Below are 41,537 nucleotides of genomic sequence, written 5' to 3'. Positions count from 1 at the left end.
GCTCGCGGCACATCCGGCTCGCGCTGCACACGGCCCACGGCGCATGCGGCCCACGGTGCACCCTGCCGCCGCGCTCCCCGCCCGCGGTGCACCCCGCCGCGCATCCGACCCACGGTGCGTCCGACCTCCACGCGCCCCGCCCTCGGTGCACCCCGCGGCCGCGCATCGCCGACGACGCACCCCCGGGTGTCCCGCCCGCACGAGCAACCTGGCGCACGGCGTTCCGCCGCCATGTATCCCGTCCGCGGGGGCCTGTCTGTCCCCATCGCCGCGCCGGCCGCCGACCTGCTCGCCTCACCCACGCAGGCCACCAACCAGCTCGCCTCCCCACGCAGACCCGATGCCGCTCAGCTTAAGTTGATCTTGGTGGGCGCGCTGGCGGCCCGGAACCGTCTGGCCCGCGAGGGCATCCCGGCCCGGGCAGTGGCGCGGGTGACCGGTTGTCGGCGAGTACCCGGCCGTGCGCTCGCGGCCGGGTGCAACCGACCCCGGCCGGGGGTGAACATGGTGCCTGCCCGGGGGAACGTCGGGCACGATGATCACCGGCCGATCGCCCCTCGATCACTTTGTGGGCGGCGGGGGTGCACGTGCCCGCTCGGATGCACCTGTCGCTGCCGGGCGGGGCGGGGCGGTGAGAGTCCGCAATGCCAGATCGCGTGCCGCTACCGCCCACCTGGGGGCGGTAGCCCCACGCACAACCCGACCGCGGACCGCCACCGCCCCGAACTCGACCCACCGCGGACGGCTGCCGCCCCTTCAACGCCAAGCGCGGACCCCCGCCGCCCCACCGGTACCGAACGCGGACTGCCACCGCCCCTTCAACGCCGAACGCGGACCCCCGCCGCCCCACCGGTACCGCGCGCGGACTGCCACCGCCCCGCCAACCCCGACCGCGAGCTCCCACCGCCCCGCCAACCTCGACCGGGTGCTCCCACCGGCCCGTGAGGTCTGATCTCGGGCTGCTGACGCCCTCGGGGGCTGGTCCAGCGCGCGGAGTGACCTGCGCCGTCGCAGGAGACAGGGTGCGGTGCGGTGCGGATGATCACTGATTCAGGGATTTCGCTGTTTGAATCTAGTAAGTTGGTAGGAGTTGTAGGTAAGCTGCGCGGCATGAGCGCCGTTCCCCTGCGACTTGACGGTGTCGGCAAGGTGTTCAGCGCCGGTGGCCGGCAGCGGGCCGTGCTGGCTGATGTGGATCTGAGCGTTGCCGCCGGTGAGGTGGTGGCGCTGCTCGGGCCGTCCGGATGCGGGAAGTCGACGTTGCTGCGGCTGGTCGGCGGGCTGGAGACGGCGAGTTCCGGCAGCGTGCGGGTGGACGGCCGTGAGGTGCGGGGCATCGAGGCGCGGTGTGCGGTGGTGTTCCAGGAGCCGAGGCTGCTGCCGTGGCGGAGCATCGAGCGGAACGTCGCGTTCGGACTGCCCCGTGGCACGAGCCGGGAACGGGCCCGCACCGAGGTGGAGCACTGGTTGTCCGTGGTCGGGCTGGCGGAGTTCGGGCGGCATCGGCCCCGGCAGGTGTCCGGCGGGATGGCGCAGCGGGCGGCACTGGCCCGGGCGCTGGCGCGGCAGCCCGGGGTGCTGCTGCTGGACGAGCCGTTCGCGGCGTTGGACGCGCTCACCCGGCTGCGGATGCAGGACCTGCTCGCCGAGGTGCAGCAAGCCGCGGGCACCACGGTGCTGCTGGTGACCCACGACGTGGACGAAGCTCTGCACCTGGCCGACCGAGTGGTCCTGCTCGGCACCAGCGAGCGCACCCGCGAAGAAGCCGGCGAGCGCAACCGCGAGGAGGCCCGCGAGGACGCCGGCGAGCGCACCCGCGAGGACGCCGGAAAAAACGCCGGCGACGACGCCGGGAAGCGCACCGGGAACATCACACCGCCCGGCGCGGCCACCATCCGGTCGATCGTCGAGGTGCCCGGCATCCGCCCGCGCGACCGCGGCGACGCGGAACTGGCCGCCCTGCGCGTGCAACTGCTGGCCGAGCTGGGCGTGCACACCCCAGCCCCGGCCGCCGCCCACCCCTGACCCCGGCTGGCCCACAGAGGTGCCTCAACCACCCCGACACACCCCTGACAACCAGCCGGAAGCAGGACCTCGGCTGGCCGGCAGGGGTGCCACAACAAGACCGAGACACCCCTGACAACCAGCCGGCGACAGCGCGCCGGCGCACCCCCTGAGGGCCAGCCGGGAGCGGGACCGCGGCTGGCCGGCAGGGGTGTGACAGCAGCACTGAGGCACACCTGAGGACCAGCCGGCTGTGGGGCCGGCGCGAGAGGAACGGAACCTGATGAGGATCATGCGTGCGCTGGTCGCGGCGGCGGCTGCGGCGACGTTGCTGGCCGGCTGTGTCGAGGGTGAGGACACCGGGGGCAAGGCGGACGAGGCCGGCGCCACCACGCTGCGGCTGGACTACGCCTACTACAACCCGCTCAGCCTGGTGCTGCGCGACCAGAAGTGGCTGGAGACCGACCTCGCGGCGCAGCACGTCACGGTGAGCTGGCAGCTCTCCGCGGGCAGCAACAAGGCGAACGAGGCGCTGCGCGCGGACGCCGTCGACATCGGTTCGACGGCCGGGGCGGCAGCGCTGGTGGCCCGGGCGAACGGGGCGCCGATCAAGACGATCGCGGTGTTCAGCCAGCCGGAGTGGGCCGCGATCGTGGTGCCGAAGGGTTCCGCGATCACCGGCGTGGCCGGGCTCAAGGGCAAGAAGATCGCGGCCACCAAGGGCACCGACCCGTACTTCTTCCTGCTGCAGACGCTGGACCAGGCCGGGCTCGAGCCGGGCGACGTGACGGTGGTGAACCTGCAGCACGCCGACGGCAAGGCCGCGCTGGAGCGGGGTGACGTGGACGCCTGGGCCGGGCTGGACCCGCTGATGGCCACGTCGGAGCAGGAGTCCGGCTCGAAGCTGATCTACCGGAACGTGGCGTTCAACTCGTACGGCGTGCTCAACGCGCAGGAGGCGTTCCTCGGTGAGCATCCGGAGCTGGCGCAGGCGGTCGTCGACGCGTACGAGAAGGCGCGTCAGTGGATCGAGGACAACCCGGCGGACGCGGTGAAGCTGTACGCGCGGGAGGCGAAGATCTCCGAGGCGATCGCGACGACGGTGCTCACCGAGCGTACAAAAATTGATGTTGACCCTGTTCCTGGCGCGGCGCAGCGGGCGGTCTTCGAGAAGATCCTTCCGGTGCTGGTGGCGGACGCCAACGTGAAGACCGAGGAGAGTGCGCGGGCGGCGCTGGACACGTTGTTCGAGCCGAAGTACGCACAGTGACCAGGCGCCTGGCCGCCGGGCTGCTCCTGCCGCTGCTGTTGCTGGCCGCGTGGCAGTGGACGGCGTCCCGGGCGGTCTTCTCGGCGGCCCAGCTGCCACCGCCCGGCGAGGTGCTGGACGCGCTCGGCGAGCTGATCCGGCGCGGCGAGCTCTGGCACCACCTGGCGATCAGCACGCAGCGGGTGCTGATCAGTTTCGCCGCCGGTTCCGTGCTCGGCCTCGCGCTGGGCGGCCTGGTCGGGCTGTCCCGGACGGCGAGCGCGCTGCTGTCACCGACCGTGCAGGCGATCCGCGCGGTGCCGTCGCTGGCCTGGGTGCCGCTGCTGCTGCTCTGGCTCGGCATCGGCGAGACGCCGAAGATCGTGCTGGTGGCGATCGGGGCGTTCTTCCCGGTCTACACGACGGTGTCGGCGGCGCTCGCGCACATCGATCCGCACCTGGTCGAGGTGGGCCGGGCGTACGGACGGTCCGGGGTCCGCCTGCTCGCCGAGATCCTGTTCCCGGCGGCCACCCCGGCGATCCTTTCCGGACTGCGGCTGGGTCTGGCGCAGGGCTGGCTGTTCCTGGTGGCGGCCGAGCTGATCGCGTCGTCGATGGGGCTGGGCTTCCTGCTGATCGACAGCCAGAACACCGGCCGCACCGACGTGATGCTGCTGGCGATCATCCTGCTGGCCCTGCTCGGCAAGCTCACCGACACCGGCCTGGGCCTGGCCGAGCGACGGCTGCGCACGTAACGGAAGCACGTAACGGAAGCACGTAGAGGAAGGACCTGAGGAAGAGGTCCCGGGTCCTGCCTCCCCCATACCGAGGCAGCACCCGGGACCTTCCATAAGGACCGCCCCGGCAAAGGCGGCCCAGCTTCATCCGGCGAGCCGGAAGCGTTCCGCGTGCACCTGCCGCCCCGGCACCCGCAGCCGCCGCAGGCTGTCCAGCACGGCCGTGGTCAGCGCGTCCGGACCGCAGACGTAGACGTCCCGGGCGGTGATGTCCGGGACCAGCGCGAGCAACTGCTCCGGCTCGAACGGCTGGTACCCGGCCGCGGACCGGCCGGCCAGCACGTGCAGCCGGGCCCGCCGGACGTCCGCGAGGTTGCGGAGTTCGCCGAGCAGCACCGCGTCCTGCGCGCTGCGCACCCGGTAGAGCACGACCACGTGCCCGGTCAGCTCCGGGTCCTCGAGCAGCGCCCGGATCGGGGTGACGCCGATCCCGCCGCCGATCAGCACGGTCGCGCCGCGGGTCCGGTGGGCCGCCGTGAACGCGCCGTACGGGCCCTCGGCGTACACCTTCGCCCCGATCGGCAGGTCGCGCAGGCCGGCGCTGGTCGCGCCGACACCCTTGGCGGTGAGCCGCAGGGTGCGCCCGTTCGGCGCGGCGGACAGCGAGAACGGGTTGGCCCGCCACCACTTCTGGTGGCCGGGGAAGCGCCAGAGGAAGAACTGCCCGGCCCGGGCCGGCAGCCGGTCGAGGTCCCGGCCGATGATGTGCACGGACACCGTGTCGTCGGACTCCGAGACGACCGCGCCCACCCGCAGCTGATGCCGGGCGTTGCGGAGCAGCGGGACGATCAGCCGGCCGGTGAGCAGGGCGCCGAGCGCGAACGCCCACAGCCCCCACCAGTAGACCTGGGTGAGCAGGTTGACCCGGAACGCGGTGCCCTCGTAGACCTGGTGCAGCACGCCGAGCGCCACGACCACGTAGAGCAGCAGGTGGATGGCGTGCCAGGTCTCGTAGGAGAGCCGGCGCCGGGCGACCCGGACCGACAGCACCACGATCACCAGGATCAGGCCGGCCCCGATCATGCCGAGCAGCACCGGCGGCTGCTTCGCCAGGCTCACCGTGGTGGCCAGGAACGACGTGCCGTCCAGCCGGGCGAAGCCGAGCAGCACGAACGCCGGGTGGGCCAGCGCCAGCCAGAAGATCGCCATACCGGTCCAGCGGTGCCACAGGGTGAGGCGGTCCATGCCGTAGGCCCGGTCGACGATCGGGAGCCGGGCCACCAGCAGCAGTTGCAGGGCCATGGCCAGGGCGAGGTAGAGGCCGAGGAGCCGGCCGATCGTACCCGGAAGATTTTTGGCGGGTCCGGCGGCGGCGAACATCACCTGGACCGCGGCGAGGTTGAGCACGAGGAACGCGACGGTGCCGACGCGAGCGACGCGGAGCGAACGGCGGACGGTGAGAACTCGAGGCTGGGTCACGGCGGTCATCCCGGTCTCCCCACTGCTGGGCTGGGAGCTGCTGTTACCGGGGTGTACCGCAACTCTCCCGGGTCGGTTCACCGCCCCCGGGCCTGCCACGTTCGAGTTCCCGTGCACACTCGTGCACAAGCCCACCGAAAGGACACCTCATGCCGTCCCGATTCGCCGAACTCGGCTGGGCCGACACCCGCATCGGCGAAATCAGCCTCCGGCGGCGCCTCGAACCCACGACCAAGACCGATGTGTACGAGGTGAAGCTCGGCGACGAGTACCTGATGTCGAGCCTGTTCACCGTCGCCGAGGAGGAGCTGTCCCGGCTCGGCCTGGCCGCTCTGCCGGACGGCGCCCGGCTGGACGTCGTCGTCGGCGGGCTGGGCCTCGGCTACACCGCCCGCACCGCGCTCGACGACGAGCGGGTCGCGTCCCTGACCGTGGTCGAGGCGCTGGCCCCGGTGATCGACTGGCACCGCCGCGAGCTGCTCCCGGAGGCCGGCGCGCTGGTCACCGACCCCCGCACCACGCTCCTCGAGGGTGACTTCTTCGCGCTGGTCCGCGACGGCTCGGGCTTCGACCCGGCCGTGCCCGGGCGCCGCTTCGACGCGATCCTGCTCGACGTCGACCACTCGCCGGTCAACGTGCTGGACCCCACGCACGCCGACCTCTACACCGCCGGTGGGCTGCGCCGGCTCGCCGCTCTGCTGCGGCCGGGCGGCGTGTTCGGGCTCTGGTCCGACGACGCGCCCGAGGAGGGGTTCCTGGCCGTGCTGCGGGAGGTCTTCACCAGCGTCGAGGCCCACGTGGTGACCTTCGACAACCCGCTGACCAGGGGAACCTCGGCCAACACGGTCTACGTCGCGACCGGGTCGTAACGCCCGGCTGCACCGCCGGGCGCGGTGGCATGGAGAATCGGCCCCCGCCGATCACCTAGCCCGCGGGAACAGTCATGCCCTTTGATGGTTTCATCTCCTACAGCCACGCCGCCGACGGGCGGCTCGCTCCGGCTGTCCAGCGTGGTCTGCACCGGCTGGCGAGACCCTGGCACCGGCGGCGCGCGCTCTGGATCTTCCGGGACCAGACCGGGCTGGCGGTGACGCCCAAGCTGTGGAGCTCCATTCAGGAGGCTCTCGACGGCTCGAACCACTTCGTGCTGCTCGCCTCGCCGGAGGCGGCCCGCTCGCCGTGGGTGAACCGGGAGATCGAGCACTGGCTGGCGACCAAGTCGGCGGACCAGATCCTGCCGGTGGTGACCGACGGCGACTGGTTCTGGGACGCCGGCGCCGGGGACTTCACCGCCGGCTCGACCGCGGTGCCGGCCGCGCTGCGCGGGGTGTTCACCGAGGAGCCGCTCTTCCTCGACCTGCGGTGGGCCCGCGACGACCTGCACCTGAGCCTGCAGCACGTCCGGTTCCGGGACGCGATCGCGCAGCTGGCCGCGCCGATGCACGGGGTCAGCAAGGACGAGCTGGAGGGTGAGGACGTCCGGCAGCACCGGCGGGTGCGGCGGCTGGGCGTCGTGGCGGTGTCGATGCTGGTGCTGCTGACCCTGGTCACGTCGCTGACCGGGATGGTCGCGGTGCGCAACGCCGACCGGGCCAACGCCGCGGTGGTGGAGGCCGACCGGCAGGAGCAGGTGGCGACGCAGCAGCGCACCACCGCCGAACGCGCCACCGAGGAGTCGCAGCGGCAGCAGGAGAACGCCCGGGTCCAGGAGGCGCGGGCGCAGACCGCCAAGGAGGAGACCGGCCGGCAGACGCTGCTCGCCGGGGAACAGCAGGCCCTCGCCGAGGAGGCCGCCGCGGAGGCGGAGCGGGAGCAGGACGCCGCCGAGCGGTACCGGGCCACCGCGGCGAGGCAGAAGGCGAACGCCGAACGGCAGCAGAAGCTGGCCCGGGGCGCGGGCGAGGAGGCGCAGCGGCAACGGGCCGAGGCCGACCGGGAGAAGGCGAGCGCGCAGCGGCAGCAGGAGCTCGCGGACCAGGCGTCGGCGCGGGCGACGGAGCAGAAGAAGCTCGCCGCGAAGTACCACGCGCAGGCCCGCAAGGCCGAGGAGGAACGCAAGCGGCAGGAGAAGCTGGCCCGGGAGGCGGCCGACGAGGCCCGCCGCCAGCGCGAGGCCGCGGCGAAACAGCAGCGTGCCGAGATCAGCCGGCGCCTGATGGTACGGGCCCGCGCGATGATCGTCGACGACCCGAAGAAGGCCCTGATGCTGGGGGTCGCCGCGCAGCGGCTGAACCCGGAGCCGCAGACTCTCGAGCAGCTCAGCCACCTGGTCATGTCGACGCACTACGCCGGCGCGCTCACCGGCGTGACCACCGTCGTGCCGGTCACCGGGCAGGTCGTCGCGACCGCGGACACCGGCGGGACCGTGTCGCTGTGGGACGGCACCGACCCGGCCGAGCCGGTACGGCTCGCCACCGTGCCGGCCGGTGCGACGGCGGACACCACACTGGCCACCGCCCCGGACGGGCACACGCTCGCGGTCGTCAACGGCGGGGCCGAGGTGGCCCTGTGGAACGTGACCGATCCGGCCCACCCGGCCCGGCGGGCCCCGATCACCGACGCCGCCGGGATCACCACCGTCACGTTCAGCCCGGACGGGCACACCGCCGCGGCGAGCACCCGGGACAAGAACACCGTCCTGTGGGACCTCACCGGCACCGCGCCGGCCCCGCTGGCGACGCTGCCCGCCGCGTACCCCCTGCAATTCGGTCCGGACGGACGGACCGCCGTGACCAGCGGGGCGGTCGTGCGGGTCTGGGATCTGACCGACCCGGCCCACCCGGTGCCGGGCGCCGAGCTCGCCGTGGCCTTCGGTAACCCGATCACCGACGCCGCCATCGCGTTCAGCCCGAAGGTGCCCGTGGTGGCGGTCGAGCAGGACGGCGACTACGTCGGGCTGTGGGACCTGAGCGAACCGGCCACGCCGCACCCGGGCCTCTCCAAGCTCGCCGCGACCGGTGACGCCCACCTGAGCGCGATGGCGTTCGGCCCGGACGGGCTCACCCTGGCCCTCGCCGACTCGGACGGCCGGACCGCGCTGTGGACCATCGGGGACGACGACGCGTTCCCCTGGTTCTCCACCCAGCTGGCCACGCTGAACACCGCGGACGGCGCGGTCGGGTCGCTGGCCTTCAGCGCGGACGGCCGCACCCTGACCACGGTCGGCACCGCACGCCGGACGGCCACGCTGTGGAGCACGAAGGGCCGGTTCGCCAAGGAGCCGGTCGCCACGCTCCCCTGGCCGCTCCCCGGCCGCGTCGTGGGCCTGGAGTTCGGGCCGGACAACCGATCGCTGCTCGCGGCGGGCCGGCAGGGTCCGGCGGTGCCGTGGGACCTGACCGATCCGGCCGCCCCGGTCCAGGGGGCCACCGTGCCCCTGCTCGGCAGCACCGTCGACGGGATCACGCTGAGCCCGGACGGCCGCACCCTCGCGGTGACCGGGGTGAACAAGACCGTCACCCTGCTCGACATGACCCGGCCGGACGCGCCGGCACTGCTGTCCACGCTCGACGACGGCGGGGACCTGGTGTACACGGTGACGTTCAGTCCGGACAGTCGTACCCTCGCGGTCGGCCGCCGCGACGGCAAGACGACCTTGTGGGATGTCACGGACCGGGAGAAGCCGGTCTCGCGCACCGTGCTCGCGCTCCGCAAGACGTTGACCACCATCGCGTTCGCGCCGGACGGGCGCACCATGGCCGCCGGTGAGGGCTACAACGTGTCGCTGTGGGACGTGACGAACCTGGCCGCCCCGGCGCGGCTCACCTCGATCCCGCTGAAGGACTGGATCAGCTTCACCGCGAACACGCTGGTGTTCAGCCCGGACGGGCGCACCCTGGCGGCCGGCGCCGACGACGCGACGGTCCTGCTGTGGGACGTCGCCGACCCGGCACAGCCCCGCCAGGTCGCCGCGCTGACCGGGCACACCAACGCGGTGCTGTGGGTGGCCTTCACCCCGGACGGCCGCTCCCTCGCCAGCGCCAGCATCGACGACACCATCATGCTGTGGGACATCGCCGAGATGTCCGACCCGGTCCCGTACGCCACGATCAAGACCCCGGACCTGCAGAGCTACAACGTGGCGCTCAGCCGGGACGGGCGCACCATCGCGGCCGGCGGCACGTTCGGCGCGCCGAGCAAGAACGTCACGCTCTGGGACGTCCGGGTGCCCGCGGACCTGGCAGCCGACCCGGCCGGGAACGCGTGCCTGGTCAGCGGGCGGGGGCTGACCGCGGACGAGTGGAAGAGCTACGTCCCGGAGCTACCGCACCAGTCCACCTGCTGACGGAGCGGCCGGCACCCACAGGTCGGCGAAGACCCGCCGGGCCAGGTCGAGGTGGGGCCGGGCCCGGTCGGGGTCACCGGTGTCCCGCCACGCCGCGGCGAGGCCGTCGTGGGCGCGGGCCGTCTCGTACCGGTCGCCGATCTCCTCGGCCAGGTCCAGCGCCGCACCGTGCTGACGGCGGGCGTCGTCCGCGTCCCCGGCGGCGAGCAGCACCTGGCCGAGGTCGTTGAGCGCCTCCGCCTCGCTGGCCCGGTCGCCGATCCGCCGGTGCAGCACCAGCGCGCGGCGCAGGTGCCCGGCCGCCTCGGTGAGCCGGTCCTGGCGGGCGTGCACCGCGGCGAGGTCGGTCAGCACGTACGCCTCCGCGGTCCGGTTGCCGGTGCGCCGGACGGCGTCGAGGCTCTCCTCGAGGTGGGCGGCGGCCTTGCCGAGGTTTCCTTCCTGGTCCGGCAGCCGGGCCAGCAGCGACAGGACGTACGCCTCGCTGAACCGGTCACCGAGGGTGGCGTAGCGGGTCAGGGCGGCGTCGTACCGCCCCGCCGCCGACGCCGGGTCGCCGAGCCGCGCGTCGATCAGGCCCAGCCGGACCAGCGCGTCGGCCTGACCGGCGTCGTCACCGAGGTGTTCGTACAGCGTCCGCGCCCGCTGGTAGTGCTCGGCGGCCCGCCGGTAGTCGCCCAGCAACCAGGAGACGCTGCCCAGGTCCCGCATCACCAGGGCCTCGGCCGCGTGCTCGCCGAGGTCCGCGTAGAGGACGAGCGCCCGCTGGTACGTCATGGCGGCCTCGTGCGGGCGGCCCTGACGGCGGTGCAGCCGGCCCAGGTGCGACAGCGCGCGGGCCTGCGCCGCCCGGTCGCCGACCGCGCGGGCGGCGGACACCGCGGACGCCATCACGGTGGCCGCCTCGGCGACCGGCCCGCCCGCGTCGAGGTGCGGGAACAGCGCCTCGGCCAGCGCGATGGTGTGCCGGTGGAAGCCGTGCGCCGCGCCGTGGACGCAGATCACCGCGAGGTTCGCCCGTTCCGCCTCGAGCCAGTCCCGGGCCGCGCCGGCGTCACCGTCGCTCGCCGCGGCCAGGTAGTGGTCGAACAGGCGATGCAACGCGGCCCGCCGGTCCGGTTCGGCGTCGTGGTCGGCGGCCAGCCCGGCGGCGTAGGCGCGCAGCAGCCCGTGCATGGCGTACCGGCCGCCCCGCCCGGCCTGGACCAGGCTGGCCCGGGCCAGCACGCCGAGCAGCCGCCGCGCCTCGCCGGGCTCGACACCGGTCAGCGCGGCCACCGCGTCGACGTGTGCGGACTCCCCCGGGTGCAGCCCGAGCAGCCGGAACACCCGGGCGGCGGCGTCCGGCAGGCTCCGGTACGACCACGAGAACACCGCGCGGACCTCGGCCCGCTGGTCACCGCCCGCGTCGAGCAGGTCGAGGCGCACCTGGTGGTCGTCCAGCTCGGCGACGAGCTCGGCCAGCGGCACGTCGGCACGGTCGGTGGCCAGCCCGGCGGCGATCCGCAGCGCCAGGGGCAGCCGGGCGCACGCGGTGGCCAGGGCCCGGGCGGCGGCCGGCTCGGCGGTCACCCTCGTACCGATCAGGGTGTGCAGCAACCCGAGCGCGTCCGGCAGCGGCAGCAGGTCGAGCATCACCCGCTCGGCGCCGTGCACCGCGACCAGACCGGGCAGCGAGTCCCGGCTGGTGATCAGAACCAGACACGACCCGGTGCCGGGCAGCAGCGGCCGCACCTGTTCCACCGAGGCCGCGTCGTCGAGCAGCACCAGCATCCGCCGGCCGGTCAGCTCGGAGCGGAACCGGCCGGCACGCTCGTCGACACCCGGCGGGATCTCCGGCCCGCGCACCCCGAGCGCGGTCAGGAACCCGGCCAGGGCGTCCGCGACGGCCACCGGCTGCTCCGCGTCGTAGCCGCGCAGGTTCACGTAGAGCTGCCCGTCCGGGAACCCGTCCCGGACGCGGTGCGCCCACCGCACGGCCAGCGCGGACTTGCCGACGCCGGCCGTGCCGGAGAGCAACGCCACGGTCAGCGGTGGCTCACCACCGCCCGGCGACACCAGCAACCTGTCCAAGGCGGAGAGTTCCTGGGTACGACCGGTGAAGGCCCGGACATCGGCCGGCAACTGCGCCGGAACGGTCACCGCGGCGGCGGCCGGTGCGCCGACCGGCAGCTCCAGAGCGGCGTCGGCGGCGAGGATCTGCTCGTGCAGCCGGCGCAGCCCGGCGCCCGGATCGCTGCCCAGCTCGTCGGCGAGGGACCGCCGGATCCGCCGGTACTGCTCGTCCGCGTCGGCCTGCCGCCCGCACCGGTACAGCGCCAGCATCGCCTGCCCGGCCAGGCGTTCGTCGAGGGGATGGTCCGCCACGGCGGCGCTCAGCCCGGGCAGCAGTTCACCGTGCCGGCCCAGCCGGAGCAGCACGTCGTAACCGTCCAGTTCGGCGGCGAACCGTTCGTCGAGCAGCGCGCGGCGCGTCGCGTTCAGCCACGGCGTGTCCAGCCCGGCGAACGGCTCGCCCCGCCACAGGTCCAGCGCCTGCCCGATCAGGTCGGCGGCGGCCCGGTCGGACTCCGCGGCCCGGCCCAGCGCCGTCAACCGGCGGAACCGGTGCAGGTCCACGGTCTGCGGATCCACGGTGAGCAGGTAACCGCCGGGCTCGCGCCGGATCTCCATGCCCGGCGCCCCGGCGATCGCGCCGCGCAGCCGGGACAGGTAGCTGTAGAGCGCGCCGGCCGCCCGCTGCGGGGCCTGCCCGCCCCACACCCGGTCGATCAACTGGTCCAGGGTGACCGGACGCCCGGCCTCCACCAGCAGCACACCCAGCACGCACCGTTGCCGGGCATGCCCCAGGTCGGCGGACACCCCGCCGATCCGGGCCTCCACCACACCGAGCACACCGAACTCCACCGCCAACTGACCTCCACACGCTCGTCTCCTACCAGCGGATTCAAGAAATCCACCAGGAAAGTACGAGTCTCCCATGCTTCGTACAAGGTCAACCGGCAAGCATCGACGTCGTTGCAGGGCAGCGGGTCGCTCTCGCCCGGTTACGGAAACGTACGGGGGAATCGGGACGCCATCGCGCCACGAGAGAGGCGACGAGCGACCCTGCCCTGCAACAGCGCTCGGGCGGAGACTCTGTGGAGACCGCAGCCGGATTCGAACCGGCGTGCACCGCTTTGCAGACGGTTCCCTGGCCACTCGGGCATGCGATCGTGTCGTGCGTGCGGGCGGCAGGATTCGAACCTGCTCAGCGAAGCACCCGGTTTACAGCCGGGCCCGACTCTCCATCGTCGGCGCGCCCGCGTGGCGTGCCTGGTTCTCCCGTCGGATCACAAAAACAAAAACCGCCATTCCCGTACAAGGGAACGGCGGCGCGTATCACGCGAGAGCGGGCTCAGCCGCGCCACCGGTCCGGGGCGAGATAGCGGTACGCACACAGCATGATCGTGATCTCCCTGATCAGTCGTCCGAGCGATCCCGCCCGAAGCTGTGTCCCACCCTAGAAGCCCCGCCCCGGGCCCGGCAACGCGTTTATCCGCCGATGTGGAACCGCTCGTCGACGGCGAGCCCGGCCAGCGCCTGTGTGTCGAACGGCAGCTGGGCGAGCGCGTCCTTGGGCGTGCCGTCCCGGTTGCTGGCCAGCGCCCGGGTCTGCCCCACGAAGACCACCACGTCGTCGTCCCAGCGGTACGCGGCCCACTGGCCGAGCCGGCTGTCACCGCCGGCGGCGGGTGTGGCGACACCCACCTTCGCCGCGCCGACCTGCTGCACCTGGCAGTCGCCGCCCATCCCCCAGAACGCCGTCGCCAGCTTGCACGGGTCGTCCGGCAGGGTGTTGTCCGACTCGTGCACCTCGACCAGGATCTGCCCGAGGCCACCGCCCTTGGCGAGCGCCGCGGTCGCCAGGTAGCTCCACTCCGGGTTCTCGATCGCCGCCTGGTGCCACTGCAGGTCGGACCCGTCGTCGAGCTGGCCGCGCGGGGTCGCGTACCCGCCCGGGACGACCTTCAGCAGGTCGGCGAGCAGCTGCTTGCCGCTCTGGTAGCGGGGCCCGGTGTCGGCGGTGGCGTCCCCGCTGGCCTCGGCCGGCCAGGACGGCTCGGTCTCCTCCTCCTGCGGTGTCGCGGACGGTCCCGGTGTCGCGGACGGTCCTCGTGAGGCGATCACGCTCGGGGTGGCGGCCGGTGCCGCGACCGGAATCCCGCCCTCCGGGCCCGCATCACCGGAGAGGTAGTGGGCCGGCACGATCGTCACCGCGGCCAGGGCCGCGAACGCACCGGCACAGGCGAGCAGCGTACGACGGCGCCCCGCGGCCCGCCGCCCCGCCGCGATCACGGTGGCCGACTGCATCGGTGGCGGCTCGGAACTCTGCGTCACCACGCTCCGCAGCGCCTCGCGGAACTCGGTCTCCTCCATGGTCTTCCCCCTCATTCGGCGGTGACGGGCGCGCCGATGAGCGCGCGCAACGTGGCCAGCCCGCGGGCGGACTGGCTCTTGACCGTGCCGCTGGTGCAGCCGAGCGCCGCGGCGGTCTCCTCGATGCTGAGGTCCTGCCAGTAGCGCAGCACCAGCACGGCACGCTGCCGGGCCGGCACGTCGGCCAGCGCCCGCAGCAGCATCAGCCGGTCCTCGGCGGGCACGTCCGGCGCCGCCCGCTCGATCGGCTCGTGGTGCGGTCGTTCCCGGCGCCACCATCCCCACCGGCCCTCGTCGATGAAGGCGCGGATCATCACTTGGCGGGCGTACGGGTCCAGCGACTCCTGCTTGCTGATCCGGTCCCAGCGCAGATAGAGCTTGGTGAAGGTGGTCTGCACCAAGTCCTCCGCCCGGTGCCAGTTGCCACAGAGCAGGTACGCCGTGGCGCGCATGCTGCCTGACCGGGCCGCGAAATACTCCGCGAACGCCTCGTCACGGTCACTCATGCAATCCCCCATCGGTCATCGGTCGCGGTAAGCACGAGGCCGACGGGCGCCAGGGTTGCACGAGAATCCTTTCTAGACCGTACGTTCTGGAATGTGTAGGGTGTTGCCCGTGGGACGGACCAAGGAATTCGACGTCGCGGACGCGCTGGAGCGGGCGATGCGGCTGTTCTGGAGCAAGGGTTATGCGGCCACGTCGATCGCCGACCTGGTCACCGCGACCGGGGTGGCGCGGGCCGGGCTCTACGCCACGTTCGGCGACAAGCACGAGCTCTACCTCAAGGCCCTCGACGCGTACGCCACGGCCCGCGACCCGGCGCTCGTGGCCCGGCTGTCCGGCGCCGGCCCGGCACTGCCCGCGGTGTACGCGCTGATCACCGACTACGCCGACGCCGACCAGGCCAGGGCGGGTTGCTTCGTGGTGAACGCGGCGATCGAGCGGCTGCCCGCCGACGCCGGGGCCGCGCTCACCGTGGAGGCCAGCTGGTCGGCCCTGGAGGCGGCGCTGACCGCCGCGTTCAGCCGGGCCCGGGTGGCCGGCGAGCTGGTCGCCGACGCCGACCCTGCCGCGCTGGCCCGTCTCGTGCTGGTGCTGCTGCAGGGCATGCGCGTCGTCGGCCGCGGCCGGCCGGGCAGCGGGCGCGCCACCACGGCCGCCGCACAGGCGATCACGATGATCGGCACTCTCACTCCCATTATTTGACCGTACGTTCTAGAAAACGGGGACCTCATGACGGAACGTTTCGCGGGAAAGATCGCCCTGGTCACCGGCGGCGGCTCCGGGATCGGCCGGAACACCGCGCGGGCACTCGCCGCCGAGGGCGCGACCGTGATCGTCGCCGGGCGCAACCGGGCCGCGCTGGAGGAGGCCGGCGGGATCCCGATGGTCGCCGACGTCAGCGTCGAACAGGACGTCGCGGCGCTGCTGGACGCGATCGGCGAGAAGTTCGGGCGGCTCGACGTGGCGGTCAACAACGCCGGGGTGTTCGGCGGCGGGATGCCGCTCGCCGAGATGCCCAGCCCGGAGTGGGACCGCCTGGTCGCGACGAACCTGACCGGCGTCTACCTGGCGATGAAGCACGAGATCGGGCTGATGCGCCCGACCGGCGGCACGATCGTGAACGTCGCCTCGAACATCGGCGCGCACGGCCGGCGCCCGGGCCTGGGCGCCTACGCGGCCACCAAGGCCGCGGTCAGCGCCCTGACCCGCAACACCGCCCTGGAGTACATCCGCGACGGCATCCGGATCAACGCGGTCAGCCCCGGCCCGGCCGACACGACGATGTCACTGTTCCCCGGCGAGACCGCCGACGACCGGGCCGCCCGGCTGGCCGTCGGCCTGCCGATCGGCCGGGTCGGCTCCCTCGACGAGATCACCTCCGCCGTCCTGTGGCTGGCCTCCCCGGAGTCCGCCTTCACCGTCGGCCACGACCTGGTCATCGACGGCGGCGCCACCGCCTGACCGGCCCCGCACGGTGGCGGCTGGTGCTCAGGGGTGCCTCCCGGGCTTGAAGGCACCCCTGAGCACCAGCCGGCCTCGCTACTTCGGGGCGTTCAGGTCGTCGAGGGCCTTCTCGGCGCCGCGGTGCAGCGGCACCGGCGCCGTCCGGCGGGCCGTCGAGAGGCTGATCTCCTTGGCCGCGGCGTTCGCCTGTTCGAGCTGGGGTTTGCGGTCGAAGAGGGTCCTGGTGAGGACGCAGGCGACGTCCGGGTCGAGGTCCGCGCGGACCAGCAGGTAGTTCGGGACGACGATGGTCTTGACGTCGGCCGGCTGCCGGTAGGTCGCGGCCGGGACGGTGCCCTCCTGATAAACCTCGTTGATCTTCTGGAGGGCCGGGAGCAGCGGGGTGACGTCGAGGAACGCGACCTGATCCTTCGCGGTCGTCAGCAGGTCGGTGATGCCGGGGGTGGGCAGCCCGCCGGACCAGAACAGCGCGTCGATCGACCCGTCCTTCATGCCGTCGACGGTCTTGGTGAGGTCGAGTTTCTGGGCGCTGACGTCCGTCGCCGGATCCAGGCCGGCCGCGGTCAGCATCCGGTTCGCGATCACCTCGGTGCCGGACTTCGGCGAGCCGGTGGAGACCCGCTTCCCCTTCATCCCGGCCACGTCCTCGATGCCCGCGGCCTTGCGGACGATCACCTGGGTGTAGTTGGTGTGAATCCGCGCCAGGGCGGCGACCGGCTGCTTCGCGGTGAAGCTGTTCGTGCCGTTGACCGCGTCCGCGGCCGTGTCGGCGAGCGAGAACGCCACGTCGTAGCTGCCCGCGACGAGCTGCTGGATGTTCTGCACCGACGCGCCGGTCTCGGCCGCGGTCGCCTGCACCCGGCTGCCGGACGCGTTCACCTGCTCGGCGAACGCGTTGCCGAGCGCGAAGTAGACCCCTGTCGCGTTGCCTGTCGCGATGCCGACCCGGGTGTCCTGGCCGACCTGGCAGGTGACGTCGCCACCGGTGTCGGTCGCGGCGGTGTCCTGCCGGCCACCACACGCGGCGGTGGCCAGGACGAGAGTGAGTGCGGTCGTCGCGGTCACGATTCTTCGCATGCTTCGCCTTCCTGATCAACGTTCTCTTCCGGACGTCGTCGGGCCCGGCCCACGGCGGCGAGCAGCGCCGACCCGGCCAGTGCGGCCAGCCCGATCCCGATCGTGAGCGGCGCCAGGTACAGCAGGAACAGCCCGGCGATCCCGGCCAGGATCCGGCTCGGCAGCCCGGCCCGGCCCACCCCCGGCACCCAGCCACCGGTCGCCACGGCCAGCCCGAGCACCGCGAGTGCCGCCGCCGCGCTGGTCCACAGCACGCCGAGCGCCGGGCCGCGGGCCAGCAGGTACTCGCCCCGGTCGGTGAGCACGAAGGCGATCGGCGCGAGGAAGGCCGGCAGCGCGTACTTCAGGGCCTGCCACATGGTCGGCATGGTCCGCCCGCCGGTGATCGCGCTCGCGCCGACGGCGGCGAGCGCGGTCGGCGGGGTGACCTCGGAGAGCACCGAGTAGTAGAAGACGAACATGGCCGCGGCCGGCGCGCTCACCCCGAGCCCGAGCAGCGCCGGCCCGATGATCACCCAGCCGATGATGAAGCTCGCGGTGACCGGCACCGCCAGGCCCAGGATCGCGAGCGCCACCGCGGCCAGCAGCACGGTCAGTGCGAGCACCGCGGCCGGATTCCCGGTGATCGCCTGCGCGCCGTTGACCAGCAGCGACGCCAGCTGCGCGCCGAGCCCGGTCTTGGTGGTGATCGCGGTGATCACGCCGGCCGCGGCACAGACCGCGACGACCGGGAGCACCCCGCGCACCCCGGCGGCGAGCGCCTGGAACAGCCGGGCCGGGGTCAGCCACGCGTGGCGGTCCAGGTAGGACTGCGCCACCGCGAGCAGGGTCGCGTAGACCACGGCCCGGGTGGCGCTCTCGCCGAGCGCGAGCAGCACGACGATCAGGATCAGCGACGAGAAGTGGTAGCCGAACCGGGTCAGCAGCCGCCCCGCGCTGGTGGCCGGCAGGTCCACGGCCCGGACCCCGAACCGCCGCACGTCGATCTCCACGGCCAGGATGATGCCCAGGTAGTAGAGCAGCGTCGGGATCATCGCCCAGCCGAGCACGGTCAGGTACGACACGTCGAGGTACTCCGCGACGATGAACGCGGCCGCGCCCAGCGTCGGCGGCGACAGGATGGCGCCCACCCCGGCCGCGGCCAGCATCCCGCCGGCCTGCTCGGGCGGGTACCCGGCCCGGCGCAGCATCGGCCAGGTGACCGCGCCGACGCTGACCGCGGTCGCGGTGCCCGATCCGGAGACCGTGCCGAGCAGGAACCCGGCGGCGACCGCGGTCCGCCCGGCCGCGCTGCGCGACCTGCGGAAGGCGGCCACCGACAGGTCGACGAAGAACCGGCTGGCGCCGGAGAGGTCCAGCACCGCGCCGTAGATGGTGAACAGCACGATGTACGTCGCGGCCACGTCGAGCGGGGTGCCGTAGAACCCGCTCCCGGAGTTGTAGAGCGCGTCGACGATCTGCCCGAAGTCGAGCCCGGCATGCGCGATCGGCCAGTGCTGCGGGAGCAGTCCGCCGTAATAGCCGTACAGAAGAAAAACCGCGCAGACGACCGGCAACGCCCACCCGGTGGTCCGCCGCGCGGCCTCGACCACCAGCACCAGCAGAACCGCGCCGAACACGACGTCGACCGGTGCGAGCAACCCTTGCCGGTCGAGGAAGCCGTCGTACCCACCGCCGAACGGATTCACCGGATAGAGACAGACCAGCAGGGCGACGCCCGCGAGGATCCGGTCCGTCCAGGTGGGCGTGTCGTCGCGGTCGACCCTTGATTTGTACGCGAGGAAGACCAGCGGAAGCGTCCCCGCCAGGAACAGGATCAGATAGAACTGGCTGCCCTGAGCGAGCGGCCGGAACACTTGCCAGAGCGCGAAGACCCCGACCCCGGCAGCGACCACCGAGACGACCGATCCGGCCCACCCGGCCAGCTTCCGAGCCGGCCGCTCCTCGTCGTCATAGTGCAACGCCCCCGGCTCATCGACCGCAAGAGATCGACCATCGCCCATGGATGGACATTACTACGCCCGCACCTACCTGGGCTTACTGATTATCAGCGCCCACATGTGCGGCTCGGGCAGGGACGGGTTGGCTGCGGCCGCGCCGGCCAGGTCCGGGTCGTCGAGCAGGGCCAGGAGCCGGGCGGCCGGCAGGCGCGGGCAGGCGGCGGCTGCCCGGCGGACGTGCTCGTCCGGGTCGGCGGTGAGGTGGTCGATCAGCTCGGGCGCGGCGTGCGGATCGCGGACGGCGAGACGCCGGACGGCCGGATCCGGGTCGCCGGCGAACCGGGCCAGGCCCTCGGTGGGGAAGTTCGGCAGGTGCGGCAGGCGGCTGCGGCCCGGGCGTTCCAGGAAGGACCGCAGCAGCAATTCCCCCGGTGTGTCCGGCGGGTAGTGGCCGCAACCGGGGTCGGCGGGCGCGAGGTCGAGGCCGGCCCGCTGCTCCTCGGTCAGACCGGGGTGGGCCGCGAGCGCGGCACGCACCTCGTCGGCCGGGTCCGCCGCGAGCCGGGCCAGCTGTCCGGCGGTCAGGTGCGGGTGGCGCGCGGCGCCCGCCCGGACCTCCGGCTCCGGGTGACCGACCAGGACATCCAGCACCTCGGGCGGCACACTGGGGTTCTTCGCGATCTGGTCCAGGGAGTATTTGTCGTCCTCGGCCAGCAGCTCGTCGATCAGCGCCCGGGAGAGCCGGGTGGCCGACAGGATGTGCCGGACGTCGTAGCCGTTGCCGCGCACGTCGGCCCGTTCCGTCTCGCGGGCCGCGCGTGCCGTCCAGTCCCGCACCGCCTCGGCGGCCGCGCCCCGCACCGCGACGTCCTCGTCCTTGAGCAGCGCCTGCACGACCTCGTGCTCCGGGTCGCCGTAGGTCGGGCGGAACATGCCGAGCAGGGCCCGCCGGACAGCCGGGTCCGGATGCCGCCGGGCCGCGCCGATCACCCGCCGGTCCCGGCCGATCTCCTCGAGCACCTCGTCGGCCAGGTCCTCCTCGGTCATCAGGCCGCGCCGGAACTGCCCGAGCAGCCGGTCCAGGCCGATCCACAGCAGCCGGTCCGGCGCCGGGAACTCCCGGTCGGCGAGCAGCCGCCGCACGACCTCGTCGTCCGGGTCGCCGGCCAGGCGCAGCCGGGCGGCCGGCTCCACCAGGGGGTTGGCGGCCAGCGCGGCACGCACCCGCACGCTCGGGTGCTCCACCATCGCCGCGACCACCGGTGCGGGCAGCGTCCGTCGCCGGAACGCCGCGGGCACCGCCTCCGGCCACGACCGGAGCAGCTCCAGCAGCACACCGTCCGGCGCCGCCGGGTTGGCGGCGAGCCCGCAGAGCGCGGGCTCCTCGATCCGAGCGTCCAACCAGTCGTCGGCATGCAGGCGAAGCACCCGCCCACCGGACCCGATCCATTCACAGCGGCAACTCACGAGGAGCCACCCTAGCCATCAAATCCGCAGCTCACATGGCCTCTTCACCCGAGTGACGAGACCCCGACGTCCGCTTTAGACTGAACTTGCCGCACTCCTGCGATCCACCCACCGCGCAGCCATCCTCCACGCGCCGCCCGCCTCGGCTGCCGCACGCGGCGGCGCGCCGCCCACCGCGGTGGGCGGCGCTGCCTGGAGGGTCAGCCGACCTCGCGGAGGCGGGCGGCGATCTTTTCCGGGGTGGTGTCGCTGATCCAGGCGGCCATCGCGGACTCGACGCCGGCCAGGTATTTCAGTTTGCCCGGGGCGCGCAGGACGCTGAACACCTGCAGGTGCAGGCGGAACAGGTCGCGGCCCGCGCGGACCGGCGCCTGGTGGACGCCGGCGATGTAGGGCAGCGGTTCCGGGCCGGGGAAGTACCGGTCCAGGCGGCCGAGCACGTCGAGGTAGATCCGGGCCAGGTCGTCGCGTTCCGGGCCGGTCAGCTCGGTGAGGTCGGCGACGTCGCGGTGCGGGGCCAGGTGCACCTCGACCGGCCAGCGGGCCGCGGCCGGGACGTAGGCGGTCCAGTGATCGGTGCCGGTCACCACGCGGCGGCCGGAGCGGCGTTCCGCGTCCAGGATGTCGCGGAACAGGTTGCCGCCGGTCCGCTCCCGGTGCCGTTCGGCCATCTCCAGCATCCGGGCCGCTTTCGGCGGTACGAACGGGAACGCGTAGATCTGGCCGTGCGGGTGCGGCAGGGTCACCCCGATCTCCTTGCCGCGGTTCTCGAACACGAAGACGTGCTCGACACCGGGCTGTCTGCCCAGCTCCGCGGTGCGGTCGGCCCAGGCTTCGATCACCGTGCGGGCGCGGTGCGGCGTGAGGCTGCCGAACGACCCCTGCGGGGCCGACGAGAAACACACCACTTCGGTACGACCGTCGGCCGCCTGCACCGGCCACAGCGGGTCCCCGTCGAGCAGCGAGTCCTCGCCGCCGTTGCGGGGGGACAGCGCCGGGAACCGGTTCTCGAAGACGACCACGTCGTAGTCGGCCTCGGCGATCTCGGTCGGGAACCCGCCCGGCACGGTCGGGGCCAGGGGATCCTGGTCGGCCGGCGGCATGAACGTCCGGTCGTTGCGGTGCGACGCCATCGCGATCCACTCGCCGGTCAGCGGGTCGTACCGCACCTCGGCCCCGCCGCGCAGCACCTCCGACGCGGGCGGCAGCGGCCGGGTGTCCTCGGCCTGCCGCACCGCCGCGCCGGAGACGTACGGCTCGGTGTCGTCGAAGTAGATGATCTCGCGGCCGTCGGCCATCCGGCGCGACGTCTTGCGGACCCGGTGCTCGTGGGGCGGCTCGACGGTGGTGCTGCGGCCGATCACCCGGATCGCGTCGATGGCGAGCAGCTGGGAGCCGGCCGCGACGAGCCGGTCCCGGGCCTCCTCCGGCACCGACACCGAGGAGACCGTGGCCAGCGGCAGCAGGTGCAGGGTGAGCTGCGCGCCGGCGCGGTACCCGGCGTCGACCAGGTTGACCTGCCAGCGGGAACCGTCCCAGAACCGGTCGGTCACGGTGACCCCGTCGACGCGCAGCTCACCGACGTCACCGGCCCAGTCGATCTCGAGCAGCGCGTCGTGGTCCGGGTCGGCGGCCCACTCCGGCAGCTCCAGCCGGTACGCCGCGGCGTGCTCGTCGAACGCCACCCGGCCCGGTGCGGACGAGCGGCCGTCGTGCTTGCCGTACTCGGCCGGCACCGCGGCGGCGGGCCGGATCTCGACGGCGGTCACGTCCACGGTCACCGGGGTGTGTGCCGGCGCGATCGGCAGGTCGACGAAGGTGCGCGCGGACGGGTCGTACGTTCGTACCGAAGGAATCGCAGCGGCCTTGACCGTGATCTGCCCGGACGCGTCCCACTGCAGTTCGTCGTCGCTGAGCAGGACCCGGCGGCCGCCCGCCTCGGTGACCCAGGCGGACCCGGCGGTCCCGGCCGGCAGGACGAGCACGTCGAGCGTGCCGGACTCCGCGGTGAGCCGGAGCGGTTCGAGGCCCGGGGTGACCTCCTGAACCGTCACCTCGCCGTCCACCACGTGGGCGATCTCCGGGCGGATGCCGGCCTCGGCGAGCAGCACCAGGGTCGGCACCGCGCCGGGCAGCACGGTGAGCGCGGACGCGGTGGCCCAGGCCAGGCGCACCCCGCCGGCGGTCAGGTTGACCGGCCAGCGAGCCAGGGTGCCGGCCGGGATGTCCACCGGGTGGGACGGGAATTCCAGCTCGCGGTCACCGAGGACGACCCGGAACCGGGCCCCGCGGTACGTGTCGAGCGGGAAGTGCGGCTGGTGCCAGGCCACGAACAGGAACCCGGTGTCGCCGTCGCTGCGCAGCGCCCAGCGCAGGGTGGCGCTGTCCTCGACGCCGTCCGGCCGCACGTCGGGCAGGCTGGAGGGCATGTCGGCGAGCCGGGCGCCGAACGCGGCCAGGAACGTGTGCTGGCGGCGCAGCTCGGCGTGGCTGCCGGAGAGCGCGCCGGCCTCACCGATCGGCGCGTGGAAGTCGTAACCGAGCCGCGGCAGGTCGTTCGGATAGCCGGTGGCGTGCGACTCCTGCATGCCGTCCGGCGCGCTCGGGTTCGTGCCGCCGGCGTACATGTAGTAGCCCTGCCAGGCCGACCCGTTGCCGATCTTGCAGTGCGCGATGGTGGCCACGTCGAGCGCCGAGGGACGCGGCCGCCGGTGGTACGCGGTGGCCATCCCGCCGGCGAGTTCGCAGGTTGCGGCCGGGAACTCGGCGGACGGGACCCGCGGGCCACCCTTGGCGGCCTCGATGTTCTGCGCGCGCCGCACGTCGGCGCCGATGCCCGGGTCGTCCCAGACGTGCGAGAAGAAGTAGTGGTCCCGGAAGTTCGGGGCCCAGGGTGCGTCCGAGTCGACCCAGAAGCCGTCGCCGTACCCGCCGTAGAGCGGCAGCACCTCGCCGTCCGGCAGCTCGGCGCTGTCCCAGGCGGTGGCGGTCCAGAGCGGCGCGGACATGCCGGCCTCCCGGGACATCCGCTTGAGTGTGCTCAGGTGCCCGGGCTGGGTGTAGAGCTCGTTCTCGATCTGGATGCCGAGCACGGTGCCGGACGCCGAGGCCCGCCCGTCCAGCGCGCCGCCGATCGCGGCGAAGAACTCCTCGACCATGACCAGGTAGTCCGGGTCGTCGGTGCGGTGCCGGACCGGGGCCTGCTGGACCCAGTCCGGGAAGCCGCCGTTGCGGCTCTCGGCGTGCACCCACGGGCCGACCCGCAGCACCACGTCGAGGCCGATCTCGTCGGCCAGGTCGACGAACGCGGCCAGGTCGAGGTTGCCGTCGAAGCGGTACTCACCGCGCGCCGGCGAGTGGTGCAGCCAGAAGATGTAGCTGGCCACCACGGTCACGCCGCCGGCCTTCATCTGGCGCAGGCGCTCGGCCCAGCGGTGCCGGGGCACCCGGCTGTAGTGCAGCTCGCCGGAGACCGGGACGACCGGCACGCCGTCCTTGATCAGGAACCGGTTGGTCAGCGAGAGACCGGCCCGGACGTCCTCGGCGTTGCTCATCCGCGGCCGGCGCAGCGGCGTCGCCCACGGGGTGTGGCGCACGGAGAGCGGCTCGGGCCACGTCAATGGGTCAGTGGGCACGAGAACCCCTCCTTTGGTTAGGACTGTAACCGGTCACAGCCTTGCAGGGCCGAAGGATACACAAGGTTAACGGCTTGGAAGCAAGGTCTTGACACACAGCCGTAACAGCAGCACTGTAACCGGTCACAGGCATCGACCACCGGCTCGAGCCCGTTCCCCCGCTTCTTCTCTCCCGATCAATCCGATCAAGGAGGATCGATATGTTCAAGAAGATCGCCCCTGTGTTGGCGACCCTTACCGCCGCGGCCCTGTTCACCAGCGCGTGCAGCAGTTCGGACGACAAGGCCGACGACAGCGCCACCAGCAACGAGAAGGTCGCCCTGACCTACTGGAGCTGGGCGCCGAACATGGACAAGGTCGTCGAGGGCTGGAACTCGACGCACCCGAACATCCAGGTCACGGTCAACAAGCAGGACGGCGGCGACCCGGCCGTCACCAAGCTGCTGACCGCGATCAAGGCCGGCAGCGGCGCGCCGGACGTGATGCAGGCCGAGTACCAGAAGATCCCCACTCTGGTCTCCGCCGACGCGCTCGCCGACATCGCCAAGGAGGCCGGCTCGCTCAAGGACAAGTTCCCGGCGGCCGCCTGGAACAGCGTCACGCTGGGCTCGGACGCGGTCTACGGCGTCCCGCAGGACTCCGGCCCGCTGATGTTCTTCTACCGCTCGGACGTCTTCGACAAGAACGGCCTGGCCGCCCCCAAGACCTGGGACGACTACGCCGCGGCCGCCGAGAAGATCCACAAGGCGAACCCGAAGCAGTACATCGGCACGTTCTCGGCGAGCGACGCGGGCCTGTTCACCGGCCTCGCCCAGCAGGCCGGCGCGTCCTGGTGGGGCGTGAACGGCGACTCCTGGACCGTCAACATCAACGAACCGGCCACCCAGAAGGTCGCCGCGTACTGGGGCGGCCTGGTGGAGAAGGGCGTCGTCGACAACAAGCCGATGTACACCCCGGAGTGGAACGCCGCGCTCAACGACGGCTCGCAGGTCGGCTGGGTCTCCGCGGTCTGGGCGCCCGGCGTGCTCGAGGGCAGCGCCAAGGACACCAAGGGCAAGTGGAAGGCCGCCACCATGCCGCAGTGGGACGCGGCCAGCCCGGCGACCGGCAACTGGGGCGGCTCGGCGACCAGCGTCACCACCCAGAGCAAGCACCCGAAGCAGGCCGCCGAGTTCGTGGCGTGGCTCAACAGTGACCCGGCCGCGCTCAAGCTGCTGGCCGGCACGGCGAACGTCTACCCCGCCGCGAACGACACCACCACCATCCTGACCACGCCGCCGGCGTTCTTCGCCGACCAGGCCGACTTCTACACGATCGCCGCCGACGCCGCGAAGGCCACCAAGCCGTTCACCTACGGCCCGAACGTGAACGTCGCCTACAGCGCGTTCAACGACGCCTTCGGCAAGGCCGCCGAGTCGAAGAAGGCCGCCGCCTTCACCGAGTCGCTCGCGACCGTCCAGAAGGCGACCGTCGACGACATGAAGAACAGCGGCTTCACCGTCGCCGGATGACGTGCGCCGGGCGGGACGCCACAGGTGTCCCGCCCGGTCCTCACAGGAAGGTCTCGGCGATGTCGCTGACCACCCCAGCCCCCAGTCCCACCATCGCCGCGGCCCGCCCCGCGGCCGCGAAGAAGGCCCGGCAGGCGTCCCGGCGGGCCGGCGTCCCGTACGCGTTCCTCGCCCCCGGCCTGCTGCTCTTCACGCTCTTCCTGGCCGCGCCGATCGTCTACGCCGGTTACCTGAGCCTGCGCAAGGTGAAGGTCAGCGGCCTCGGGCTCGGCGCGAAGTCCCGGACCGAGGTGTGGGCCGGGTTCAGCAACTACGTCCGGTCGATGACCGACCCGGAGTTCCTGCCCAGCGTCTACCGGATCCTCGGCTACGGCCTGATCGTGGTGCCCACCATGCTCGGCCTGGCCCTGCTGATGGCCCTGCTGCTGGACGCGAACCGCACCCGCCCCTGGATCGGCAGCTTCACCCGGATCGCGATCTTCCTGCCGTACGCGGTGCCGGCCGTGGTCGCGTCGCTGCTCTGGGGCTTCCTCTACCTGCCCCGGGTCAGCCCGATCACCGACGTCCTCGAGGCGTTCGGCCTGACCGCGCCGGAGCTGCTCTCCTCGTCCTGGGTGCTCTGGGCGGTGGCGAACGTGGCGATCTGGGGCGGCACCGGCTTCAACATGATCGTCATCTACACCGCGCTGAAGGCCGTGCCGACCAGCCTCTACGAGTCGGCCCGGATCGACGGCGCCTCGGAGCTGGCGATCGCCTGGCGCATCAAGATCCCGATCGTGATGCCGTCGCTGGTGATGACGTTCGTCTTCTCGCTGATCGCCACGCTGCAGGTGTTCGCCGAGCCGATGACGCTCAAACCGCTGAGCAACACGATCTCGTTCACCTGGACCCCGCTGATGAAGGTCTACCGGGACGCGTTCGTCCGCAACGACATCTACTCGGCCGCGGCCACGTCGGTGGTCATCGCGCTGGCGACGTTCCTGCTCTCCTTCGGGTTCCTCAAGCTCGTCGGCCGCCGGGCCTTCAACCAGGAAGACTGACCATGACCGTCCTGGCCGTTAAGAAGAGAAACAGCAAGATCGCCACCCTGCTCCTGCTCGTCGGTGCCGCCTACTGCCTGCTACCGGTGATCTGGGTGCTGATCGCGTCGAGCAAGAGCGCGAGCGAGCTGTTCTCCACGTTCACGCTCTCGCCGAGCAGCCACCTGGTCGACAACCTCGCCGACCTGAGCGGGTACCGCGACGGGCTGTACTGGCGCTGGATGGCCAACACCGCGCTCTACGCCGGCGTCGGCGCGGCCGTCTCCACCCTGGTGTCCGCGATGAGCGGTTTCGCCCTGGCCAAGTTCGAGTTCCCGGGCAAGGGTTTCGTCTTCAACGTGATCCTGGCCGGCGTCCTGGTGCCGGGCGTCATCCTGGCCATCCCGCAGTATCTGCTGCTGGCGAAGCTCGGGCTGACCAACACCTACTGGGCGGTGCTGCTGCCCAGCTTCATCAGTCCGTACGGCATCTACCTGGCCCGGATCTTCGCGGCCGCCGCGGTGCCGACCGAGATCCTGGAGGCGTCCCGGATCGACGGGGCCGGCGCCTGGCGCACGTTCGTCCGGGTGGTCATGCCGATGATGCGCACCGGGCTGGTCACGGTGTTCCTGTTCCAGTTCGTCGCGATCTGGAACAACTTCATGCTGCCGTACATCATGCTCGGGGACGACAAGCTCTACCCGCTCACGGTGGGCCTGAACGGCCTGCTCAACCAGGGCGCCAGCCAGCCCTCGATGTACACCGCGGTGGTCACCGGCGCCCTGGTGTCGATCGTCCCGCTGATCGCGCTCTTCCTCACCCTCCAGCGGTACTGGCAGGTCGACCTGGCCGCCGGTGGCGTCAAGGCATAGGGAACGGTAACCACTATGATCCCGAACGTGTCGCGCAAACGCCCCACCATCCGCGACGTCGCTCGCGAGGCCGGGGTGTCCTACGCAACCGTCTCGCGGGTCCTCAACGGCCGCGACTGGGTGAGCCCGGAGGCCGTGCGCGCGGTCCAGGACGCCATCTCGCGGACCGGGTACACGACCAACCAGCACGCCCGCTCGCTCGCCACCGGGCGCTCCGGATCGATAGCGTTCCTGCTGACCGAGCCGCAGCACCTGCTCTTCGAGGACCCGAACTTCTCGGTGCTGCTCCGCGGCGTGGCTCAGGCGCTCTCCGACCGGGAGCTGACCCTGATCCTGATGATCGCCTCCACCCCCGAGGAACGCATCCGGACGATCGCGTTCCTCAACGGCGGTCACGTCGACGGCGTGCTGCTGGTCTCGCCGCACTCCGGCGACCCGCTCCTGCAGCAGCTGGTCCAGGCCCAGGTCCCGATCGTGGCCTGCGGCCGGGTGCTCGGCCTGGAGGAGTCGATGAGCTCGGTCTCCGCCGACGACCGGGCCGGTGCGCGCACCGCGGTCGAGCACCTGATCGCCGCGGGCTGCCGGCGGATCGCCACGATCACCGGGCCGCTGGACACCTCCGGTGGCGTGGACCGGCTGGCCGGGTACACCGACGCGCTGATGGCGCACGGCCTGCCGATCGACCAGGACCTGATCGTGCACGGCGACTGGCGCCGGGAGAACGGCGCGTCCGGGATGCGGACCCTGCTGGCCCGGGTCCCGGACGTGGACGCGGTGTTCGCCGCGTCGGACGCCATCGCCGCGGCCACCCTGCCGGTGCTGCGCGAGAACGGCCGCAGCATCCCGGGTGACGTCCGGGTGGTCGGCTTCGACGACTCCGGGCTGGCGGCGACCACCGAGCCGCCGCTGAGCACGGTGCGCCAGCCCCTGGACCGGATCAGCGAGGAGATGGTCCGGCTCCTCGTCGACGTGATCAACGGGCGTACCCCGCTCTCCATCACCGTGCCCACCAGCCTCGTGCTGCGCAGCTCCTCCCCCGCCTGATCCTGCCGGGCCCCCCGGGGTCCGGCCTTGGCATCCCCCTTCGGCCAAGGCCGGACTCCACCCGCAGAACGTCCCTTTTGTCGACAATGGACTGTCTTCAAGGAGCGTCCCATGAAAATTGCCGTATCCCTCGCCGCCACCGCGCTCCTCCTGGTGCCGGCCACACCCGCCCTCGCCCACGACCGGCCGAACCAGCTGTCGATGCGCGGAGCGGACGTCTCCACCCTCCCCCGGGCCCTCGACCTCGGCGCGACGTTCTACGACGCCCGCGGCCGCCGCGCCAACCCCTACGAGATCCTCAAGCAGGCCGGCGTCAACTACGTCCGGCTGCGCGTCTGGAACAACCCGACCAGCGGCTACAACAACAAGGCCGAGGTGGTGCAGCAGGTCCGCGAGGCCAAGAAGCACGGCCTCAAGGTTCTGATCGACTTCCACTACTCGGACACCTGGGCCGACCCGGGCAAGCAGTTCGTCCCGGCCGCCTGGGCCGGGCACGACCTGGCCCAGCTGCAGAAGGACGTCTACGACTACACGTACGACGTCTGCAAGGCCACCCGGCCGGACAGCGTGCAGATCGGCAACGAGATCAACACCGGCATGCTCTGGCCGCAGGGTCAGGTGACCAACAGTGACTTCGGCCCGCTCGCGTCACTGCTGAAGGCCGGCTACGACGCGACCAAGGCGTGCTCGAAGCACACCCAGGTCATGATCCACACGGCGAACGCCGGCAGTCTCGGCGCCGCGCGGTGGTTCTACGACGGGATCGCCGCGCAGGGCGTGAAGTGGGACATCACCGCGCTGTCCTACTACTGCATGTGGCACGGCGACCAGGCGAACCTCGCCACCGTCCTCGGCGACGTCCGGACCCGGTACGGCAAGCCCGCGGTGATCGCCGAGACGGCGTACCCGTACACCACCGACAACTACGACCACCTGGAGAACATCATCACCTCGGCCGCGCCGTGCGACGGGATCCCCGCCACGCCGCAGGGGCAGGCCCAGGAGTTCTCGCAGGTGCAGGACACCGCCCGGAGCGCCGGCGCGCTCGGCGTCTTCTACTGGGAACCCACCTGGACCGCGATCGACGGCAACGGCTGGGACAGCGAGGACATCGAGAACTCCGGCAACGCCTGGGAGAACATGGCGACCTTCGACGACCACGGACGGATCAACCCGTACGTCGTCTGGCGCCGCTGATGCTCATGGGGATCCACCGCCCCATGTCTCCTCCCCCTTAAGGAGAAGCAGTGAGAACATCCCTCCGAGCCCTCATCGGGTCCGCGCTCGCCGCGGTCACGCTGGTGGCACTCAACCCCGCTCCCGCACAAGCCGCCTCCCTCACCATGCTCGGCGCCGACGTCTCGACGCTGCAGCGCACGCTCGACCTGGGCGGCAAGTACTACACCGCCGCCGGGGTGCAGGCGGACCCGTACGACATCCTGAAGGGCGCCGGCGTGAACTACGCCCGGCTGCGCGTCTGGAACAACCCGGCCAGCGGCTACAACAACAAGGCCAAGGTGCTCCAGCAGGCAAAGGCGATCAAGGCCAAGGGCCTCAAGATCCTGATCGACTTCCACTACTCGGACACCTGGGCCGACCCCGGCAAGCAGTACCCGCCGGCGGCCTGGGCCTCGCACAGCCTCGCCACGTTGCAGACCGACGTCTACAACTACACCTACGACGTGTGCACCGCGCTCAAGTCGCAGGGCACCACCCCGGACAGCGTGCAGATCGGCAACGAGATCAACGTCGGCATGCTGTGGCCGAAGGGGCAGGTCGTGAACAGCGACTTCTCCGCCCTGGCCGGCCTGCTCAAGCAGGGCTACAACGCGACCAAGGCCTGCAACAGCAGCACCCAGGTCATGATCCACACGGCCGACGCGGACAGTGACGCCAACGCGCGCTGGTTCTACGACGGCATCAAGGCGGCCGGCGTCTCCTGGGACATCACCGCGCTGTCCTACTACTGCATGTGGCACGGCACGCTGGCGAACCTCTACAACGTGATCGCCGACGTGAAGTCCCGCTACGCGAAGCCGGTCGTGGTCGTCGAGACCGCGTACATGTACACCACGGCGAACGCGGACAGCCAGTCGAACTCGATCCCCGGCACCACGACCTGTGACGGCCAGTCCGCGTCGAAGGCCGGCCAGGGCACCGAGTTCACCTGGATCCAGAACACCGCCCGCAACGCCGGCGCCATCGGCGTCTTCTACTGGGAACCCACCTGGTACGCGATCAGCGGCAACGGCTGGGACCCGGCGAACATCAACGGCACCGGCGACGGCTGGGACAACATGGCCACGTTCGACGCCACCGGCAAGTTCAACTCCTATGTGAAGTGGACCGCCTGACCGCTTCCGGTCACGACCCGGCCCGGCGTCCGTGTGGGCGCCGGGCCGGCGTCTTTCAAGCCCTTTTCGGTACGACCTGGGCGCCATCACAAGAGCAGCGGCCCGTCCCGGGCCTCCACGCCACGCGGTCCCGCCCACCGGACCGCGACGCACCGCCGGGCTGAGGGCGGCCCCTCACCACGCGAGGCCGTCTCCACCCCGGACCGCCGCGCGACTCCCGGTTCCCGGGCTGGTCCCCAGGGGTGCCTCCGGGGGCCGGAGGCACCCCTGGGGACCAGCCGAAAAAGCAGCGGGCGGTGCCGCTTTGCAGCGGCACCGCCTGGAACTGGTCAGACCGAGGCGGTCTGGGGCTGCTCGTCGGAGGGGACCTCGCGGGTGGCGGCGGCCCTGCGCTCGAGGGCCGCGCCCTCGACGTCGAGCTCCGGCAGCCAGCGCAGCCAGTTCGGCAGCCACCAGGCGGAGCGGCCGAGCAGGGCCAGCGCCGCCGGTACCGCGATCATGCGGATCACGAACGCGTCGAACGCGATGCCGACGGCCAGCGCGAACGCGATCGGCTTGACCGTGTCGTTGCCCTCCGGGACGAACGCGGCGAAGACCGCGAACATGATCGTCGCGGCGGCCAGCACGACCGGGGCGGCCTGCCGGAAACCGGTGACGATCGCGTCCCGCGGCGACGCGCCGTGAGCGTGCGCCTCGTGCATCCGCGACACCATGAACACCTGGTAGTCCATCGCCAGACCGAAGAGGATCCCGACGATGATGATCGGCGCGAGGCTGATGATCGGGCCGGTGGAACCCGCGTTGACCAGCTCGGAGAGCCAGCCCCACTGGAACACCGCGACCGTGGCGCCGAACGACGCACCGATGGTGAGCAGGAAGCCGAGCACGCCGACCACCGGCACCAGCAGCGAGCGGAACACCAGGACCAGCAGCACGAAGGCCAGGCCCACGACCATCGCCAGATAGATCGGGAGCGCGTCGTTGAGCTTCTGCGACACGTCGATGCTGATCGCGGTCTGCCCGGTCACGTACACCGTGGCGCCGTCACCGTCGGTGACCTGGTCCCGGATCGCGTGCACCAGGTCGACGGTCTTCTGATCCTCCGCGCCGGAGGCCGGGATGATGGTGATCAGCGCGGCGGACTGGTCCTGGTTCGGCCGGGCCGGTGTGGCCAGCGCGACGTCCGGCAGCGTGGCGACCTGCTTCTGCACGGTGGCCGCGTACGGCGCCGCGTTCGGGCCGTCGACCAGGATCAGCAGCGGGCCGCTGACGCCGGGGCCGAACCGCTCGTCGATCAGCGCGTCGGCCTTGGCCTGGGTGCTGCCCTCCGGCGAGCGCTGCGCCAGGGTGGTCTGCATCTTGAAGAACGGCAGCGCGATCACCGCGAGCGCGAGCACGGCGAGCAGCAGGCTGACCACCCGCTTCTGGGTGACCGTGTTCGCCCAGCCGCGGATGAAGCCCCGGCCGACCGGCAGCTCCTCCTGCGACGTCGGCGGGACGTTGCGCAGCTTGCGGGGCAGCGCCCGGATGCCGACGAACCCGAGGATCGCCGGGACCAGGGTGATCGCCAGGAGCACCGCGATCACGATGGTGGCCGAGGCGGCCAGGCCCATCTCGGTGAGGAACGGGATGCCGACGATCGACAGCCCGGCGAGCGCGATCACCACGGTCAGCCCGGCGGTCACCACCGCGGATCCGGCGGTGCCGACCGCGTACGCCGCGGCCTGCTCGACGTCCTTGCCGGAGCGCAGCTCGTTGCGGAACCGGGTGATGATGAACAACGCGTAGTCGATGCCGACCGCCAGGCCGAGCATCACCGCCAGGATCGGCGTGGTCGCCTGCAACTGCACGAAGCCGGAGAGCGTGGTGATGCCGGCGACGCCGATGGCGACCCCGATGATCGCGGTCACCAGGTTCATCCCGGCCGCGACCAGCGAGCCGTAGCTGAGCGCCAGCACGATCAGGGCCACGACCACACCGATCAGCTCGGACGCGCCACCGATGTCGGCGGCGTTGCTCAGCGCCTCACCGCGCGCCTCGACGGTCAGCCCGCCGGCCTTCGCCTGGGCCAGCGCGGCGGTGATCGCCGTACGCTCCTCGTCGGTCACCTCGGAGGGCTGCACGCCGTAGCTGACCGTGCTGTACGCGGCGCTCAGGTCCCGGGAGACCGCGGGGGCCTGCGGGTCGAGCGGGTTGCTGGCCGCCACCACGCCGGGCAGCTTGCCGAACGCGGCCACCGACTGGGCGACCTGTCCGGCGTTCGCCGGGTCGGTGATCTTCTGACCGGCCGGGGCCGCGAACACCACCTGCACCGACGCGCCCGCCGACGCGTCGCCGAACTTGTCCTTCATCAGGTCGAGCGCGATGGTGGACTCCTGGCCGGGAATCCGGAACGTGTTGACCATTTCGCCGGAGAGCTTGACCGCACCGAAGGCCACGGCCAGCAGGGCGAGCAACCAGACGACGGTGACGATGATGCGATGCCGTACGGCGCCGAGGCCGAGGCGATGCAACAGCGTTGCCATGGGAGTTTTCCCTTGTTCAGTGGGTGGGGGGATGCCCGAGCGCGTCGTAGGCGACGTCGACGAGCGTGGTGACCGCGTCCGGGGTGAAACAGTCCCGCATGGCCACACTGGCCACCGCGAGCGCGCCGAGCGCGCCGGTGACCCGGATCGCCCGCCGCGGATCGGCGAGCGGCTGGCCGCCGAGCACGACCGGGGTCAGGGCGAACTCGCCGGTCTCGGTGGCGAAGGGCTGGTCGCCGAACGCGGCGGCCACCTCCTCGCCGATCACGTGCAGCGCCGCGCCGAACTCGCTCTCCGGCGCGGCCAGCAGGCAGGACAGCATCAGCGCGACGACGCCGGGCTGCCCGAGAGCCAGCTGGGCCATGCCGCCGATCACCGACCGGTCGCGCTCCGGTCCGGGTGGCAGCGGCGCGGCCAGCGAGGCGATCTCGCGGATCTGCCCCACGCAGCGTCCGACCACCGCCTCCTGCAGCGCTTCCTTGGTCGGGAAGCGGTGCAGCAGGCCGGTCTTGGAGTAGCCCACCGCGTCCGCGATGCGCTGCACCGACGTCTCCCGGAAGCCGTGCCTGGCGAACAGGCTGGCGGCGGCGTCCAGGATCTCGTCGTCGATCTGCTGCTTGGTGGGGCGGGGCATGGGACCACCGTAGACGGTAATGGACCAGACTGGTCCGTCGGGGACCGTGTCGGTCCCCACAGGTGACAAGGGTTTGAGTGGCATTCCTGCCCATAACCGGGTCACAACCCCGCTACCGAGCGGCTCCCCGGCCGCACCGGCTCCCGCACACCACGGTGCCGATCAACAGCCGTGCAGCCGAACCGCCGACACTCCCGCTTCGCCGTACCCTCCTGGGTGGCGACGATGCTGCGCGCCCGGTACCCGATCGTGGCCGTCGCCGCGGCCGCGCTGGCCCTGCTCGTGGTGGACCCGCCGTTCGACCTCCGGGACTTCTCCGACGCCGGGCAGCGGATGCTGGACGGACGGCTGGACGGGATCTACGACTCCGGCTGGAACCAGGCCGGGCCGCTGCAGTTCCTGCTCAGCCGGCTGCTCATGCTCGGCAGCTCGGGCGGGGCGCCGGCCACCCCGGTGACGATGGCGGTGAACGTGGCGCTGGCGCTGGGCGCGATGGCGCTCGTCCGCCGGCTCACCACCGCCCGGGGCGCCGGGGCGGCACTGCGGGAGACCGCGGCCGGTCTGCTCGCGGTGCTCTGGCTGGCGCTGCCCGTGCCGTGGGAAGGTCACCCGCCGGAGATGCTGATCCCGGGGCTCTGGGCGTACGCGATGGTCTTGCATGATCGGAAGCGGACAGCGACCTCGGCGGTCATTCTCGGTCTGTCGGTGGCGATCGCCCCCTGGGCGATCCTGGGTTTTCCCTGCCTGCTGGCGGTGGCCGGGCTGGGCCGCGCGATCCGCAGCGGTCTGCTGGCCGCGGGTGCCGGGGTGGCGGCCTACCTGCCGTTCGTGCTGTCCGGGCATTTCGGCATGTTCCACCACGTCTGGACGGTGGATCCGGACACCCTGGTCCACCTGCTGCTGCCCGATCTGGTCGCGGTGACCTGGCCGTTGCGCCTGGTCCAGGCGGTCCTGGTGGCCGGGGGATGCGCCGCGGTGGCCTATCGGTTCCGCGGGCAGCGGGTGGTCTGGGCGGCGGCGCCGGCTGCCGCCCTGCTGATCCGGCTGGTCAGCGATCCGGTGAGTCTGCGGTACTACTGGGGGCCGGTCGCGGTGGCGACGGTGGGGGTTTTCGCGCTGGCCGAGCGGGGGCGGCGGCAGGGGCTCGCGCTGGGGCTGGGGTATCTGGCGGCGATGAGCGGGCTGCTGGGCGGTCAGGTGGCAGGGTCGGTCGGTTGCCTGGCGGGGTTGCTCGTGGTGCTCCTCAGCAGCCCGCGCATCTCATCGACACTTGTCGAACCATCTGACACCGTGGTGGCACCGTCGGCGTGATTGAGTGGTCGCATGGTCGCCGATCTGCTGTTCACCAACGGTCCGGTGTTCACCGCTGACCCGCTGCGCGGGCCCGCCACCACGGTGGCGGTCCGCGACGGGCGGATCATCGCGGTCGGCGCCGACGACGTCCGCGAGCTGGCCGGGCCGCGCACCGAGACGATCGACCTGGCCGGCCGGCTGCTGCTGCCCGGCTTCCAGGACGCGCACGTGCACGCCGTGATGGGCGGCGTCGAGCTGAACGAGTGCGACCTGACCGGCACCACCGATCTCGAGGAATACCTGCGGAGGGTCCGCGCCTACGCCGACGCCCACCCCGGCCTGGAGTGGATCAGCGGCGGCGGCTGGGCCATGGAGGTCTTCCCCGGCGGGGTGCCCGGGCGCGAGCTGCTCGACCGGGTCGTCCCCGACCGCCCGGTCTATCTGATCAACCGCGACCACCACGGCGCCTGGGTCAACTCCCGGGCCCTGGAGATCGCCGGCATCGACGCCGGCTCCCCCGACCCGGCCGACGGCCGGATCGACCGCCGGCCCGACGGCACCCCGGCCGGCGGCCTGCAGGAGGGCGCCATGCAGCTGGTGGCAAAACTGCTGCCCGAGGTCACGCCCGCCGACCGGCTGGCCGGGCTGCTGCGCGCGCAGACCCTGCTGCACTCGATGGGCGTCACCGCCTGGCAGGACGCCATGCTCTGCGCGACGAACGGCTATCCGGACGTCTCCGACGCCTATCGCGAGGCCGCCACCACCGGCCGGCTGACCGCGAGCGTCATCGGCGCCCTGTGGTGGGACCGCGACCGCGGCGCCGAGCAGATCCCCGACCTGCTCGCCAGGCGTGCGCGGTATTCCGTAGGGCGGCTGCGCAGCGACAGCGTGAAACTGATGCTGGACGGCGTCGCGGAGAATTTCACCGCCGCGATGACACAGCCCTATCGCGACGCGTGCGGCTGCGCGACCGCCAACGCCGGGCTGTCCTTCATCGAGCCGGCCGCGCTGCGCGAGCACGTCACCGCGCTGGACGCGCACGGGTTCCAGACGCACTTCCACGCGCTCGGCGACCGGGCGGTCCGTGAGGCACTGGACGCGGTCGCGGCGGCGCGCGCCCGCAACGGTTTCCGCGACACCCGCCCGCACCTCGCCCACCTGCAGGTGGTGCATCCGGCCGACGTGCCGCGGTTCCGGGCCCTGGGGGCGACCGCGACGCTGCAGGCATATTGGGCGTCCCACGAGCCGCAGATGGACGACTTGACCATCCCGTTCCTGGAGCCCGAGCTGGCCCGGCGGCAATACCCGTTCGGCGACCTGTGGCGCTCCGGCACCCACCTGGCGGCCGGCAGCGACTGGCCGGTGACCACCCCCGACCCGCTGCAGGCCATCCACGTCGCGGTCAACCGGGCCCATCACGGCAGCGGCCGCGCCCCCTTCCTGCCGGAGCAGCGGCTGGACCTGGCGACGGCGCTGACCGCTTACACGGCGGGCTCCGCCTTCGTGAACCGGCTGGACGACACCGGCAGCATCCGTGCGGGGTTCCGGGCGGATCTGGTGGTGCTCGACCGGGACGTGTTCGCGGCGCCGGCGGCCGAGATCGGCGACGCGGCGGTGGCCATGACGTTCGTCGACGGGAGGGTGGTCCACTCGAGCTGACCGGCTCCTTCCCTGTCAGGGCACCGGCTTCAGGAGGAACCGGGCGGAACGGTCGGTGATCGCGCGGGTGATGGGTTCGCCGAGTTCGGGGAACATGTGGCCGGCGCCCGGGATCAGGTCGACGGTGGCTTCCGCTCCGGCGGCGAGCAGGCGTTCGGCCAGGCGGTGGCTCTGCCGGGCGGGGACTGCCACGTCCGCGTCGCCGTGCAGGAACAGGAACGGGGGTGCGGCCGGTGAGACGTGATGGACCGGGCCGGCCACGGTGACCAGGTCCGGCAGGTCGTCCAGCGAACCGCCGAGCAGAGCGCCCTCGCGGGACTGCGGGCCACGGTCGGGGCGGCCGCCCGCGTCGGCGATGTCCTCGGCCAGGGCGTCCAGGTCGGTGACCGGATACCAGCAGACCGCGGCGGCGGGACGGTGGCGCGGGCGCTGGTCGGCGGCACGGGTCAGCGCGGCGAGGGCGGCCAGGTGGCCACCGGCGGAGACGCCCCAGATCACCGTGCGGTCGCAGGTGATCCCGTAGTCGTCACGGTGAGCGGCCAGGAAGTCCAGCGCGGCGCCGACGTCATCGGCCTGGGCCGGGAACGTGGCCTCGCCGCTCAGCCGGTAGTCGACGCTGGCGATCGCCAGGCCCAGCCCGGCGACGTGCTCGAAGAAGCCCGGCCGCCAGTCCTTGACGTTGCCCGGACCCTCGGCGCGGGTGCCGGCCCGCCAGCCGCCCCCGTGCAGATAGACGCAGAGCGCCACCGGCCGCGCCGGCACGTAGAGGTCGAGAGCGAGGGGCCGGAACCCCGGCCACGTCGCGAAGACCACCTCCCGGTAGGCGGTCACCGCCTGCTCCTCGCCCGGGTTCACGCGGCGACCGGGGCCTTGTGGAACGTGCCGTTCTGCATGATGGCGAGCAGGTTGTCCTCGTCCTGCAGCAGGCGCAGGTCCTCGGCCGGGTTGCCGCGGACCACCAGGACGTCGGCGATCCAGCCGGGACGCAGCATGCCCAGGTCACCGAAGTCGACGAGTTCGCCGCCGAGCTTGGTCGCCGCGACAAGCATCTCCAGCGGGGTGTAGCCCAGCACGTCGACGAAGAGCTGCAGGTCACGGGCGTTGCGCCCGATCGGGTTGTTCGGGAAGCCGTAGTCGCCGCCGGGAAGCGCCCGGATGCCCCGCTTGCGGATCTCCGGGTAGATCCGGGCCATGCCCTCGAGGGCGTCGACCGAGCCCATCTTCTCGGCCACCTCGCGGGTGATACCGAACTCCTCGCCCTCGTGCACGTTGGCATAGATGATGCCGGGCGCGGGCGAGACGAACACCGTGTCCTTCACCGACTCGAGCAGGTCCAGGGCCTCCTCGTCGGCGTAGGTGCAGTGGTAGATGGAACGGAACCCGGACCGGACCGCGATCTTCACGGACTCGGCGGACTGGGCGTGACAGTTCAGCCAGACGCCGGACTCGCGGGCCTGCTCACCGGCGGCGAGCGCTTCCTCGGCGGTGTACTGGGTGATCTGCGAACCGCCGGGCACGAACACATCGTCGTTGCTGAGCAGGAACTTCACGCTGTCGTAGCCCTGTGCGGCCATCTCGCGCACCCAGCGCCGGCACGCGTCCGGGCCTTGCCAGTCCGGTTCGACGTGGCCGTCCGGTCGTACCGGATGGTTGTCCCGCTCCATGCTCGCCGCGCGCATGCGCGGACCTGGCACCGCGCCTGCCTTGATCTTGTCGCGGAGGATGATCTCGACCGGCATCGGCAGGATCGACCCGGCCGAATACACCGAGGTGAAGCCGTGGTCGAGCAGGATCTTCGCGTTGCGCTCGGCGCGCGCCAACTCGGACGGCAGGCCCTCGATGTGGTGGAAGAAGCTGACGTCCAGCGGCGGGTTGAACGACGGGTCGATGTGGCCGACCGCGGACGGGAACGTCAGGTGACAGTGCGACTCGATCATGCCGGGCATCACCGTGCAGCCGGTCGCGTCGATGACCTGATCGGTGCTCTCGTGCTCGGACCGCCAGCCGGAGCGAACCTCGGTCACCCGGTCGCCCTCGACGACCACCTCACCCGGAGCCGGGGCGGATCCCGAGCCGTCGAAGACCAGACCATTGGTGAAAACCGTACGCGCCATCTCCAGCCACTTTCACTAGGTGAGAATCACTTTCCAGTGCGTGTTACCCGAGTGTTTCTCGCTCCCTCCCGGGTGTCAACCGTCACAAGATCTTTGCGTCGCTGGTCCCGGATCTGTGGACACGGAGCGCTGCTCGGCTTAATGTCGCGGCCATCACATTGAAACTCGCTTTCGCCTAGTGAAAGTGCTGCTGGGAGGCCACCATGTCCGACATGCCGTCTGCTCCGGTCGTCCCGCCATTTCGGCCGGTGCCGGGCCCGCTTGAGGACGCGCTGCACCCGGATGCGCCGCCGAGCCGCCTGCTCGTGCCGGCCCTGGTCCTGGCCGCCTTCGGGCTCTACTTCGCGAGCCTGACCCCGCAGATCGTCACGCTCGCGGTGCGGGTCACCGAGATCGCCCCGGACCGCAAGACCGTCGCCCTCTCCACGGTGATCCTGGTCGGCGCGCTGATGTCGATCGGCTCGCTGCCGCTCTTCGGGGCGCTCAGCGACCGGACCCGGTCCCGCTGGGGCCGGCGCCGCCCGTGGCTGGTCGGCGGCGCCGCGACCGCGCTGATCGGCCTGATCGTCGCCGGCAGCGTCCCGACGATCGCCGGCGTCGCCACCGGCTGGGCCCTCGGCTCGCTCGGCGCCAGCGCGGCGTTCGCCGGTTTCCTCCCGCTGATCCCCGAGTTCGTCCCGGACCGGCTGCGTGCCCGGCTCTCCGGCCTGATCGGTTTCGTCGTCGCGCTCTCCGTGCTCAGCGGCGTGCTGCTCGGCGCCCAGCTGGTCCACCAGCAGCTGCTGATGCTCGCCCTGCCCGGCGTCGTCGCGCTGGCCGCGGCCCTGCTGCTGGCCCGGGTGATCCGCGCCGTCGACCGCCCGGCCACCGGCGACTTCCCGCCGTTCGGGGTCCGCGAGTTCTTCGGCAGCTACTGGCTGCGCACCGGCGGCGACCGGGACTTCGCCTGGAACTGGACGAGCCGTTTCCTGGTCGGCCTGGCCTACGTCGGCGTGCAGACCTACGCCACGTTCTACCTGACCGACACGGTCGGGATGAGCATCGACGACGCCACCGCCAAGTACGCGACGTTCACCGCCGTCTCCACGCCGATCTCGGTGGTGTGCTTCCTGCTCTCCGGGTACCTCTCCGACCGCCTGGGCCGCCGCAAGGCCTTCGTCACGGTCGGCGCGATCATCCTGGCCGCCGGTCTGGTGGTCGCCTCGGTCACCCAGTCGGTGAACGGCTTCCTGGCCGCCTGGCTGATCCTCAGCGTCGGCCAGGCGATCTACCTGACCGTCGACATCGCCATCGCCGCCGAGGTGGTCCCGGACCAGGCCCACGCCGGCAAGGCGATGAGCGTCTACCAGGTGGCGACGCTGCTCCCGAACGTCGGCGCCCCGATCATCGCGGTGGCGGTGCTGGCCGCCGGCGGCTCCGGCAACTACCCGGCGTTCTTCATGGTCCTCGCCGTGCTGGGCGTCCTGTCCGCGGTGACCATCCTGTTCGTCCGCCGCATCCGCTGAGCCGCCGGGCAGGTGGCCGAGCCGGCCGCCGGCCCGTTACCTTGCTCCCCATGACGCAGCCGCTCCGGCACATCGTGGAACCCGATCCGGCCTGGGACTGGACCGAGGAGGTGGACGACGTCCTGGTGGTCGAGCTGAGCTGGCCACCGGACGCCCTCGCCGGCCGCCTGGACGAGCTGGTCGCCAGCCCCGCCCTGGTCGCCGCCCTGACGGCCGGCGGCATCACCGGCTTCCGGACCGCCGGCGCGCGCGGGGTCTACCGCGAGGACTCGTTCGACGTGGACCCGGACACTCCCCCCGCCGCCCCTGACCCGCCTCCTCGTCGGCGAGGACCAGGCCGCCGACATGTCCTACGCCGCGCACACCGGCCTGTCCGTCAGCCAGCGCACCCTGGAGATCCTCCGGACCCACTGCGAACGCCTCGGAAGCTGATCACCACTTGGTTGGCGGGCGTTCCGCACCGACGCATCATGGGCCGATGACGGAAGCGGAGGACCCCTGGTGCGGGACGGCACACCGGTATCCCGACGTTGTCGCGGCGGGTGGCGCCAGCCGGGGCTGGCAGGCCGCATTCGACGAACCGGTGGCTCCGGAAGGGATCACCCGAGGCCGGCAGCGATCGGCACTGGTCACCCGCGGTGATCGCAGCGCGGCACTCCTGCTGAGCGCTTGGCAGCGGCAGTTCCGGCTCTCCCTGCGCGCCGGCCGGTAGACGATGCTGGCGGGCCCCCCCCCCCCCCCCCTCTC

At 72.1% G+C, this 41,537-nt stretch carries 30 protein-coding genes and 2 tRNA genes; 18 read left to right on the top strand and 14 right to left on the bottom strand.

The genetic code is table 11. The features are described 5' to 3' along the window. Positions 1-1,110 precede the first annotated feature (1,110 nt). The 3 genes from ADL15_RS47175 (at position 1,111) to ADL15_RS47165 (ending at position 4,008) form a co-directional block, all read left to right on the top strand. Positions 1,111-2,025 carry an ABC transporter ATP-binding protein gene (locus ADL15_RS47175; protein WP_067706804.1) on the top strand — a complete coding sequence of 305 codons (915 nt, stop codon included), beginning with the start codon at positions 1,111-1,113 and terminating at the stop codon, positions 2,023-2,025. Positions 2,026-2,287: 262 nt separating this feature from the next. Continuing rightward, positions 2,288-3,274, top strand: coding sequence for an aliphatic sulfonate ABC transporter substrate-binding protein (locus ADL15_RS47170; RefSeq protein WP_067706801.1), 987 nt, complete (start codon positions 2,288-2,290; stop codon positions 3,272-3,274). Beyond that, entirely contained in the window at positions 3,271-4,008 is a 738-nt protein-coding gene (locus tag ADL15_RS47165) for an ABC transporter permease (protein WP_067706798.1), read from the top strand. Before ADL15_RS47170 ends, ADL15_RS47165 begins: the two co-directional genes overlap by 4 nt. A 126-nt stretch (positions 4,009-4,134) precedes the next feature. Here the strand turns inward: ADL15_RS47165 and ADL15_RS47160 are convergent, their stop codons facing one another. Further along, entirely contained in the window at positions 4,135-5,478 is a 1,344-nt protein-coding gene (locus tag ADL15_RS47160) for a ferredoxin reductase family protein (RefSeq protein ID WP_083972592.1), read from the bottom strand. A 140-nt stretch (positions 5,479-5,618) separates the two neighbouring features. Between ADL15_RS47160 and ADL15_RS47155 the strand changes: the two genes are divergently transcribed. After that, positions 5,619-6,338, top strand: a complete 720-nt coding sequence (locus ADL15_RS47155; protein WP_067706795.1) for a polyamine aminopropyltransferase — start codon at positions 5,619-5,621, stop codon at positions 6,336-6,338. 74 nt (positions 6,339-6,412) lie between these two features. Further along, a complete protein-coding gene (locus tag ADL15_RS47150; protein ID WP_067706793.1) occupies positions 6,413-9,754 on the top strand; it encodes a TIR domain-containing protein in 3,342 nt (1,113 codons plus the stop codon). On the opposite strand, the gene ADL15_RS47145 is transcribed toward ADL15_RS47150, so the two are convergent. From ADL15_RS47145 to ADL15_RS47125, 5 genes are all read right to left on the bottom strand, one after another. Then, positions 9,731-12,661 carry an AfsR/SARP family transcriptional regulator gene (locus ADL15_RS47145; protein WP_067706817.1) on the bottom strand — a complete coding sequence of 977 codons (2,931 nt, stop codon included), beginning with the start codon at positions 12,659-12,661 and terminating at the stop codon, positions 9,731-9,733. The two genes, ADL15_RS47150 and ADL15_RS47145, sit on opposite strands and share 24 nt — an antisense overlap. A gap of 234 nt (positions 12,662-12,895) precedes the next feature. Then, positions 12,896-12,969 (bottom strand) — tRNA-Cys (locus tag ADL15_RS47140). Between the two features lie 10 nt (positions 12,970-12,979). Further along, a tRNA-Tyr gene (locus ADL15_RS47135) sits at positions 12,980-13,060 on the bottom strand. A 228-nt stretch (positions 13,061-13,288) separates the two neighbouring features. Continuing rightward, on the bottom strand, positions 13,289-14,173 hold the full coding sequence (locus ADL15_RS47130) for an RAD23 family protein (RefSeq protein ID WP_067706790.1): 885 nt from the start codon (positions 14,171-14,173) through the stop codon (positions 13,289-13,291). 11 nt (positions 14,174-14,184) lie between these two features. Beyond that, on the bottom strand, positions 14,185-14,679 hold the full coding sequence (locus ADL15_RS47125; protein ID WP_067706787.1) for a SigE family RNA polymerase sigma factor: 495 nt from the start codon (positions 14,677-14,679) through the stop codon (positions 14,185-14,187). 109 nt (positions 14,680-14,788) lie between these two features. Between ADL15_RS47125 and ADL15_RS47120 the strand changes: the two genes are divergently transcribed. Both ADL15_RS47120 and ADL15_RS47115 read left to right on the top strand, forming a co-directional pair. Continuing rightward, complete coding sequence (locus tag ADL15_RS47120) at positions 14,789-15,379, top strand: TetR/AcrR family transcriptional regulator (protein ID WP_067706785.1); 591 nt, start codon at positions 14,789-14,791, stop codon at positions 15,377-15,379. Positions 15,380-15,406: 27 nt separating this feature from the next. Next, the gene (locus tag ADL15_RS47115) at positions 15,407-16,138 is read left to right on the top strand and encodes an SDR family NAD(P)-dependent oxidoreductase (RefSeq protein WP_067706782.1); all 732 of its coding nucleotides are present in this window, start codon (positions 15,407-15,409) and stop codon (positions 16,136-16,138) included. Between the two features lie 78 nt (positions 16,139-16,216). Here ADL15_RS47115 and ADL15_RS47110 read toward each other — a convergent pair whose 3' ends face one another. The 4 genes from ADL15_RS47110 to galT all read right to left on the bottom strand — a co-directional run bounded on the left by ADL15_RS47110 (position 16,217) and on the right by galT (position 24,260). Next, positions 16,217-17,218 (bottom strand): TAXI family TRAP transporter solute-binding subunit, encoded by a 1,002-nt coding sequence (locus ADL15_RS47110; RefSeq protein ID WP_067706780.1) that lies wholly within the window; start codon positions 17,216-17,218, stop codon positions 16,217-16,219. Next, on the bottom strand, positions 17,203-19,221 hold the full coding sequence (locus tag ADL15_RS47105) for a TRAP transporter permease (RefSeq protein WP_067706773.1): 2,019 nt from the start codon (positions 19,219-19,221) through the stop codon (positions 17,203-17,205). The genes ADL15_RS47110 and ADL15_RS47105 overlap by 16 nt, the downstream gene beginning before the upstream one ends. A 24-nt stretch (positions 19,222-19,245) precedes the next feature. Then, on the bottom strand, positions 19,246-20,586 hold the full coding sequence (locus tag ADL15_RS47100; RefSeq protein WP_067706770.1) for a hypothetical protein: 1,341 nt from the start codon (positions 20,584-20,586) through the stop codon (positions 19,246-19,248). Between the two features lie 239 nt (positions 20,587-20,825). Then, complete coding sequence (gene galT, locus ADL15_RS56940) at positions 20,826-24,260, bottom strand: galactose-1-phosphate uridylyltransferase (RefSeq protein ID WP_338025639.1); 3,435 nt, start codon at positions 24,258-24,260, stop codon at positions 20,826-20,828. A gap of 221 nt (positions 24,261-24,481) precedes the next feature. Between galT and ADL15_RS47090 the strand changes: the two genes are divergently transcribed. The 6 genes from ADL15_RS47090 to ADL15_RS47065 all read left to right on the top strand — a co-directional run bounded on the left by ADL15_RS47090 (position 24,482) and on the right by ADL15_RS47065 (position 31,060). Beyond that, positions 24,482-25,771, top strand: coding sequence for an ABC transporter substrate-binding protein (locus ADL15_RS47090; RefSeq protein WP_232345023.1), 1,290 nt, complete (start codon positions 24,482-24,484; stop codon positions 25,769-25,771). A 59-nt stretch (positions 25,772-25,830) separates the two neighbouring features. Continuing rightward, complete coding sequence (locus tag ADL15_RS47085; RefSeq protein ID WP_083972590.1) at positions 25,831-26,811, top strand: carbohydrate ABC transporter permease; 981 nt, start codon at positions 25,831-25,833, stop codon at positions 26,809-26,811. A 2-nt stretch (positions 26,812-26,813) separates the two neighbouring features. Further along, positions 26,814-27,662 carry a carbohydrate ABC transporter permease gene (locus ADL15_RS47080; protein WP_067706765.1) on the top strand — a complete coding sequence of 283 codons (849 nt, stop codon included), beginning with the start codon at positions 26,814-26,816 and terminating at the stop codon, positions 27,660-27,662. Positions 27,663-27,689: 27 nt separating this feature from the next. Further along, a complete protein-coding gene (locus tag ADL15_RS47075) occupies positions 27,690-28,706 on the top strand; it encodes a LacI family DNA-binding transcriptional regulator (RefSeq protein ID WP_232345021.1) in 1,017 nt (338 codons plus the stop codon). Positions 28,707-28,817: 111 nt separating this feature from the next. Beyond that, positions 28,818-29,903, top strand: coding sequence for a glycoside hydrolase family 53 protein (locus ADL15_RS47070; protein ID WP_067706759.1), 1,086 nt, complete (start codon positions 28,818-28,820; stop codon positions 29,901-29,903). 50 nt (positions 29,904-29,953) lie between these two features. Further along, positions 29,954-31,060 (top strand): glycoside hydrolase family 53 protein, encoded by a 1,107-nt coding sequence (locus tag ADL15_RS47065; protein WP_067706757.1) that lies wholly within the window; start codon positions 29,954-29,956, stop codon positions 31,058-31,060. A 329-nt stretch (positions 31,061-31,389) separates the two neighbouring features. Here ADL15_RS47065 and ADL15_RS47060 read toward each other — a convergent pair whose 3' ends face one another. Next, a complete protein-coding gene (locus ADL15_RS47060) occupies positions 31,390-33,585 on the bottom strand; it encodes an MMPL family transporter (RefSeq protein WP_067706754.1) in 2,196 nt (731 codons plus the stop codon). A 16-nt stretch (positions 33,586-33,601) separates the two neighbouring features. Then, positions 33,602-34,219, bottom strand: coding sequence for a TetR/AcrR family transcriptional regulator (locus tag ADL15_RS47055; RefSeq protein WP_067706751.1), 618 nt, complete (start codon positions 34,217-34,219; stop codon positions 33,602-33,604). A gap of 216 nt (positions 34,220-34,435) precedes the next feature. On the opposite strand from ADL15_RS47055, the gene ADL15_RS47050 reads away from it, so the two are divergent. Both ADL15_RS47050 and ADL15_RS47045 read left to right on the top strand, forming a co-directional pair. After that, on the top strand, positions 34,436-35,530 hold the full coding sequence (locus ADL15_RS47050; RefSeq protein WP_157442046.1) for a hypothetical protein: 1,095 nt from the start codon (positions 34,436-34,438) through the stop codon (positions 35,528-35,530). A gap of 12 nt (positions 35,531-35,542) precedes the next feature. Beyond that, the gene (locus ADL15_RS47045) at positions 35,543-37,171 is read left to right on the top strand and encodes an amidohydrolase (RefSeq protein WP_067706746.1); all 1,629 of its coding nucleotides are present in this window, start codon (positions 35,543-35,545) and stop codon (positions 37,169-37,171) included. Positions 37,172-37,186: 15 nt separating this feature from the next. On the opposite strand, the gene ADL15_RS47040 is transcribed toward ADL15_RS47045, so the two are convergent. Together ADL15_RS47040 and ADL15_RS47035 are read right to left on the bottom strand one after the other, a co-directional pair. Then, positions 37,187-38,002, bottom strand: coding sequence for an alpha/beta hydrolase (locus ADL15_RS47040; RefSeq protein WP_198171316.1), 816 nt, complete (start codon positions 38,000-38,002; stop codon positions 37,187-37,189). A gap of 20 nt (positions 38,003-38,022) precedes the next feature. Beyond that, positions 38,023-39,285 carry an amidohydrolase family protein gene (locus tag ADL15_RS47035; RefSeq protein WP_067706741.1) on the bottom strand — a complete coding sequence of 421 codons (1,263 nt, stop codon included), beginning with the start codon at positions 39,283-39,285 and terminating at the stop codon, positions 38,023-38,025. A 212-nt stretch (positions 39,286-39,497) separates the two neighbouring features. Between ADL15_RS47035 and ADL15_RS47030 the strand changes: the two genes are divergently transcribed. From ADL15_RS47030 to ADL15_RS47025, 3 genes are read left to right on the top strand one after another with little or no spacing between them, the layout of a single operon-like run. Beyond that, entirely contained in the window at positions 39,498-40,790 is a 1,293-nt protein-coding gene (locus ADL15_RS47030; protein WP_198171315.1) for an MFS transporter, read from the top strand. 50 nt (positions 40,791-40,840) lie between these two features. After that, positions 40,841-41,272, top strand: coding sequence for a hypothetical protein (locus tag ADL15_RS53730; protein WP_157442044.1), 432 nt, complete (start codon positions 40,841-40,843; stop codon positions 41,270-41,272). Further along, on the top strand, positions 41,269-41,502 hold the full coding sequence (locus tag ADL15_RS47025; protein WP_067706738.1) for a hypothetical protein: 234 nt from the start codon (positions 41,269-41,271) through the stop codon (positions 41,500-41,502). The genes ADL15_RS53730 and ADL15_RS47025 overlap by 4 nt, the downstream gene beginning before the upstream one ends. Positions 41,503-41,537 lie beyond the last annotated feature (35 nt).

Origin of the sequence: Actinoplanes awajinensis subsp. mycoplanecinus (assembly GCF_001509495.1) — a bacterium.
Classification (GTDB): Bacteria; Actinomycetota; Actinomycetes; order Mycobacteriales; family Micromonosporaceae; genus Actinoplanes; species Actinoplanes palleronii.
The sequence above is the reverse complement of the archived record's forward strand: the minus strand, read 5'-3'. Positions and strand labels throughout refer to the sequence as shown.

Excerpts from the sequence above, each read along its gene's own strand:
- ADL15_RS47125 (WP_067706787.1), bottom strand. The coding sequence starts at position 14,679 with ATGAGTGACCGTGACGAGGCGTTCGCGGAGTATTTCGCGGCCCGGTCA.
- ADL15_RS47155 (WP_067706795.1), top strand. The coding sequence starts at position 5,619 with ATGCCGTCCCGATTCGCCGAACTCGGCTGGGCCGACACCCGCATCGGC.
- ADL15_RS47115 (WP_067706782.1), top strand. The coding sequence starts at position 15,407 with ATGACGGAACGTTTCGCGGGAAAGATCGCCCTGGTCACCGGCGGCGGC.
- ADL15_RS47105 (WP_067706773.1), bottom strand. The coding sequence starts at position 19,221 with ATGGGCGATGGTCGATCTCTTGCGGTCGATGAGCCGGGGGCGTTGCAC.
- ADL15_RS47175 (WP_067706804.1), top strand. The coding sequence starts at position 1,111 with ATGAGCGCCGTTCCCCTGCGACTTGACGGTGTCGGCAAGGTGTTCAGC.
- ADL15_RS47030 (WP_198171315.1), top strand. The coding sequence starts at position 39,498 with ATGCCGTCTGCTCCGGTCGTCCCGCCATTTCGGCCGGTGCCGGGCCCG.
- ADL15_RS47110 (WP_067706780.1), bottom strand. The coding sequence starts at position 17,218 with ATGCGAAGAATCGTGACCGCGACGACCGCACTCACTCTCGTCCTGGCC.
- ADL15_RS47070 (WP_067706759.1), top strand. The coding sequence starts at position 28,818 with ATGAAAATTGCCGTATCCCTCGCCGCCACCGCGCTCCTCCTGGTGCCG.
- ADL15_RS47045 (WP_067706746.1), top strand. The coding sequence starts at position 35,543 with ATGGTCGCCGATCTGCTGTTCACCAACGGTCCGGTGTTCACCGCTGAC.
- ADL15_RS47160 (WP_083972592.1), bottom strand. The coding sequence starts at position 5,478 with ATGACCGCCGTGACCCAGCCTCGAGTTCTCACCGTCCGCCGTTCGCTC.
- ADL15_RS47150 (WP_067706793.1), top strand. The coding sequence starts at position 6,413 with ATGCCCTTTGATGGTTTCATCTCCTACAGCCACGCCGCCGACGGGCGG.
- ADL15_RS47035 (WP_067706741.1), bottom strand. The coding sequence starts at position 39,285 with ATGGCGCGTACGGTTTTCACCAATGGTCTGGTCTTCGACGGCTCGGGA.
- ADL15_RS47085 (WP_083972590.1), top strand. The coding sequence starts at position 25,831 with ATGTCGCTGACCACCCCAGCCCCCAGTCCCACCATCGCCGCGGCCCGC.
- ADL15_RS47060 (WP_067706754.1), bottom strand. The coding sequence starts at position 33,585 with ATGGCAACGCTGTTGCATCGCCTCGGCCTCGGCGCCGTACGGCATCGC.
- ADL15_RS47025 (WP_067706738.1), top strand. The coding sequence starts at position 41,269 with ATGACGGAAGCGGAGGACCCCTGGTGCGGGACGGCACACCGGTATCCC.
- ADL15_RS47055 (WP_067706751.1), bottom strand. The coding sequence starts at position 34,219 with ATGCCCCGCCCCACCAAGCAGCAGATCGACGACGAGATCCTGGACGCC.
- ADL15_RS47080 (WP_067706765.1), top strand. The coding sequence starts at position 26,814 with ATGACCGTCCTGGCCGTTAAGAAGAGAAACAGCAAGATCGCCACCCTG.
- ADL15_RS53730 (WP_157442044.1), top strand. The coding sequence starts at position 40,841 with ATGACGCAGCCGCTCCGGCACATCGTGGAACCCGATCCGGCCTGGGAC.
- ADL15_RS47170 (WP_067706801.1), top strand. The coding sequence starts at position 2,288 with ATGAGGATCATGCGTGCGCTGGTCGCGGCGGCGGCTGCGGCGACGTTG.
- ADL15_RS47130 (WP_067706790.1), bottom strand. The coding sequence starts at position 14,173 with ATGGAGGAGACCGAGTTCCGCGAGGCGCTGCGGAGCGTGGTGACGCAG.